52 protein-coding genes and 7 pseudogenes (1 of these 59 cut by a window edge) are annotated in these 46931 nt (G+C 35.7%); 40 read left to right on the plus strand and 19 right to left on the minus strand.

Going from position 1 to position 46931, the window contains the following annotated elements:
- From BWGOE10_RS04355 to BWGOE10_RS04425, 16 genes and pseudogenes are all read left to right on the plus strand, one after another.
- Positions 1–1519, plus strand: partial view of an ABC transporter substrate-binding protein gene (locus BWGOE10_RS04355; protein ID WP_070141071.1) — the 3' portion only. The gene continues 71 nt to the left of window position 1, outside the view; only the last 1519 of its 1590 coding nucleotides appear in the window; its start codon lies off the left edge, out of view; it ends in the stop codon at positions 1517–1519.
- Positions 1520–1818: 299 nt separating this feature from the next.
- On the plus strand, positions 1819–2769 hold the full coding sequence (locus BWGOE10_RS04360) for an ABC transporter permease (RefSeq protein WP_070141072.1): 951 nt from the start codon (positions 1819–1821) through the stop codon (positions 2767–2769).
- Positions 2770–2775: 6 nt separating this feature from the next.
- Entirely contained in the window at positions 2776–3627 is an 852-nt protein-coding gene (locus BWGOE10_RS04365) for an ABC transporter permease (protein ID WP_070141073.1), read from the plus strand.
- 27 nt (positions 3628–3654) lie between these two features.
- Positions 3655–4647 carry an ABC transporter ATP-binding protein gene (locus BWGOE10_RS04370; RefSeq protein WP_070141074.1) on the plus strand — a complete coding sequence of 331 codons (993 nt, stop codon included), beginning with the start codon at positions 3655–3657 and terminating at the stop codon, positions 4645–4647.
- The gene (locus tag BWGOE10_RS04375; protein WP_070141075.1) at positions 4640–5611 is read left to right on the plus strand and encodes an ABC transporter ATP-binding protein; all 972 of its coding nucleotides are present in this window, start codon (positions 4640–4642) and stop codon (positions 5609–5611) included. The genes BWGOE10_RS04370 and BWGOE10_RS04375 overlap by 8 nt, the downstream gene beginning before the upstream one ends.
- A gap of 114 nt (positions 5612–5725) precedes the next feature.
- Positions 5726–5965, plus strand: a pseudogene (locus BWGOE10_RS04380) (nucleotide excision repair endonuclease); the annotation flags it as partial.
- Positions 5966–6134: 169 nt separating this feature from the next.
- A complete protein-coding gene (locus tag BWGOE10_RS04385; protein ID WP_070141076.1) occupies positions 6135–6764 on the plus strand; it encodes a DUF4352 domain-containing protein in 630 nt (209 codons plus the stop codon).
- 115 nt (positions 6765–6879) lie between these two features.
- Positions 6880–6996 (plus strand): annotated as a pseudogene (locus BWGOE10_RS31050) (ornithine cyclodeaminase family protein); the annotation flags it as partial.
- Between the two features lie 201 nt (positions 6997–7197).
- A pseudogene (locus tag BWGOE10_RS04390) lies at positions 7198–7494 on the plus strand (WXG100 family type VII secretion target).
- Between the two features lie 160 nt (positions 7495–7654).
- Positions 7655–7930 (plus strand): TIGR04197 family type VII secretion effector, encoded by a 276-nt coding sequence (locus tag BWGOE10_RS04395; protein ID WP_070141077.1) that lies wholly within the window; start codon positions 7655–7657, stop codon positions 7928–7930.
- A gap of 40 nt (positions 7931–7970) precedes the next feature.
- Complete coding sequence (locus tag BWGOE10_RS04400) at positions 7971–8333, plus strand: DUF3958 family protein (RefSeq protein ID WP_070141078.1); 363 nt, start codon at positions 7971–7973, stop codon at positions 8331–8333.
- Positions 8330–9673: a T7SS effector LXG polymorphic toxin gene (locus BWGOE10_RS04405; RefSeq protein ID WP_070141079.1), complete on the plus strand. Its 1344-nt coding sequence runs from the start codon at positions 8330–8332 to the stop codon at positions 9671–9673. The genes BWGOE10_RS04400 and BWGOE10_RS04405 overlap by 4 nt, the downstream gene beginning before the upstream one ends.
- A gap of 1 nt (position 9674) precedes the next feature.
- The gene (locus BWGOE10_RS04410; protein ID WP_070141080.1) at positions 9675–10343 is read left to right on the plus strand and encodes a hypothetical protein; all 669 of its coding nucleotides are present in this window, start codon (positions 9675–9677) and stop codon (positions 10341–10343) included.
- A 129-nt stretch (positions 10344–10472) separates the two neighbouring features.
- On the plus strand, positions 10473–10736 hold the full coding sequence (locus tag BWGOE10_RS04415; RefSeq protein ID WP_070141081.1) for a DUF4176 domain-containing protein: 264 nt from the start codon (positions 10473–10475) through the stop codon (positions 10734–10736).
- 440 nt (positions 10737–11176) lie between these two features.
- A complete protein-coding gene (locus BWGOE10_RS04420) occupies positions 11177–11368 on the plus strand; it encodes a hypothetical protein (RefSeq protein ID WP_001147553.1) in 192 nt (63 codons plus the stop codon).
- A 30-nt stretch (positions 11369–11398) separates the two neighbouring features.
- Complete coding sequence (locus tag BWGOE10_RS04425) at positions 11399–11587, plus strand: hypothetical protein (RefSeq protein WP_070141082.1); 189 nt, start codon at positions 11399–11401, stop codon at positions 11585–11587.
- 42 nt (positions 11588–11629) lie between these two features.
- Here BWGOE10_RS04425 and BWGOE10_RS33900 read toward each other — a convergent pair.
- Positions 11630–11767, minus strand: a pseudogene (locus BWGOE10_RS33900) (integrase); the annotation flags it as partial.
- Between the two features lie 127 nt (positions 11768–11894).
- On the opposite strand from BWGOE10_RS33900, the gene BWGOE10_RS04435 reads away from it, so the two are divergent.
- On the plus strand, positions 11895–12566 hold the full coding sequence (locus BWGOE10_RS04435; protein WP_070141084.1) for a hypothetical protein: 672 nt from the start codon (positions 11895–11897) through the stop codon (positions 12564–12566).
- Positions 12567–12832: 266 nt separating this feature from the next.
- Positions 12833–13303, plus strand: coding sequence for an SMI1/KNR4 family protein (locus BWGOE10_RS04440; RefSeq protein ID WP_070141085.1), 471 nt, complete (start codon positions 12833–12835; stop codon positions 13301–13303).
- A gap of 91 nt (positions 13304–13394) precedes the next feature.
- On the opposite strand, the pseudogene BWGOE10_RS31065 reads toward BWGOE10_RS04440, so the two are convergent.
- Positions 13395–13963, minus strand: a pseudogene (locus BWGOE10_RS31065) (tyrosine-type recombinase/integrase).
- 360 nt (positions 13964–14323) lie between these two features.
- On the opposite strand from BWGOE10_RS31065, the gene BWGOE10_RS04445 reads away from it, so the two are divergent.
- From BWGOE10_RS04445 to BWGOE10_RS32720, 3 genes are all read left to right on the plus strand, one after another.
- Positions 14324–14728: an alpha-ketoglutarate permease gene (locus BWGOE10_RS04445; RefSeq protein ID WP_070141086.1), complete on the plus strand. Its 405-nt coding sequence runs from the start codon at positions 14324–14326 to the stop codon at positions 14726–14728.
- Positions 14729–15016: 288 nt separating this feature from the next.
- A complete protein-coding gene (locus tag BWGOE10_RS32715) occupies positions 15017–15178 on the plus strand; it encodes a hypothetical protein (protein ID WP_171903091.1) in 162 nt (53 codons plus the stop codon).
- A gap of 151 nt (positions 15179–15329) precedes the next feature.
- Entirely contained in the window at positions 15330–15488 is a 159-nt protein-coding gene (locus BWGOE10_RS32720; protein WP_002087303.1) for a hypothetical protein, read from the plus strand.
- A 217-nt stretch (positions 15489–15705) separates the two neighbouring features.
- Here BWGOE10_RS32720 and blaIII read toward each other — a convergent pair whose 3' ends face one another.
- Together blaIII and BWGOE10_RS04460 are read right to left on the minus strand one after the other, a co-directional pair.
- The gene (gene blaIII / locus BWGOE10_RS04450; RefSeq protein WP_002016516.1) at positions 15706–16653 is read right to left on the minus strand and encodes a class A beta-lactamase BlaIII; all 948 of its coding nucleotides are present in this window, start codon (positions 16651–16653) and stop codon (positions 15706–15708) included.
- A 563-nt stretch (positions 16654–17216) separates the two neighbouring features.
- On the minus strand, positions 17217–18539 hold the full coding sequence (locus BWGOE10_RS04460) for an MFS transporter (protein WP_070141088.1): 1323 nt from the start codon (positions 18537–18539) through the stop codon (positions 17217–17219).
- A 225-nt stretch (positions 18540–18764) separates the two neighbouring features.
- On the opposite strand from BWGOE10_RS04460, the gene BWGOE10_RS04465 reads away from it, so the two are divergent.
- The 5 genes from BWGOE10_RS04465 (at position 18765) to BWGOE10_RS04485 (ending at position 25646) form a co-directional block, all read left to right on the plus strand.
- Positions 18765–20354, plus strand: a complete 1590-nt coding sequence (locus tag BWGOE10_RS04465) for a sensor histidine kinase (protein ID WP_070141089.1) — start codon at positions 18765–18767, stop codon at positions 20352–20354.
- A gap of 19 nt (positions 20355–20373) precedes the next feature.
- Positions 20374–21051 carry a response regulator gene (locus BWGOE10_RS04470; protein ID WP_070141090.1) on the plus strand — a complete coding sequence of 226 codons (678 nt, stop codon included), beginning with the start codon at positions 20374–20376 and terminating at the stop codon, positions 21049–21051.
- On the plus strand, positions 21048–22016 hold the full coding sequence (locus tag BWGOE10_RS04475) for a tripartite tricarboxylate transporter substrate binding protein (protein ID WP_070141091.1): 969 nt from the start codon (positions 21048–21050) through the stop codon (positions 22014–22016). The genes BWGOE10_RS04470 and BWGOE10_RS04475 overlap by 4 nt, the downstream gene beginning before the upstream one ends.
- 225 nt (positions 22017–22241) lie before the next feature.
- Positions 22242–22643: a (deoxy)nucleoside triphosphate pyrophosphohydrolase gene (locus BWGOE10_RS04480; protein WP_070141092.1), complete on the plus strand. Its 402-nt coding sequence runs from the start codon at positions 22242–22244 to the stop codon at positions 22641–22643.
- Between the two features lie 114 nt (positions 22644–22757).
- A complete protein-coding gene (locus BWGOE10_RS04485; protein WP_070141093.1) occupies positions 22758–25646 on the plus strand; it encodes a DUF3427 domain-containing protein in 2889 nt (962 codons plus the stop codon).
- 215 nt (positions 25647–25861) lie between these two features.
- Here BWGOE10_RS04485 and BWGOE10_RS04490 read toward each other — a convergent pair.
- Positions 25862–26233, minus strand: a pseudogene (locus BWGOE10_RS04490) (ParB N-terminal domain-containing protein); the annotation flags it as partial.
- A gap of 380 nt (positions 26234–26613) precedes the next feature.
- Between BWGOE10_RS04490 and BWGOE10_RS04495 the strand changes: the two are divergent.
- Both BWGOE10_RS04495 and dnaB read left to right on the plus strand, forming a co-directional pair.
- On the plus strand, positions 26614–27474 hold the full coding sequence (locus BWGOE10_RS04495; RefSeq protein WP_070141094.1) for a DnaD domain-containing protein: 861 nt from the start codon (positions 26614–26616) through the stop codon (positions 27472–27474).
- Positions 27471–28760, plus strand: coding sequence for a replicative DNA helicase (gene dnaB, locus BWGOE10_RS04500; RefSeq protein ID WP_070141095.1), 1290 nt, complete (start codon positions 27471–27473; stop codon positions 28758–28760). Before BWGOE10_RS04495 ends, dnaB begins: the two co-directional genes overlap by 4 nt.
- Positions 28761–29126: 366 nt before the next feature.
- Here dnaB and BWGOE10_RS04505 read toward each other — a convergent pair whose 3' ends face one another.
- Positions 29127–29909, minus strand: coding sequence for a TrmB family transcriptional regulator (locus BWGOE10_RS04505; protein ID WP_070141096.1), 783 nt, complete (start codon positions 29907–29909; stop codon positions 29127–29129).
- 110 nt (positions 29910–30019) lie between these two features.
- Between BWGOE10_RS04505 and BWGOE10_RS04510 the strand changes: the two genes are divergently transcribed.
- On the plus strand, positions 30020–30787 hold the full coding sequence (locus BWGOE10_RS04510) for a TSUP family transporter (protein WP_070141097.1): 768 nt from the start codon (positions 30020–30022) through the stop codon (positions 30785–30787).
- Between the two features lie 144 nt (positions 30788–30931).
- Here BWGOE10_RS04510 and BWGOE10_RS04515 read toward each other — a convergent pair whose 3' ends face one another.
- From BWGOE10_RS04515 to BWGOE10_RS04525, 3 genes are all read right to left on the minus strand, one after another.
- Complete coding sequence (locus BWGOE10_RS04515) at positions 30932–31819, minus strand: DMT family transporter (protein WP_070141098.1); 888 nt, start codon at positions 31817–31819, stop codon at positions 30932–30934.
- A 438-nt stretch (positions 31820–32257) separates the two neighbouring features.
- On the minus strand, positions 32258–32905 hold the full coding sequence (locus BWGOE10_RS04520) for a class D sortase (protein ID WP_070141099.1): 648 nt from the start codon (positions 32903–32905) through the stop codon (positions 32258–32260).
- Positions 32906–32961: 56 nt separating this feature from the next.
- A complete protein-coding gene (locus BWGOE10_RS04525) occupies positions 32962–33528 on the minus strand; it encodes an excalibur calcium-binding domain-containing protein (RefSeq protein WP_070141100.1) in 567 nt (188 codons plus the stop codon).
- Between the two features lie 159 nt (positions 33529–33687).
- Between BWGOE10_RS04525 and BWGOE10_RS04530 the strand changes: the two are divergent.
- A pseudogene (locus BWGOE10_RS04530) lies at positions 33688–33877 on the plus strand (MFS transporter); the annotation flags it as partial.
- 42 nt (positions 33878–33919) lie between these two features.
- Here BWGOE10_RS04530 and BWGOE10_RS04535 read toward each other — a convergent pair.
- From BWGOE10_RS04535 to BWGOE10_RS04550, 4 genes are all read right to left on the minus strand, one after another.
- Positions 33920–34447, minus strand: a complete 528-nt coding sequence (locus tag BWGOE10_RS04535; RefSeq protein WP_070141102.1) for a permease — start codon at positions 34445–34447, stop codon at positions 33920–33922.
- Positions 34444–34926, minus strand: a complete 483-nt coding sequence (locus BWGOE10_RS04540) for a hypothetical protein (RefSeq protein WP_070141103.1) — start codon at positions 34924–34926, stop codon at positions 34444–34446. Before BWGOE10_RS04540 ends, BWGOE10_RS04535 begins: the two co-directional genes overlap by 4 nt.
- Positions 34919–35260, minus strand: a complete 342-nt coding sequence (locus BWGOE10_RS04545; RefSeq protein ID WP_070141104.1) for a PadR family transcriptional regulator — start codon at positions 35258–35260, stop codon at positions 34919–34921. The genes BWGOE10_RS04540 and BWGOE10_RS04545 overlap by 8 nt, the downstream gene beginning before the upstream one ends.
- A gap of 299 nt (positions 35261–35559) precedes the next feature.
- The gene (locus BWGOE10_RS04550) at positions 35560–35685 is read right to left on the minus strand and encodes a YjcZ family sporulation protein (protein WP_070141105.1); all 126 of its coding nucleotides are present in this window, start codon (positions 35683–35685) and stop codon (positions 35560–35562) included.
- Between the two features lie 200 nt (positions 35686–35885).
- Here BWGOE10_RS04550 and BWGOE10_RS04555 point away from each other — a divergent pair, with 200 nt between their 5' ends.
- A complete protein-coding gene (locus tag BWGOE10_RS04555) occupies positions 35886–36101 on the plus strand; it encodes a preprotein translocase (protein ID WP_070141106.1) in 216 nt (71 codons plus the stop codon).
- A gap of 127 nt (positions 36102–36228) precedes the next feature.
- Here BWGOE10_RS04555 and BWGOE10_RS04560 read toward each other — a convergent pair whose 3' ends face one another.
- Positions 36229–36777 (minus strand): DUF4352 domain-containing protein, encoded by a 549-nt coding sequence (locus tag BWGOE10_RS04560; protein ID WP_070141107.1) that lies wholly within the window; start codon positions 36775–36777, stop codon positions 36229–36231.
- Positions 36778–37296: 519 nt separating this feature from the next.
- On the opposite strand from BWGOE10_RS04560, the gene BWGOE10_RS04565 reads away from it, so the two are divergent.
- Genes BWGOE10_RS04565 through BWGOE10_RS04575 form a run of 3 tightly spaced genes read left to right on the plus strand, consistent with a single transcriptional unit; the run spans position 37297 to position 38744 of the window.
- Positions 37297–37755, plus strand: coding sequence for a MarR family winged helix-turn-helix transcriptional regulator (locus BWGOE10_RS04565; protein WP_070141108.1), 459 nt, complete (start codon positions 37297–37299; stop codon positions 37753–37755).
- A 45-nt stretch (positions 37756–37800) separates the two neighbouring features.
- Entirely contained in the window at positions 37801–38334 is a 534-nt protein-coding gene (gene pssA, locus BWGOE10_RS04570) for a CDP-diacylglycerol--serine O-phosphatidyltransferase (RefSeq protein WP_070141109.1), read from the plus strand.
- A gap of 38 nt (positions 38335–38372) precedes the next feature.
- On the plus strand, positions 38373–38744 hold the full coding sequence (locus BWGOE10_RS04575; RefSeq protein ID WP_070141118.1) for an ATP synthase subunit I: 372 nt from the start codon (positions 38373–38375) through the stop codon (positions 38742–38744).
- Positions 38745–39004: 260 nt separating this feature from the next.
- Here the strand turns inward: BWGOE10_RS04575 and BWGOE10_RS29505 are convergent, their stop codons facing one another.
- On the minus strand, positions 39005–39112 hold the full coding sequence (locus BWGOE10_RS29505; RefSeq protein WP_000505673.1) for a YjcZ family sporulation protein: 108 nt from the start codon (positions 39110–39112) through the stop codon (positions 39005–39007).
- A 378-nt stretch (positions 39113–39490) separates the two neighbouring features.
- On the opposite strand from BWGOE10_RS29505, the gene BWGOE10_RS04580 reads away from it, so the two are divergent.
- Positions 39491–40012 (plus strand): DoxX family membrane protein, encoded by a 522-nt coding sequence (locus BWGOE10_RS04580; protein WP_070141119.1) that lies wholly within the window; start codon positions 39491–39493, stop codon positions 40010–40012.
- A gap of 532 nt (positions 40013–40544) precedes the next feature.
- On the opposite strand, the gene BWGOE10_RS04585 is transcribed toward BWGOE10_RS04580, so the two are convergent.
- The 3 genes from BWGOE10_RS04585 to BWGOE10_RS04595 form a co-directional block, all read right to left on the minus strand.
- Positions 40545–41720 carry an MFS transporter gene (locus BWGOE10_RS04585; RefSeq protein WP_070141110.1) on the minus strand — a complete coding sequence of 392 codons (1176 nt, stop codon included), beginning with the start codon at positions 41718–41720 and terminating at the stop codon, positions 40545–40547.
- Between the two features lie 274 nt (positions 41721–41994).
- Positions 41995–42306 carry an ArsR/SmtB family transcription factor gene (locus BWGOE10_RS04590; RefSeq protein WP_002087249.1) on the minus strand — a complete coding sequence of 104 codons (312 nt, stop codon included), beginning with the start codon at positions 42304–42306 and terminating at the stop codon, positions 41995–41997.
- 701 nt (positions 42307–43007) lie between these two features.
- Complete coding sequence (locus BWGOE10_RS04595; protein WP_070141111.1) at positions 43008–44237, minus strand: serine hydrolase domain-containing protein; 1230 nt, start codon at positions 44235–44237, stop codon at positions 43008–43010.
- A gap of 306 nt (positions 44238–44543) precedes the next feature.
- Between BWGOE10_RS04595 and BWGOE10_RS04600 the strand changes: the two genes are divergently transcribed.
- The 5 genes from BWGOE10_RS04600 to BWGOE10_RS04620 all read left to right on the plus strand — a co-directional run bounded on the left by BWGOE10_RS04600 (position 44544) and on the right by BWGOE10_RS04620 (position 46729).
- The gene (locus BWGOE10_RS04600; RefSeq protein ID WP_070141112.1) at positions 44544–44732 is read left to right on the plus strand and encodes an EndoU domain-containing protein; all 189 of its coding nucleotides are present in this window, start codon (positions 44544–44546) and stop codon (positions 44730–44732) included.
- 33 nt (positions 44733–44765) lie between these two features.
- Positions 44766–45116 carry a hypothetical protein gene (locus BWGOE10_RS04605; protein WP_070141113.1) on the plus strand — a complete coding sequence of 117 codons (351 nt, stop codon included), beginning with the start codon at positions 44766–44768 and terminating at the stop codon, positions 45114–45116.
- A gap of 233 nt (positions 45117–45349) precedes the next feature.
- Entirely contained in the window at positions 45350–45649 is a 300-nt protein-coding gene (locus BWGOE10_RS04610) for a contact-dependent growth inhibition system immunity protein (protein WP_070141114.1), read from the plus strand.
- A 139-nt stretch (positions 45650–45788) separates the two neighbouring features.
- Complete coding sequence (locus tag BWGOE10_RS04615; protein ID WP_070141115.1) at positions 45789–45908, plus strand: YjcZ family sporulation protein; 120 nt, start codon at positions 45789–45791, stop codon at positions 45906–45908.
- Positions 45909–46216: 308 nt separating this feature from the next.
- Complete coding sequence (locus tag BWGOE10_RS04620; protein WP_070141116.1) at positions 46217–46729, plus strand: DinB family protein; 513 nt, start codon at positions 46217–46219, stop codon at positions 46727–46729.
- Positions 46730–46844: 115 nt separating this feature from the next.
- On the opposite strand, the gene BWGOE10_RS33905 is transcribed toward BWGOE10_RS04620, so the two are convergent.
- The gene (locus BWGOE10_RS33905; RefSeq protein ID WP_367890491.1) at positions 46845–46928 is read right to left on the minus strand and encodes a hypothetical protein; all 84 of its coding nucleotides are present in this window, start codon (positions 46926–46928) and stop codon (positions 46845–46847) included.
- Positions 46929–46931: the final 3 nt, after the last annotated feature.

Here is a 46931-nt window from a genome sequence, read left to right on the forward strand (position 1 = left end):
AAAAGATTCTTCGAAGCAAGCGAACACTAGTAAATCAGGGACTCCGAAAGATGGAGGAACGTTAACAATTGGTGTTAGCGACAATCCCGATACGATGAATCCGCTTTACGCGAATGATCGTGTGTCGCTCACGATACAGCAAGCTTTATATGCACCGCTGTATCATATGGAAGACGGTAAGAAAAAGTTTGTTCTTGCTGAGAGCTTTACGCCTTCAGAGGATCAATTAACATGGACTTTAAAACTAAAGGATAATTTGAAATGGCATGATGGTAAGAAAATTACATCAGATGATATTGCATTTACATTCCAATCTATTTTAGATGAGAAGCAAAATAGTTCAAGCCGTGAAAACTTTATTTTTAAAGGAAAGCCGCTTGAAGTGAAAAAAGTGGATGAGCTAACGACTCAATTTGTATTACCACAAGTAAGTGCATCTTTCGAAGGGGTTATGAATGATTTCTTCCCAATTCCGAAACATGTATTTGAAGGTGAAGCAGATTTAGTGAAGAGTAAGAAAAACCTACAACCTGTAGGATCAGGTCCATTTAAATTAAAAGAGTTTAAATCAGATGAATATGTTGCGTTAGAGCGATTCGATGATTATTTTGCTGGTAAAGCGAAATTAGATTCTATCGTGTACCGCGTTGTAAAAGACCGTAATACAGCAAACGTTTCACTTCAAAATGGTCAAATCAATATGAAGATGATTGAGCCGCAAGACTTTAAGAAATTAGATAGCACTGGGAACTTCTCAATGGTGACATTCCCTGAAGGTAGATTATTCTACTTAGCTTATAACTTTAATACAGACCTTATGAAGAAAAAAGAAGTGCGCCAAGCAATTGCGCATGCATTAGATAAGAAAGAAATGATTAACTCAGCGTTCGTTTCTAGTCAATTTGCAGAACCGGCAAATTCAATCTTAACACCAGACGCTATGTATTATGCGAAAGATATTAAAGAGTATAAGTATGATCAAAAAGAAGCGAAAGATTTATTAGCAAAAGCTGGTGTGAAAGATAAAGAAAAAGTACGGGTTATGTATGTAACGAATAATAAAATTATGGAAAGCTTAGCGCTATATACACAACAAAAATTACAAGAAGTAGGCTTGCAAGTTGAACTAAATGCATTAGATGCTAGTGCAGCAAGTGAAAAAGGCTTAGATAAAGAAAATAAAGAGTATGACATTACATTCGGTGGTTACATAATGGGACCAGAGCCAGATTCATATAAGAGTCTGTACTTAAGTAATGCAGAATACAATTATGCACGTTATAAAAATGCTGACTTCGATAAGTTATGGGAAGAAGCTGCGGTTGAAACAGATAAAACGAAACGCGCAGAGCTATACCATAAAATCCAAGATACAGCGAGAGAAGACTTACCTTATCTTCCAATCGCATATCCGAAAGCAGTTATTGCAGTAGATAAAAAGTTTGATGGATTAAAAGAAGCAAAAGCAATTCCTGTCACAATGTTTGAAGATCTATCAAAGATTTATGAAGTGAAATAAGAAACTGTAAAGAAGCTGGTGGAAATCAGCTTCTTTATCCCGCTTTAATGGGCAGTAAGACTCCCACCTCAAAACTTGGCGAATGCGAGGAAGTTAGGTTGGAGTAGGGCTGATTAAAATTTCACTTTATCCCGCATTAACGGGCAGTAAGACTCCCGCCTCGAAATTTGGCTGAAGCAAAGAAGTTAGGTGGGAGATCAACTGCCTGTAAATGCCCGATTGGTTCAACTAATAATCCGCGGGGGATGGACAAAACCCCCACGGATTAAAGTTTCACTTTATCTTGAGGGGGGAAGTTTGTGTATAAAGTAATTGCAAAGAGGCTTTTAAATGCAATTCCGCTTTTATTTGTTATTTCTATTATTTCTTTTCTATTAATAAAACTAGCGCCGGGCGATCCAGTTCGAAACTTTGTAACGCCGAATATGAGTCCGATTGATGTCGAGCGTATTCGCAAAAGTTTAGGACTAGATCAACCAATTTACATACAATATATTTTATGGTTAAAAAATATTTTAACAGGGAATTTTGGATACTCACTTCAAAATCACCGCCCTGTTTTAGAACTTATCACAGAAAGATTACCCGCAACAATCGGGTTAATGGGATCATCTTTACTCGTCTCATTTGTAATCGCAATACCGCTTGGACTATTTACAGGGGTGAAAAAGAACTCGTTCTTTGACCGCATTGTGAACTTCATTTCCTATGTGGGAATCTCAATGCCAGTCTTTTGGTTCGCGTTACTATTAATCTACTTATTCTCTTTAAAGTTGAACCTTCTTCCGAGCATGGGTATGCGCACGGTCGGTCAAGATTCCTTCTGGGATATTGTCCAGCACGGCATTTTACCTTGCATGGTGCTTGCGTTCCAAAACGTCTCTGTTTATATGAGATATATTCGTTCAAGTACCATCCAGCAATTAGAAGAAGATTACGTACAAATTCAATATGCATACGGTGCTTCAAAGAAAACAGTTTTATTTAATCACGTGCTGCGAAATGTATTAATACCGATCATTACAATTTTCGGATTATCTATTCCAAGTTTAGTAGGTGGAGCCTTTATTACGGAAACAGTATTCTCATGGCCGGGACTTGGTTCACTCGGGGTTAATGCTATTTTTAGATTTGATTATCCAATTATTATGGCAATCACATTATTATCATCATTCATGTTGATTCTCGGTAATTTAATTGCTGATATTTTATATGGCGTAGTAGATCCGCGCATTCGAATGAGGGGGTGATTTGGAATGAACAATAGGAGATTTCAAACGATAAAAAATAGTTTTACGAAAAATAAGTTTGTAGTAATGGGAGTTATTATACTTAGTGTTTTAACAATAGCGTCTCTTTTCGCATTTATATCACCGTACGATCCTAGTAAAATGTCGATTCCAGATCGTTTACAAGAACCGAGTTTAAGTCATCCTTTCGGCACTGACGATTACGGACGGGATTATTTAACGAGAGCGTTATATGGCGGAAGGGTTTCTCTTGCTGTCGGTTTTCTAGCGATGGTTGTTTCTATTACAATTGGGACCGCAGTAGGAACAATTAGCGGATATTTTGGCGGAAAGTTAGACAACTTCTTAATGCGAGTTGTTGAAGTTTTAATGTCAATTCCTTCATTCTTTTTAATGCTACTATTAAATGCGTATTTAAAACCAGGAATTACAACGCTTGTTCTTATTATCGGATTATTAACGTGGATGGACACCGCTCGTATAGTAAGGGCAGAAACGTTATCTGTAAAAGAGCGTGAGTACGTTTTATATGCAAAAGTATCCGGACAAAAGTCATTGATGATTATTGTAAGACACATCATTCCAAACATTTTATCGACTATTATTATCGCAGCGACATTAACAATTGCGACATCTATTTTAATGGAATCATCACTTAGCTTCTTAGGATTAGGTATTAGAGAACCAGATTCTTCTTGGGGCAGCATGCTAAATAATGCGCAAGGATACATAGGTGAAGCTTGGTATTTAACAATCTTCCCAGGGTTCCTTATTCTATTAACTGTACTAAGTTTTAACGTAATCGGTGAAGCGTTGAAAAAAGCTTTCGCACCAAAAGGGGCTCATCATGAGAACTAATGCTTTAAGTGAGGGGGAGTGAAAGGCGTGTCTGAAAAACTATTAGAAGTAAAAAATTTAAAGACCTCTTTTTTCATAGAAGACGGCGAAGTAGAAGCGGTTCGCGGCGTTTCATTTCGTTTAAATAAAGGAGAAGTCGTTGGGATTGTTGGCGAATCGGGAAGCGGAAAGAGCGTTATGGCGAAATCCGTTATGGCTCTCGTTACGTCGCCAGGGAAAGTGAAAGAGGGGGAAATTCTATTTCACAATGAAAACATACTTTCAAAATCTGAAAAAGAATTGCGTTCTATTAGAGGAAATCAAATTTCACTTATCTCTCAAGATCCAATGTCGGCATTAAATCCAGTTGTGAAAATTGGGAAGCAAATGACGGAAGTAATTATACGGCATCAAAAAGTAAAAAAGAAAGAAGCAGAGCAGATCGCGGTCAATTTGCTAAAACAAGTCGGTCTTTCTTCACCAGAAGAAAGGGTAAAACAATATCCGCATGAACTAAGCGGCGGTATGAAGCAGCGGGTTATGATCGCAATGGCGATGTCTTGTAACCCAGACCTACTCATTGCGGACGAACCGACGACAGCGCTTGACGTAACGATACAAGCACAAATACTAGATTTAATGAAAAACTTAAAAAACGAAACGAATATGTCGTTGCTTCTCATTACGCATGACTTAGGGATTGTCGCGCAAAACTGTACACGCGTTATCGTTATGTACGGCGGACTTATTATGGAAGAAGGACCTGTACTTAATATTTTCCAATCGCCGAACCATCCATATACGAAAGGGCTATTAAACTCTCTGCCGAAAATATCGAACGGCGTAAAAGAAAGACTAGCGCCAATTCAAGGTGTAACACCAAACTTACTACACCCGCCGAAAGGTTGCCCATTCGCAGAGCGTTGCCCACATAAAATGGACATTTGTGAAAAAGAACGTCCGCCGTACTTTGAAATCGGAAACGGAAGACGCTCTATGTGCTGGTTAAACGATAAGACAGTAGGTGATTCCCATGCATGAAGAAAATTTAATTGAAGTTCGAAACTTAAAAAAGTATTTTCCTATTAAAAAAGGACTATTCGGCAGAAAAACAGAGCAGTTAAAAGCAGTCGATGACCTTAGCTTCACAATTAAAAAGGGTGAAACATTCGGGCTAGTAGGAGAATCTGGTTGCGGAAAATCAACGACAGGAAGAAGCATCATTCGTTTACACGACGTTACTTCAGGGAACGTTTTATTCGACGGAAAAGATATCGCGGATCTAAAAGAAAGTAAACTAAAAGAATATAGAAAACGAATGCAAATCATTTTCCAAGACCCATACGCATCATTAAACCCGACGATGAATGTGTTCCAAATTATTAGCGAACCGATGAACATTCACGGATCTCATACAGCGGAAGAAAGAAAAGAAATCATTCTAGACCTTCTCAAAAAAGTAGGCCTAAAAGAAGAACACCTATATCGCTACCCGCACGAATTTAGCGGAGGCCAAAGACAGCGCATCAGCATCGCGCGCGCACTATCTGTAAAACCAGACTTCATCCTATGTGACGAACCAATCTCAGCACTAGATGTCTCAGTCCAAGCACAGGTCGTAAACATGCTGCAAGACATCCAAGAAGAAACAGGGGTCACATACTTATTCATCGCACATGACCTATCCATGGTAAGACACATATCAGACAGAATCGGAGTCATGTACTTAGGAAACATAGTAGAAATTGCCGACAGCGAAGACCTATACACAAAACCGGCACATCCATACACACAAGCACTACTCTCATCCATGCCAGAACCAGATCCAACAAACACAGGCAAAGAACGGATCATTCTGCAGGGAGAAGTACCAAGCCCACTCAACTCACCATCCGGCTGCAAATTCAGAACGCGCTGCAAATTCGCCACTGAAAAATGTGCACAGGAAGTACCGAAAATGGTGGAGATTGCGAAGGGGCATGAGGTGGCTTGTCATTTGTTTTAGGGGGAAAGCATCGGGGGACCTGATGCTTTTTTCTTTTGTGTGGGGGTGTGGGATGGGTTGTAGACTAATGGTCAGCGACTGTTTATATTTGCATCTCCTATCATATAATTCCCCTTATTTTTCAACTATAATTTGAATGACGAACTTCTTTTTGTTGGGAAAGCACGTAAAGTAAGACAACGTATTAAAAAGCATTTTGAAGATAATGTATCACCAATTAAAAATCATCGTGATGAAGTGTATCGTATTGATGTATGTATTGTAGAAGATCCGATGGAAAGAGAAATTTACGAAACATATATGATTAACGAATTTCAAGCGAAGTATAATGTGGATAAAGTATTTTATAAATAACATCAACGTAAAACATGATCTTGGTACTACATCAAGATCATGTTTTTTATATGCAATAAAAACAATTAATTATTCTTAATTATTCGACAAAATGCAACGATTTAAGATTGTATTTTTTGCTATGATAAGTAGGGAATTTATATATCGTGTTATTGGGGGATAAAAAGAGATGTTGAAAAAATTTACTACATGTATTTTAGGTGGCGCTTTAGTATTCAATTTATCTGGTTGCGGCAATCCATCCGACAAAACTTCTTCAGAATCTAAAGAAACCAATTCTAAACAAGAAGAAAAGAAAGTGCAAACAACTGATGAGGCGAAACCGAAAGAGAATGCAAAGCAGAAAAATACAGAACAAATAAAAGAGAAATCAAAAGTAAAAGAAAAAGAGTATGCTGTAAACAAGGATTTTCATACACCTAAATTTGATGTAACTGTAAAAAGAGTTGTAGAAAGAGATAAGGTTGGTAAAGAAAGTATAGGAATCCAAGAACCTGAAAATGGACATGTCTTTATTGTTTTAGAAGTAGAAGGGAAAAACATCACAAACGAATCGATGAAATTAGCCGTTTTACCATCAGTGGATTTAGTGGATGAAAATGATAATGCTTACCAAAGTGATGTGTGGGCAACTAGTAGTTATGAGGTTGAAAAAGGCGAGACCTCTACTATTACTAAGGAATTAAAACCAGGGGAGGTAAAGAGAGAAAATAAAGTTTACGTGATTAATAAAGAAAAATTTGATACAGGAAAATGGTATGTACTTGTTAACCATGAGTATAAGGAACAAATTAAATAGTGTTTATTTATTAAGAGGAGATGGCTCCTCTTTTTTTTGTTACAAGTTAACACAAAATTTCGTTCTGAGGACACTATTAAATTTTTAAGTTGATGGAGATAGGACGCTACCCCTAGACGAAGAGATTACTATTTTCAAATCAGTTGGTTTGGCAGTAGTCGATATTATCGTTGCGAAGTATTTGTATGAGAGAGCGGTGGAGCGCGGGTTTGGGAATAGGATTGAGTTTTGAGGGACTGCCTTTTGGTGGTCTTTTTTGCATAAAATCTTGTAAAGCAAGAAAAAGTAGAATATTTAATGATTAAAATTGATAATATTCTAATATTCAATAGAAAGATAAAATATTTTAAAGTTCAAAATAATACATTATAATATGTTTAGTAAAATTAACCAAAATATATTTTGCTCATTATGTATTAAAGGGGAAATGAAAATGGCTGGACAAATTCGTATGTCACCAGAGGAGCTTAAATCAAAAGCGACTCGATATGGACAAGGTGCAAATCAAATTGAGGACATTTTAAGTCAACTATAAAACTTACAAAATGAATTAAGAGGAGAATGGGAAGGGCGTGCTTTTGAAGGGTTTGATCAACAGTTCAATCAATTAAAGCCAAAAGTACAAAACTTCGCACAGCTATTACAAGAAATTAATATGCAGCTGAATAAAACTGCAGAGGCTGTTGCTTCTCATGATGAAGAATTATCACGTAATTTCGGTTTGAAATAAAAATTGTTTTACTCTATATAACAAGCATTTCAAATGAGCCATACAGCTTATATTGTATGGCTCATTTGATTGCGTGCCTAGCGAGTGATATTGATAGGGATATATATTTAATGAGATTTCTTTGATGCGTTTGGAAAACTTATAGAAAGGGTTTGAAAGAATGGGACAATTTCAAAGTAATTTACAAACAGCAACGCAAATTGCTACGAAAATGGGATCAGCCTCTGATAGGATTCAAAGTGCAACAACTCGTTCTATAACAAAGGCGACGCGTACAACATTATCTGTTAATTCCCAAGCACAAGAAGCGAATCAGCAAGTTTTAGACTTGACGAAACAATTTTCCACTGCCTTTCAACAAGCGGTTGATAATATTCATTCGGTATCTAATGAATTTGAGAGAATGGATAACGAACTTCACAACACTTTTCGCTAATGTGACAACCTACGTAAAGTAAAATAGTAGGAGGAAAAAGATGGACCGAAATATCGAAAACAAAATTACACAGTTAAATCAAAAGTTACGAAGTGTATTTGAAGAACAGGACCGAAATCAATCTGCGATTCAAAAACAGGAAAAAGTAGAAGAAGATTTTCATGTATGGAAGAATCAAAACCATCGTTTGTTTGATCGTATTTTAGGAACTTGGCATAAAGATAGAGAAATGTCATTGTTTTTTATGGATATGCGTCAAGAAGCACAATACATCGAACGAAAACTTACATTTGAATTGGAAAGCCAAAAAGAAACATTGTTTAAAGAGAAACGAGATCTTAGTGACTTAGAAAATGATCTTTCATATCAGCAACAACAATTAGTAAAGGAGGCTAATTCATGAGTTTAAATATGTATTTGGGAGAAGTACAAAACCAAACTCAAAGTATGAACGCTGTCTGTACGGCCACCATTCAAGGTATGGAACAAGCAATTCAGTCGATTGATGCTTTTGCAACTGATACTGTGTTACAAGGGCAAACATATAGCAGTGCAAAATCATTTTTTGTACAAACTTTTCGTCCTTTAGCGCAAGGAATTATTTACTTATGTGAAGAGCTAATCCGACAAAATAATGCTTTTCCAAGTCAATTTCAATCACAGGTAGCTTCAACAGATGTAATTGAACACGAGATATTAGAACAAATTCGAGAAATTGACCGAATGAAAACAAGTATGGAAGCTGTCAATCAAGCTATGCCAATGCCGGGTATGGATGCCATGGTAAATCTTTTTATTGTTATGAGGCAAAAACTGCAAGAAAAGCTGGATCATTTGTATCAATTCAATCAGACCTCTAGTAATAATTATAGTACAGCACTTCAATTAGCAACTAGTATTGCTGCAGGTCTTGCGGAAGTTCAAAGTGGGAAAGGGTTTAGTGGCGTCAGCGGTACATTTAGTACACAAGGATTGAATATGGATTGGACGGGGTCTATTCAAAAAATTACAGAGGATAAAGCTCGTGAAGTTGAAAGGTTAAATAAGGATTCTGAATCTGGTGAAGTAGACAAAAAAGATTCATTTTTAGGTATGACTGACTTTGATGCGATGGTACCATTAGATGGAATGGGGAATATATCCGGAACACTTTCAGGTGCAGCTGCAGTAGGGAATACAGTTTATAAAGTAAGGAATGGTTATGAGATAAAAAAAGAATTTGATAGAAAAAACAAACGAGTTCTTGTAAGAGAGAGTTATGATTCTGTTAAAGATAATAAAAAAGTTAATGGACGGCATAGAGATCATAAGATTTACTATGTAAATGATATCGAAAAGAAAATCGAAAATGGAACAGCTACTCCTAAGATAAAAGAAATAGAAGCGATGATAAAAAAAGGAAGCGCAGCTAAAATGGCCTTAAAGGATAGGCTTGGGTGGGCTAGTGTAGCTATAGATTCATATACAGATACAAGTGAGAATATTAAAGATAATGCCTGGGGTGATAAAATTGCAGGAGATATTATTGGTAATGTTGTAGTGGGAGGAGCAACAACTGTAGGGGCTGCGGTTCTGACTGTTGCAGCAGCAGGATTCGGTATTTCAGTAGGATTAACATACTTAACAGAAGGTGTAAAATGGGATATTGATTTAGATGGTGATGGTGAAGATGATAGTATTAAGGATATGGTGAAAACGGGTGCGAAAAAAACTTGGTCAACAGTAGCAGGGTGGTTTAATTAACATGAAAAAAAATACAGATTTTAATAAAAAAGCTTTTGAATATTATATGGCTCTTTATGCTGTAAATGATATAAGATCGACTATAATTACTCTTGTGATTGGGATAGCAGATATATTTGTGCTTTTACCTGCTTTTGCGAATCCTGTTCAACCGATATATATGTACATAATAGTTCCACCAGTTGCTTTTTTAAATTTATGGGCAATATGGATTGTTATAAATCCTAGGAAACGGCAATTACAATACACTCTATTTCGTGGGGTATTTGGCATCGTATGTTCAGTAGGATTATTAGTTATAACCCAAAAGTTTGCATATGGAATGTTAGGATTACAAACTCCAATCTATTTTATTTTTTCGGTTGGTTTGTATATTTTTGCTTTGAATTATTATTATAAAAATCATATAAAAAAACTTCAGGAACCAATCAAAAAATCAAAGTCATCGAAAAAAAACTCTGGTTTCGGAGTAGTGGCTTTTATAGGGTTGGGTCAACTCGTTGCTAATATCAGTCTTGGTTTTGCAACACAAAAGATGGTAGCAATTGTATTAATGTGTGTATACTCAATGCTTTCGTTTATTTTGTTTCATTTCATTATGGAACTCCATAGGTATTATTATTTAAGGAAGCATATAGAAGATGGGGGTAGAACACATGAAACCTTTTAAAGAGTCTGTATTGAACTTTAAGTATATAATCGCGGTTCTCCTATATTCAGTAAAGACTATGGAAAAGAAAAGGGAGAAGCAACATCATGAATATAGAATTACATTTAGATAAAGGAAGGATGGGGAATTATGCAATTTTCTAAAGAAAAGTTTTTACCAAATGGTTCTATTGTTCTATTAAAAGGTGGGACGAAGAAAATTGTGATTTATGGAAGAAAACAAAAGCTTATGGTTAAAGAACCTGTGATGTATGACTATATTGGCTGTTTTTATCCAGAAGGATACATTAATCCTGATTATACATTTGTATTTAATCATGAGGATATTGAAGAAATTATATTTGTAGGTTTTATAGATGAGGAAGAAGAGGCATTTGTAGGATTGCTTAATTGAATAGGATCTAGAAACAGGGAAAGTAATCGAAACGATTCATGCCATTTATAAATAAAAACGAAGTTTGCAACCAAACTTCGTTTTTTCAATGTGTAATGAATTAAAAAATTTATTTGAAATTGCATAACATTTATCCCGCATTAACGGGCAGTAAGACCCCCACCTCAAAATTCAGCGAAAGCAAAGAAGTTAGGTGGGGATCAACTGCCCGTAAAAGCCCGATTGGTTCAACTAATAATCAGTGGGGGATGAACAAAACCCCCACTGATTAAAGTTTCACTTTATAGGAAACTGCGATGTAATAGCAAAAGGGGAAGTAGGATTAGGTACATTCGGTTTTAAAGCAAAGCTTGGAGCTGAAAATGGGGGATACTTTGGGGATGAGTTTGGTCTTGGAGGGTTTATTAAATTTGAAAAACCAAAGAAGGAGGAAAGCTGATATGCAAGCATTTAAAGTTGGAAAATTAGTCACATTCGTTGCAATTATAATACTTCTTGTAGTTGCTATTTTATCTCCTTACAACTTATTTAAAAAGATTTATTTTATTATTGGTGTTCTTATTATTGGCGCAATTTCACTTGGCGCAAATAAATTCTTTGAACTGGTGCACAGTAAATTTAATAAGAAATGATATTACCTATGTGATAGGGGAATTCAAAATATGAATAAATCATTAAGGATTATTACCATTGTTGGGGTACTTATTCCCCTTGTAGTAATATGGAATTTGCCTGAAGCTCCTTCAAAAGAAAAAATCCTTTTTACAGTTATTCAATTATCTATTGGATTTGCTTCTATAATCATTTTAGAATTTATATTCAGATACAAAAAGAAAAAGGAGAGCAAATAAATGAAATTATTACCTATTGGATCAGTTGTTAAACTAGAAGGTGTAGAACCAATAGCCGAAGGTTTTGCGCATGGTGTGAGTCCTAATAGATTCGATACCGGCAAAATCTTCGGCTTTTTGAAATTTTTGATAAGCCTAGATCTTATTAATGGGGTGATCTTCTTTTCGAGAAGGGAATAATATTTCACAGAAGGTGTGAAATGGGATGTTGATTTAGATGGTGATGGTGAAGATGACAGTATTAAGGATATGGTGAAAACGGGTTCGAAAAAAGCTTGGTCAACAGTAGCGGGGTGGTTTAATTAACATGAAAAAAAGTATAGATTTTAATAAGAAAGCTTTTGCACATTATATGGCTCTTTATCCTGTAAATGAAATAAGAGTCCACGTAATTGGCCTTGTTCTTATGGGAGCAGACATATTTATTCTGTTGCCCGCTTTTGCGAATCCTTTTCGATTACTCTATGTATATATAGTAACTCCTCCAGTTATTTTTTTAAATTTGTGGGCGATATGGATTGCTATCAATCCTCGGAAACGACAATTACAATACACTCTATTTCGAGGAGTATATGGCACCATATGTTCAGTCGGATTATTGGTTATAACTCAAAAATATGCCTATGAAGTGTTACAATTACAAACTCCCATCTATTTTATTCTTTCATTTGGTTTGTATGGTTTTGCTTTGTATCATTTTTATAAAAATCATATTGAAAAACTTCAGGAACCAAGAAAAAAATCAAAATCATCGAAAGGAACTGGTGGTGTAAAAGTAGCAGCTATTGCAGCGGGATTGGGGCAGTTAATTGCTAATATAATTCTTAGCATTGCAACACAACAGATGGGGGCAATTGTATTTATGTCTGCATGCACAGTGTTTTCGTTTGTTTTGTTTTATATGATTATAGAACTCCATAAGTATTATTATTTACGGAAGCATATAGAAGATGGAGGGAAAATACGTATAGGCTTTTAAAGAGAATTTGTTGAATTTCAAGTATATAATCGCATTCTTCTTATAGTTGGTTAAAGGATAGAAAAAATAGGAGGGAGAGTTAATCTCATGAATGTGGGATTACATTTAGATAGCAGAGAGATCTTTTTTCTATTTCGGATTATAGGGATAGAAGAAGTTAAAGGATTTGAAAATCCATACCAGGCTATACCTTAGAGTAAAAAGATCAAGAGTGGATATAGGGATAAATAATATTTAAAGGTAGGTAAATAATTGGAGGAATTAAAATGAAGATTAAAAATGGTAGTGAACTTCAATCACCAAATGATGAATTAATTGAATCATTTGAGGAATATTGTGAGATAAAATTACCAACTGATTTTATAGATTTTTTGAAAAAATATAATGGTTCTATTCCAATTACTAATGTTTTTTTACATGAAAAAAACGAACTTTTAATTGAACGTTTCTTATGTTTGTTGGAGGACCCAGAAGATGATGATGAAAATGGTTGGTATGATATAGAGGTTGTATTATCTGATATCGATACTCGTTTAACGGATGATGAAGATTTAACAGGAGTAAATGTTATTCCGTTTGCTGTTTTATTCGCAGGTGATTTTCTTTGTTTAGATTTTAGAGAAAAAGAAATACCATCTGTTGTGGTATGGTATCATGAAGAATCAGAAGAGTTGAATCCAGTAACTAGTGAAGTTGCAGATAATTTTAGTGATTTTTTAAGTATGTTAAAAGAATAATGTAAGAAAAGTAATTAAATTTTATTTATGGGTTTGAATTTGTATTAAAGTTTTTTGCTTTTTAATAGGTTGATATATATTTTAAAAGAAATTAAAGGAGAAATGTATCAAGGATATTATCCTTTTCTTCTTTATTGATACCAATGTATTTAAGTGTAATTTGTGGTGTACTGTGATTAAGAATTTCTTGTAACATAGCTACATCTTTTGTTTATAAAACCAATAGCCGAAGGTTTTCCGCATGGTGTGAGTCCCGATGGATTCTATATCGGCAAAATCTCCGACTTTTTGCAATTGTCGATAAGCCTGGATCTTACTAATGGGTTAATCTCCTTTTCGGGATGGGAATAATCAGGTATTTTCTAGGGTTTGGGTATACGAATAGACTTCATCAAAAATAGAAGCAAGATTAATCATACGTTCTTTCTTCGTTTTTCCTTCTTTGATCTTAAATTCTTTTCTTTTTTTTCGTTTTAACTTTACTATGGTTTGGGTTTCAATTTGGAGTAGATCGCTGACACGTAATCCTGTATGGATCCCAATAAGGAAGAGAATATAGTCTCGTTCAGAATAATGACGTTTGAGAGCCTATTTCATATCTTCAATCTGTTCTTTACTTCTGATGGGGTGGACATCAATGAGATGTGGTTTTTTGTTCACGGATTTTTAACATCTTTATTTACAGTGTTTCGAATGTAAACTAATAATAAAAAGTTTGCTTTCAAATTAGAAAAGGTTAGTCCCTCACTTCACTCCAGCTAAAAACCTCACACCCAAAAACAAAGGGGAACTCAATTGTTCAAACTCATATAAAGTTTCAATCTTGTCTAAGCATCCATTAGGATATACAATTGATCCTCTATTTTTCTTTACATAATCTCCAGATACAGTCCATATCAACTATAGATTCTTGTCTTATGCTAAATGTAATCAAAAAGCAAGTAGATAAAGATAATGACTAAAACATTAACTCTAGATACTTTTTTGATGAATATTACAAATAAACAGGAGGTAATGAAAATGATTAAAACATTATTAGCAGGAGCACTTTTAAGTACAGGATTGGTAGCGGGAGGTGCAGTAGGTGCAGATGATGCGAAAATGGACAATTTAAAGTCAAATGAAAATAGTTCAAATCAAGTAATTACACAAAGTGCAGATGGAACAACGTCTTTCTCACAAAACTTTGATTTACCTAAAGATGCAGTGCCAGCAACTCCTAAAGGAGAAGCAAAAACTGTTGAAAGAACAGAAGGTACAGGTTCTCAAGAAGGAAAAATGGTACCAGCAAAAGAAGGTACAGATTCTCAACCTGGATTTGAAATGGGAGCCCCTGAAAAACCAGAACATGCAAAAACTGTTGAAAGAACAGAGGGTACAGACTCTCAAGAAGGAAAAATGGTACCAACAAAAGAAGGAAATTAAATAATATATAGTTATAACGAAGAGCATCCAAAAAGTGGTGCTCTTTTTATATTATAGGGATTAACTGGTTTTACTCAATATAGAACTGTAGCGGGAATTCAAGCTAGAATATGGGTTACTGTCTCTTCAAATCATGGTGTTTGAAGCAATAGTTTTGGTGGTAACGTTACAACATAAACATTTTATTAGAGATTTTTTAAATTTACATACACTCTAGATAAACTACATATCAACTTCAGATACTTGTTTTATGATATAAGTAATCAAACAAAAGGAGGGCAATACAAAATGATTAAAACAGTATTAACAGGGCACTCTTTTAAGTACAGGAGATTATTAACAGGTGGAGAAAATGTTGAAGATGTACAGACAGATAAACATATTCCATATGAACAAAATGAATTGCAGCAAACTCTAGAAAAGTACGATTCGAAGAAATTTGAGTTATAAAAAGAAAATAGATAAATATAGTGAAAATAGATAAATTGACAAGAGAAAAGCACTTTGTGTATATCACAGGTGCTTTTTATTTTCATTTTGATATAGGGCTTGAATTAAATTTTTACACTAAAATATATACGGCAAAAAGGGGGGGAGTTCATTGCACAAAGTTATTTATGGAATATTAATTTTAATTTATACTTTGTATTCATTTTTTGTAAGTGATGGAAGTGAAGTAAGGTTTATTATGGTGTTAACTATAGTACTTATCTTTTCTGTGGTTTTAGAAAAAGGAAATGCAAACAAAACGACTGATTAAAGGTCTTTTTGTTTGCATTTTTTAGTTGGCTATTAAAGTCCAGATGTTTTAGGGATAGCACCAAATCGCCATCAAGCTTAAAGAACGATTTATCCCCAAACAATAAAAATGAGCTTTTTATTACAAGTTAGCACCAAATTTCGTTTTTGGGACACTATTAAATTTTTAGTTGATGAAAACACCCGCCTAAAATAGAAAACTTTTAACCTATTATCATTTATTCCGTAGCTTTTAAGGTATTTAACACGACTTTGGTTGCGTCTGCAATAAGTTTATCATCGTATTTAGCATCTTCTTTATCATGATTAGAAAGTATAGCAAGAACAATCGGCTTTTTATTTGGTGGCCAAATAATTGCGATATCATTTCTTGTTCCGTAAGATCCCGCGCCTGTTTTATCAGCTACTTCCCATCCTTTTGGTACGCCCGCACGAATCAATTTATCTCCAGTTGTATTTCTCTTCATCCAATCTACTAATAGTTCACGTTTTTCTATTGGAAGTGCAGTTCCTAATGTAAATGATTGAAGTGTCTTAGCTATCGCTTCTGGTGTACTGGTATCATGTGTTTCTCCTGGATGCACTTCATTTAATTCAGGTTCAAATCGTTCTGAAGTAGTAACAGTATCTCCCATTTCTCTCAAGATTTTTTCAAATTCAGAGGGACCCCCTAACTGTTTAAGAATCAAATTATGTGCTGTGCTGTCACTATATCGAACAGAAGCATCTGCAAGTTCTTTTAACGTCATTCCTGTATCAACATGCTTTTCAGTAATTGGATTATAATTAGAAAGATCTTCATGAGTATACGTAATCCTTTGATCAAGAGCTTCTAATGAGTTCTTGCGTAAAAGAGCGCCCACAGCTAATGATTTAGATGTAGATGCAAATGCAAAACGATCATCTGAATGATAAGCAACAGTTTGATTCGTACCTGTGTCCAGTGCATAAATACCAAGCTTAGCATCATATTCTTTTTCAAGTTTAGCGAAAGATTGATTACCTGTATTTTCTTGTTTAATTTGATTAGCTTGATTCGTTTGTTTAGGTGGTTCAGATTGAGTGTTACTATTGGAACAGCCTATAAGTGATACACATGAAAGTAATACTACAGGCACAATCTTTTTGTAATGTAAAATGTTAAAGAACTTGTTTAAAACGAACATAAATTTTCAACCTCTTTCAAGAATATATGAATTTTGTCTAGGTATTCTAAATACCAATGCAATTAAAGATGGCATAGGGTAGCAATACTACTGCAGCTAAAATTTCACAGGTTAAAGGACATCCAAAACGTTTATATGATTGATAAGTCACGGTTTGGGTTATTTCTTTTTTGTTTTCACTTGTAATGGTTCACCTGTGAAAGTATTAAACTTGTAATACTTAACCGTAGTATTACAATACATATTTTTTACTTTTGGGAATAATAAGTCCTTTCTTTTTTTTGTAATACATAAAAATAGATGTCAAACGGGATATGTTGTATCCAGTCTGGACAACTAATATTAGAAATACACTTATTAGACACTCTAAGTAATAAATTTGTTCCACTTTAAGATGAGGAAGAATTTTGGGTTTGTAAAATAACAATGGAACTACGTGTTTTTTCGTCATACAAAAACCTCTACATATAAGTAGAGGTTTTTAAATTGTATATTAATGAATTATGATTTTTTAGATAAAGAAAGTCGTGCTCAGGTAAAAGAAGTCCATAGAATACATAATTTTAACTAGATTTATTATTTGCTAGTTTATCTCCACCAACAAGTTCTGCTTCAATCTGCGAATTCTTCGAAGACTCTGCCATACGCCAATACGTAATAAAGCTTATCGCGATACATCCAGCTACGTAGAAGTAGAATAGTGACTCCATTCCGATACTCTTTAGCCATAAAGCGATGAATTCCGCTGTTCCGCCGAATATCGCAACTGTTAGTGCATATGGTAAGCCTACGCCAAGTGCTCGAATTTCAGTTGGGAAGAGTTCTGCTTTTACAATTGCGTTAATGGAAGTGTAACCAGTCACGATAATGAGACCGACCATCATAAGTAAGAATGCTACGATTGGCTCTGTCGTTTTTTCCATAAGGAAGAAGATCGGTGCTGTTAGTAAAGTCCCGAGAATACCGAAAGTCATTAATAGTGGGCGGCGACCAATTCGGTCAGATAACAGTCCGGCGATCGGTTGAAGTACAACGAATATGAGAAGTGCAGCAAAGTTAATCCAACTCACAATTTCTTTCGGAAGACCGACAGTATTTACCATGAATTTTTGTAAATATGTTGTGTACGTATAGAATGCAACAGTGCCTCCAAGTGTTAGGCCGACTACTGTTAACACTGCTTTAGGGTGTTTCATAAGAGCGCGAATTGTTCCTGCGCTTTCACGATTTTTAGATTCCATTTTTGAGAACTGCTCCGATTCATCCATCGTACGGCGAAGCCATAATACAGCTACTGCGCCCATCGCTCCAATAATGAAGGGAATACGCCATCCCCAAGCTTTCATATCTGGTTCGCTTAGTAATTGCTGAAGAACAATTTGAACGCCTAATGCAACCATCTGTCCAGCAACGAGCGTTACATATTGGAAACTTGAATAAAAGCCACGGCGTCCACTACTAGCCATTTCAGATAAATACGTTGCGGAAGTTCCGTACTCTCCGCCAAGTGATAATCCTTGAAGTAAACGGGCAAGAACTAAAATAATTGGCGCCATAATACCGATACTTTCGTAACTCGGTGTACAGGCGATAATTAAAGAACCACCGGCCATAACCGTAATGGAAAGAGTTAATGCTGCCCGGCGTCCGTGCCGATCTGCATAACGTCCCATTAGCAAACTGCCGATAGGGCGCATTAAAAATCCGACTGCGAAAATAGCGGCTGTGTTCAGTAATTGACTCGTTGGATCTCCTTTAGGAAAGAACTCTGCTGAAAAATAAACAGCAAAAGCAGAGTAAACGTACCAGTCGTACCATTCAATTAAATTACCGACTGAACCTTTGAAAATATTGCCGGCGACTCGGTTAGATTTTACTTGAGCCATAATAATTCCTCCTCTTGCTTATAAATAAAATGATAATTATGAAAGCGTGTTCATCGTAATTGAATTGTACTGTCTCTGGATTGAAATCTCAATATTATGACAATTTTATTCTTTTTGTACTTTATGTACATGGGTATTTTTAATAGTTGCTTCATTTTCAGTTTTGTCATAATAATAGAAAAAGGAGATTGATATTTTCGAATATTTTATCAAAGGATATGAAGTATGAAAAAATCACGCAAAGTGTCATTACAAACGAAAATACTAGGCTTAATTATTACATTAATTTTATTTGTCGTTCTCCTATTAGCGGGAATATTTGTTTACATTCAGTCCGTTGATACGAAGCGTCAAGTGGAACAGTTAGCTCTGCAAACTGCTAAATCTCTTTCTTTTATGCCAGCTATAAAAGATGCTTTTCAATATAACGAGCATAAAAGTACCATCCAATCCATTGCGGAACAAGTTCGTGAGCAAGCTGGTGCAGATTATGTAATTGTGGAAGATCGCTATGGGGTTATGTATTCACATTCTAATTCGGAATTGATTGGGACAAAGAGTAATAATCCATATAACTATGAAGCACTTACTTTTGGAGGATATTATACGCTTGAAGGAAAGGGAGTAAGCGGTCCTGCTTTAATGGCGAAGGCACCCATTATTATTCATAACGGAGATTACGATCAAGTAGTAGGCGTTGTTACAGTAGAGTTTTTAATAAAAGGTATTGAATCTAACATATTGAGCAGAACGAAAGAAATTATACTCTTTTCTTTAGCTGTGTTACTAGTTGGAATTGTTGGTGGCATTCTTTTAGCACGTAGTATTAGGAAAGATACACTTGGTTTGGAACCGAATGAAATCGCGGCGTTATACAGGGAACGCAGTGCAATTCTACTATCTATAAAAGAAGGAATCATCGCCATTGATCAAAACGGTTTTATTACGATGATGAACACGTCGGCAGAAGAGATGCTACATGTAAATGGTGATTATATGCAGCAGCACATTTCAAAAGTTTTACCTGATTTTAATATGGAAAGAGTGCTAGAAAACGATCAAGAAATCGCGTTTCAAGATAAAGTGTTTATTTTAAACATGACACCAATACTCGAAAATAATAGTACGGTAGGTGTTGTATGTAGTTTTAGAGATAAAACAGAACTGCAAAACCTTGTTAACACAATATCTGAGGTAAGAAAGTATTCAGAGGATTTACGCGCTCAAACGCATGAATTTACAAATAAGCTTTTCGTTTTATCAGGACTACTTCAGTTAGGACATTACAGAGAAGCGATTGAATTTATCCAGCAAGAATCTAATATTCATCAAAGCCAAAACCATATTTTATTCCATCAAATTCATGATGCAAAAGTACAAGCTATTTTATTAGGAAAACTCGGAACAGCGTCTGAGAAGAAAATCGATTTTCATATTGAAGGAGATAGTGCGCTTCATCCATTACCAGACCATATAAAAGTTTCACACCTCATTACGATTCTTGGAAACATAATCGACAATGCGTTTGATGCGGTGAGTGAACAAGAGGAAAAGAGTGTTTCCTTCTTTGTTACGGATATTGGGCATGATATTGTGTTTGAAGTGATAGATAGTGGAATAGGGATACCGACAGGAAAAATCGCGACCATTTTTCAAAAAGGATTTTCAACGAAAGGAAACAATCGAGGTTACGGGCTAGCGAATGTGAAAGAAATGGTAGATCTACTAGAAGGAACTATTGAAATTCAAAATGAGAAAAATGGGGGGGCTATTTTTACAATTTACCTTCCGAAAGCATTGAGAGACAGTACATGACAAATAGGGGGATGGGCATATGTTGAAGGTTGCAATTGCAGAAGATGATTTCCGCGTAGCGCAAATTCAAGAGGAGTTTTTATCAAAAATAAAGGACGTAAAAGTGATCGGAAAAGCATTGAACGCAAAAGAAACGATGGAACTACTACAAAAGGAAGAAATCGATTTACTTCTATTAGATAATTATTTACCAGATGGAATTGGTACAGACTTATTGCCGAAAATCCATGCTGACTTTCCAAACGTTGACGTCATTATGGTTACAGCGGCGAATGAAAACCATATGCTAGAAAAAGCAATTCGAAACGGCGTAAGCAACTACCTTATAAAACCGGTCACGTTAGATAAATTTGTTCGAACCATTGAAGACTATAAAAGAAAGAAGCAATTATTACATAGTAACAATGAAGTAAATCAAGCACTAATCGATGACTTCTTCGGTATTTCGCAAGTAACAGATATGAAAAACTTACCGACAGGTGTTGATCCGTTAACACTGCAAAAAGTGAAAGGAATTATAAAAGGATTCGAAGAGGGAATTACAATAGAAGAAATGGGAGAACAAATGGGGGCCTCCCGAACAACCGCAAGAAGATATTTAGAATACTTAGTGGCGACAAATGAATGCACAGTAGAATACACATACGGCATTATCGGACGACCAGAACGAAAGTATCGAATAGGACGAGGATTATGAAAAAACGATTATTACTATGTATATGGATCATGACAGGAGTAATAGCTGGTTGTTCCTCGGAAAAACCTCAAACGAATACAGTAAACATAGATAAAGTAGAAATTGTTGCGCCAAACGTTCAAGGAGCGGGATGGGACTTAACGGCACGAGCGATGCAAAAAACGCTGACAGAAGAAAAAATCTTCACAAAACCAATCACTGTCACAAACAAAGTAGGCGGCAGCGGTGACGTCGGATGGAAATACACGAAACAAAAAGGCGGTCACGTACTGGCGATTAACTCAAGCTTACTCATAACGAACAACCTACTAGGCCACAGTAAACTAACATATAAAGACTTCACCCCGCTCGCGCTACTCGCATCGGACTGGGAAGTCGTTGTCGTATCAAAAGACTCAAACATAGAAAACGCAAACCAACTAATAGAACAACTAAAACAAGACAAGAAAAACTTCAAAATCGGCGTTGCCCCAGGCCTAGGAAACGACGATCACCTATCCTTCGTACAAGTAAGCAAAGCATTCGGCATAAACCCTGCCGAACTACAATTCTTCGTCTACGAAAACAAAGAAAAAATCATAAACGCCTTAACGAACAAACAAATCAACGCCGCAACCATGACCCTATCCGAAGCCGAAAAACAATACAAAGCCGGCAAAATAAAAATACTAGCCGTATCCTCCGAAAAACGCTTAGACCGATTACCTGAAATTACGACGTGGAAAGAACAAGGGATTGACGTTGTCTTCCAGCACTGGAAAGGGATTATGGGACCGAAGGGTATGACGGAGGAAGAGGTTGCTTATTGGGATGGTGTTATTAAGAGGATGACCCAGAGTGATACTTGGAAGGGGATTTTGAGGGAGAGGGGTTGGGAGAGTTTTTATAAGGATAGTGGGGAGAGTAGGGTGTTTTTGGAGGAATGTAATTTTAGGTATGAGGAGATGGTGAAAAAAGAGGCTTAAGAGGGAAGTGTTCAATCATGCTTTATTTTTGTAGTTACTTCTATATAATATAAAAGAGATGAGAGTGTTAGGCTAATTACATTAAAGGTGATAGATAGTAATAGATAAAATCTATCTTACTGATTAAAAATATATTAGTCGTTAAAAGATATAAAAGGCATTTTTCAGTCTATAAGGTGTGGAAACGTAAATTATAGAGTTTCTGTGAGATTTAAGGAGGACATAATGAAGAAAAATATTTATGTTGTTGGAGCAGTAATTGTCCAAGATGAGAAAATTTTATGTGCACAAAGAGGGCCATCTAAATCGCTACCTCTTATGTGGGAATTTCCAGGTGGAAAAATAGAAGAGGGAGAAACACCTCAAGAAGCGTTAAAGCGTGAAATTGATGAAGAAATGCATTGTAGCGTGCAGATTGGTGAACAAATTGATTATACAGCCTATGAGTATGATTTTGGCATTGTTCATTTGAAAACTTTTTATTGTAAACTTGTTGAGGGAAGTCCAGTTTTAACTGAGCATGTAGCAATTAAATGGTTATTTCCAAATGAACTAGCTTCTTTAGAGTGGGCACCTGCGGATATCCCAACTATTGAGAAATTATCAAAGACATCGATTGTAAAGTGATTTGATTAAAAACTATTCGTTTTATGCGGATAGTTTTTTATATTGTAATAAATTTGCACTTTAAATCAGTGAGTAATACAATTAGTATAAAAATTTGTCATAAATGGTGATCATATGGAGAATTTCATTCAAAAATTAGAGGGATCTTTATATAAAGGGTTTATTGATCAAAAACATAATCATCCCGGAATATATAAGCCTAAGTTATTAGTAAACAATACGAAAAAAAATGAAAATGTTTTAAGCTCATTGTTGGAGGAGCTTGAAAATAGTACATCCTTTATTTTCTCAGTGGCTTTTATTACGGAAAGTGGGCTGGCGACTTTAAAATCACATTTCCTTGACCTTAAACAAAAAGGGGTTAAAGGACGTATATTAACATCTACATTCTTAAATTTTAATACACCAAAAGTATTTAGAGAGTTAATGAAACTTGAAAATGTAGAAGTAAGATTAACAAACTTATCTGGTTTTCATTCAAAGGGATACATATTTGATAACAAAACACATTGTTCATTAATTGTCGGTAGTTCAAATCTGACTGCACATGCTTTGAAGGTAAACTATGAATGGAACGTTAAGTTAACATCGCATGAAGATGGAGAGATTGTACAGCATTTTAAGAATCAATTTGAAGAAGTTTGGGAGCATTCTCAAGTATTAACTGAAGAATTAATTGGAAATTACGAAACAATATATGAACAAGTTGCAGAAAATAAGTTACTAGATCGAGTTATAGAATTACCTGGTCAATATCATAATTCAATTGAAGAAGCGTTAAAAATTACTCCAAATAAAATGCAACAAGCTGCGTTAAAAGAAATACAAGCTATTCGAGAAGCTGGAAAAGAAAAAGGATTAGTTATTTCCGCAACAGGAACGGGAAAGACATATCTTTCAGCATTTGATGTCAGAAATTTTGCACCTAAACGGATGCTATTTATTGTTCATCGAGAGCAAATATTAAATAAAGCAAAATCAGATTTTCAAAAAGTTCTTGGTGGAGCAGATGAGGATTTTGGAATTTTATCAGGATCAAATAAGCAAATGAGCGCTAAATATTTATTTGCGACGATCCAAACCATTTCAAAAGAGGATACTTTACATCAATTTGATCCTGAGCTATTCGATTATATTTTAATAGATGAAGTTCATAAAGCTGGTGCTAGTTCCTATCATAGGGTTATTGATTATTTTAAACCAAAATTTTTAATGGGAATGACTGCTACACCTGAACGTACAGACAATTTTAATATTTATGAGCTATTTGATTACAATATTGCTTATGAAATTCGATTGCAAGAAGCGCTTGAAGAAGATATGCTTTGTCCTTTTCATTATTTTGGAGTTACTGATTTTGAATATAATGGTGAAAAGATAGATGACACTACTGTTTTGTCTAAACTTGTTACGGAAGAGCGAGTGGATCATATAGTTGAAAAAGTAAAATACTATGGTTTTTCTGGTGAGAAAGTAACAGGATTAATGTTTTGTAGCCGAAAAGATGAGGCTGAACAATTATCACATGCTTTAAATAGCAAAGGTTTTCGCACATTTGCATTAACCGGCGACCATTCTCAACAGGAAAGAGAACTGCGAGTGAATCAATTAGAAAATGGCATACTCGATTATATTTTAACGGTAGATATTTTTAATGAAGGAATTGATATTCCGAGTGTGAACCAAGTTGTTATGTTAAGACAAACTCAATCAAGTATTATCTTTATACAGCAGCTGGGGCGTGGACTTCGAAAACACGATTCGAAAGATTTTGTTACAATTATTGATTTTATTGGAAACTATAAAAACAACTATTTAATTCCGATTGCTCTTTCAGGAGATAGATCGCAAAATAAAGATAATATACGTAGATATACAAATGACACGAGTTATATTAAAGGCATTTCAACAGTTAACTTTGAAGAGATAGCGAAAAAGCAGATCTTTAAAGCGATTAATAATAGTAATTTAACAGCAATGAAAGTATTGAAGGACGCTTTTGCCGAGTTGAAAAATAGAATAGGAAGAATTCCATATCTATATGACTTTATAGTAAACCATTCTATTGATCCAGTTGTACTTGCGGAAGGATATTCGAACTATTATCAGTTTCTATTGAAAATGAAAGAAGATGTCCCTGCATTAACAGAGTACGAAAATAAAGTTTTAACAATGCTCTCATTGGAAGTATTAAATGGAAAACGTAAAAACGAAATCGTCTTGTTAAACTTATTATTAAAGCAAGAAAAAGTTGATAAAGATGAGTATGTAAAACAGCTTGAAAAATCTAATTGCTTAACAGATGATGCTACGATTACTTCTGTGCAACGGATTTTTGAATTAGAGTTTTTCTCACAAAATAACCAAAAAAAATATGGGGAAAAGCCAATTCTCACGTTGCAGGATGAGAAGACATTTATATTTAATGATTCTATTCGAAAAAGTTTAGAACAAAATGAATACTTTAAGTATATGGTTATGGACATCATTAAAAGTGCGAAAGAAAAGAGTAAAAACTATGAGTGTGATAGTAACCTGACTATATGCAAAAAATACTCAAGAAAAGATGTGTGTAAACTTTTAAATTGGCATAATGATGAGAGCTCAACTATGTATGGTTATAAGACAAAATATTATACTTGTCCAATATTTATCACATACCATAAAAATGATGAGGTAGAATCCAGTGTTAACTATGGTGATGAATTCCTCAATCAAGATGTTCTGAAATGGTATACAAGAAGTAATAGAACATTAAAGTCAAAGGAAGTTCAGACAATTATTGATGCTAAAGAAAATAATATTGATGTCCATATTTTTGTAAAAAAAGATGATGACGAGGGAACCGACTTTTACTATTTAGGAAAAGCGAGACCTGATAAAGCAAGTGTAGAACAAACTGAAATGCAAGATAAAAAACCGGTTGTTACGATGAATATGATTATGGAGAAATCGGTGGATAATAAGCTTTATGATTATTTAAAGGATAGTAATGTTTTGTAGGTAGATTAAATTTTTAATGCTTGTCTAGCTTAAAAATGATTAACAGGATAGTAGTATTAGTGGATAGGATAAGGCTGTATCAAAATGGCATTGGAGTATATTTTTGATATGGCCTTATTTATTGGATTGTAGTGTGTTGTTTAAATTGAAGCGTGGCTACAAGAAATTGAAAAGACAGGAATGGAAAAAAGCTATAAAATGCTGTTACTGTCAGCGATGTTACATTGCTTAGCAATATCTTCTTCTGTATAACCATCATCAAGTAAAAAACTAATCATTCGTTCTACCTCATAACCTGTTTTTTTCTTGGATTTTAATTCAACACGGAGACGTTTTAGAATCCTAGAGTTTTTTGAGGTGAGTTTTTCCACTTTGCATGTTATGAATGGAACGTTTAAATGTTTTAAAGCCCAAAAACGACGATAACCTTCGACTAGTATAAAACAATTAGAATCTTTTTCTTCAACAATAAGTGGTTCTATTAATCCATTTTGTTTAATGCTTGTAGCAAGACTAAAATCCTCTAAATTCTTTCGGAATTCATTTTCTAGTTTAATATGTTCTAAAGAGATGTTTTTAAATTTCAAAATAAACCACCTACTTGTTTTAGGGTTTATTAATGAATATTCAATAAGTAATTTGTACGATTACTTAACTTATAAATTTATTGTTACAGATATTGCAAAGAGAGCGAGTGATTTTAAGATACTAAAAAGGAGAAAGAGGAACTTTCCTAATCAAAGTAACCGACAACTAGCCCCTTACATACCCCTTCCAAGCCCCTACCAAGTAATAAATCACTAAGAAAAAACAAAACAAAAACAAAAACAAAAACAACTACAAGAACAAACACCGTAGTAGTAGTCAAAAAAAATTTTGAAATAACACGCCAAAAACCCACCCCTCCTCCCTATATATAGTACAAAGAAGAAATTTTAACTTTTGAATCAGGACGGGAGGAATTGGGATGGCGGTGTATCGTAATGTGCAGGTGAATTTTTGGCAGGATGATTTTGTTTTGGATTTGACGCCGGAGGAGCGGTATTTTTATGTTTACTTATTAACTTGTTCGAAGACGACGCAGTGTGGGGTTTTTCCTTTTCCGAAGCGGTTAGCTGAGATGGAGACGGGTTATAATCGGGAGACTGTTGATAAGCTCTTGCAGCGTTTTATTGATTATGGAAAGATTCTTTATGATGCGGAGACGAGGGAGTTATTTATTTTAAATTGGCTTCGTTATAATCCTGTGACGAATACGAATGTGGAGAAGTGTGTGCTTCGTGAGCTTAAGGGTGTGAAGAATAAGGAGTTTGTACATATGTTTCTTCAGAAGTGTGCGGAGGAGGAGCTGAGTGTTCCGATGCTTTTAGCACATTTCGGTATGCCTAGTGATTTGGCTATGGATGATGTTGAGCCAGTTTGCGAGGAGCCGGCGGAGGAAGAGGCTGTAGAGGAAGAAACGGGGAGTCGCGTGTTTTCTTTTTATGAGCAGCATTTTGGTAGTTTGTCTCCTCATACGGTGGAGGAGCTGAGTGCGTGGATGGTTGATTTGTCAGAGGAGCTTGTGCTGAAGGCTCTTCAAATTGCGCATGAGAATAATAAGCGGACGGTTGCTTATGTGAAGGGGATTTTGAGGGGGTGGAACGGGAAGGGATTCACGAAAGTGTCTGAGGTTGAGGCGGATACGGCTCAGTTTAGAAAGAAAGGGTCGTCTGTTGGTACTGGGGAGACGGAGAGTTTTTTGGCGAAGTGTGAGGAGTGGGAGAAGAATGCACCTTCTGAGGAAGAGCTGCAGCGCTTTTTAGCGGAACGCGGGTGGCGGCCATGAGTATTCAAAATGTGGAGGCGGAGAAGACGGTGTTAGGTTCTCTATTACTTGATGGAGAGCTTATTAAGGAGTGCCGTTTGACGGAACAGTATTTTTCTATGCCGGTGCACAAGTCTATATTTCAATTAATGCGAAAAATGGAAGAGGAAGGGCAACCGATCGATCTTGTGACGTTCATTTCTAGAGTAGATCCAAATTTTTTGAAGGGGATCGGAGGAATGGAGTATTTTATAGGGTTAATGGATGGTGTGCCTGCGACTAGCAACTTTTCTTATTATGAGGGGCTTGTTCGAGGTGCATGGAAAATGTATCAGGCTGGCGTTCTTGGGCACAAGATGGGAGAGCGTCTTATTGCGGAGAAGAATGAGAAAATTATTGGTGAGACGATTACGGCGCTTTGTGAGTTAGAGGAAAAGGACTATGTATGTGAGTTTGATTTGAAGGATGCTTTAGTTGGGTTATATGAGGAGCTTCATCAAGATACGAAAGAGAATACTGGTATTGGGACTGGTTATACATCGTTAAATAAAATGACGTGCGGATTGCAGGAAGGTGATTTTGTCGTTCTTGGTGCGCGTCCTTCTATGGGGAAAACGGCGTTTGCGTTAAATATCGCACTGCATGCGGCGAAGTCTGGAGCGGCAGTTGGGCTGTTTTCGTTAGAGATGAGTAGTAAGCAATTGCTAAAAAGACTGGCGTCTTGCGCGGGCGAAGTGTCAGGAGGTAGGCTGAAAAATCCGAAGCATCGTTTTACGATAGAAGACTGGGAAAAGGTGAGTAAGGCGTTTGCGGAGATTGGGGAGTTACCACTTGAGATTTACGATAATGCAGGTGTTACGGTGCAAGATATTTGGATGCAAACTCGTAAGTTAAAGAGGAAGCATGGGGATAAAAAGCTTTTAGTTATTGTAGATTATTTGCAGCTTATTACAGGCGATCCAAAGCATAAGGGTAATCGATTTCAAGAGATAAGTGAAATTTCACGTAAGCTTAAGTTATTAGCGCGGGATTTAAATGTTTGTGTAGTGGCGTTGTCGCAATTGTCTCGTTCCGTAGAGTCGCGTCAAGATAAGCGTCCCCTTTTATCTGATTTAAGAGAGACGGGACAAATTGAGCAAGATGCGGATGTCATTATGCTTATGTATCGTGAGGATTATTATGATAAGGAAACGATGCAGAAAGAGATGACAGAGATTCATGTGGCGAAGCATCGGAATGGGCCTGTTGGGAGTTTTAAATTGAGGTTTTTGAAGGAGTTTGGGCGGTTTGTGGAGATGGTAAATTAGTGGGAGAGAAAAGGTGCGGTTAAAAGAGATGCTAGAAGACAAGTGAAATACTATAATTTTTTTACAAAGAGTAGTATAAAGAAAGACGTAAATAATGTTGAGAGATAATCAAAAAGTTCTTAAATATATAAATTTGTTAAGGGGGTATCCCTAGCCTTTTGCTTAGCGAAATCATATTCATAAACATAACCATTTTTATCTACGGTATAGTAGCCATTCGTTATCAACACCTAAATTTCAAGAAATCTAAAATATAAGGGTCCTAACATATTATATATGACTAATATGTTAGGATCCTTATGTTGTTAGGAATTGGTTTTGTGTAGTATTTTTCTTTATTTTTCGATTCTTTGAATATGTTTCTTATTATTCCATAAAGAAGGATTTTCGCTCTGTAGTAATCCATTGTTCCAAATTGTCTTGGCTACGTCGGACAAGTCGATTCACTAACACATCATGCCACACATAATCCTCTAATAGGTATATATGAACAGGGTCATCTGTATAAAAAGCAACATTACGCTCCTCAAGTGATGGGCCGTAAATCATTTCTTTAGAATCGATTGATAAAATAAACCAATGTTCTGTAGACCGGGTTTCTGTATAAGGTGTTATACGGTGGGTTTCTAGATTTTTAATAGGATTTTCAACATGTAGGGTAATACCTTGTACCGTGACTTTATCAGCTACCTCAGATAGTTCTTCTTTTAACACTTCGTACATCTCATCCCACATCGAAATGACAATACGTTTTTCTGCTTTTTTTATTAATGCCTGACAATAGCTAACTATTGTTTTATTGTCTTTTAAAGTAATCACTCGATTATCCGTTTTTTCCTCGAAAGTTTCTAGTTTTTTTAATGAATCACTGATTACTTCATAAGTAGACTGCCATTCTGATTGCGCCTTTTGTAAAAAGATTTCAACAGGTAGAGGTGAATAGCGAGTGGTGTCATTTATTTCTTCCTTCATGACAATTCCTTTTTCTACAAGGTTACCCAAAATCTCATAAATTCGCGCTCTTGGGATACCCGAATCCTTACTCACTTGGTAGGCTGTGACAGGCCCCTGTTTAACAAGAGATACATAAGATTTAGCTTCATATTCATTAAAACCAATTTTTTTAAGCTGTTGCACTATGTAGTCCACTTTTTTCGTCCTCCGATGTTTGCTTTTATATTTCAACGTTACAATAACTGTTTACATTTAGCAAATTATTAGTTACTATTCAAATAGTGACTAAAGGGGAGGTTAATAGTATGGATTTTTATTTAGACCCATCAGTATTAATTATTTTGATTGTTTTTGGATTTTTAGCTTCATTTATTGATTCAGTTGTAGGTGGTGGTGGGCTGATTGCTTTACCAGCTTTATTATTTACAGGACTGAATCCAGCAAGTGCAGTAGCTACGAATAAACTAGCGTCGACAATGGGAAGTGCAACTAGTAATATTGTGTTTTATCGTTCTGGTAACCTTGATTTGAAATCAGCGTTTAAATTATTTCCACTCACTTTCATAGGTTCCATAATAGGTGCATGGACCGTTCATTTAATGAACCCAGAAGTATTGAAGCCATTGATGCTAATAATGCTCGGTGTGGTTGCTATTTATACGATTTTCAAAAAGGATTGGGGTAGTGTTTCCACTCATAAGAAATTGTCCGGTCGACACTTCATTATTTTTACTTTTTTTATTTTTATTATTGGTTTTTATGATGGGTTTCTAGGCCCTGGCACAGGTTCATTTTTAATGTTTTCTCTTTTATTTATTGGGTATGATTTTTTAAAAGCAGCAGGTAATGCGAAGTTTCTAAATTTAGGAAGTAATATTGGTGCATTGCTGATGTTTATGTATGTAGGGCAAGTAAACTATGCGTATGGTTTCATAATGGGAATTGCACAAATTGCTGGAGGGATCGTTGGCTCCAAATTTGCTATAAAAAAAGGAAGTGGGTATGTTCGTGCCCTTTTCATTACAGTAACCTGTTTATTGTTAGCGAAAAATCTTTATGATTATATTCATTAAGTAATTTTGAACATTTTTTAGATGCTACCTTATTCGAAGATAGCATCTAAAAAAAGGCTCATTTAAAAGAAAATTTAAGTTAAGAGAATGAAAATAATACAAACGACTATTTTCGGGGTATGTTTATCTATCTTAATAAAATCCTTACTCCACGTTCTTCTTATAATTAACCCGCAGCAAACTCTTAAAATCCACGTCAGCAATCAACACACTCAACAATATAAGTGTCGCCCCTAAGTATCCTTTCCCTGTGAGTGTTTCGCCTGTGAAAAAGAAGGCAAAGCCTGCTGAAAAGACAGGTTCTAATGAAAAGATAAGTCCTGTATGTGTAGGTGTAGTGTATTGCTGGGCGATAACTTGCACAATGAATGCGACTGCGGTGCAAAATATGCTTAAGGCTAAGATGATTAGCCATGAGTCGATAGTACTAGGAAGTTTTGGGGTTTCCATCACTAATGAAAAAATAAGACTAAATAGGCCGACGAAACCGAGTTGTACTACCCCAAGTGCAATTGAATTCACATGTTTTGTTACGCTTCCAGTAATGATGACATGAATGGCATAAAATAAAGCAGATAATATGCAAAATATATCGCCGTTACCGATCTTGAATTCACTAGTTAATGTTAGTAATCCGATTCCTATTATCGTTAACACAATTCCTAATATAACTTTCTTTTCAGGAATGTGTTTTAAAAATATAGCTGATAATATTGGAATAAAAATGACTGTGAGACATAGTAAGAAGCCAGCATTAGAAACGCTTGTATACTTTGTACCAAACGTCGCGAAAATGTAAACGATAAATAAAACAGAGGCCAGTATAAAAGCATATTTTACAGTTTTAAAATCGATTTTGAATAAGTGTTTGTAAAATATTAAACCTGATAAAAGAAAAGCAATAATAAATCGTAATGCGATTAAATTATATTCTTCTATGTCATCGAGTCCAAGCTTTGTAAGTAGGATGGATGCACCCCAAAAAAATGTAACTAGTAGTAGCATTAAATCTGCTTTTAATTGAATTCTCATTTCTATTCCCTCGTTATGTATAATTTATGATTCCATACCCCTATCCCCATTGTTTATTTTAATATTAATTCTGAATATTTGGAACAAAAATTTATCGACGTTTTATTTCATAATAAAGAGGCTATGTTATAATCCGGTTCAATCGGTTTATAACATAGCCTCTTTCCATTTAAAAGTTCCGATCTAGCAACAACCAAGCTGCTTTGCAACAACTTCTGGCGGATCAGGAAGTCCCTTCATGAAATATGTTTCCACGATTCCGACGATAGCGGATCCGAAGAAGGTAAGTAGCATTTCTTCACTAAATCCATTGTTTATTCCTTCTTTAATATCTATGTTATTTTTTCTTCACGAGTGAAAGATGGTTTTTAATTGGTGCTATGTTTAAAAAGGAGCCGTCACCTAGTCAAAAAAATCGACTTAATGGGACAGCTCCTTTTAAGTTTTAGAAACTAAAGACGCTTCAATAATATAGCGATCTGGGGCGTCACCGATGTAGTTGAAAGGGTAACACGTTGTTAATGTTAATGTTGGTTCATCTTTTTCTACAATAACAGTCCGATCTTCTGCATCTGTTATCCAATGTTTGTTAATACTGTATGTGTATGTTTTATTTTCATATTCTACAATCAGTTGGTCATTTTCTTTTAGCTGACCTAGTTCGGTAAATACAGTATCTCGATGTCCACTTAAAACTGTATGACCGTTTCCAGATGGGGTAGTCGTTAATTCGCTCACAAACATGCCTACACCTTTTTTTAGTACTTTATCATCAGCTCCCCAATATATGGAGTATTTCTTTTGTATTTTAGGAATGATTAAATATGCTACTTTTTGCCCTAATTGATGAGTTACTTCTGAAGACGGAATTTGCACAATTTCTTCATGATTTTGAGGAGTTTCTATTTTATCGTTATTGTCTTCAGGAGGTACTGTGATTGGTGTTTGAGTTTCGTATTTCTTTATTTCACTAGATGCTAAAGATTCCGCTGAGCTTCTAGCACTATACCATTCTATAAAACAATAAGAAAAGATTGAAATTCCAACTATAAATAAACATAAGCCTAACCATTGTTTTATTTTCATTTATATCACTCCATTTTAAAACGACAGGAGGAGACCTGTCGTTTTACGGAATTATTTTATGCGTTTGTTTTTTTACGACGGAACATTAATACAGATCCAATTGCAGCTAAACCTAAGCTTGCTAACATCATTGTAACACCATTTGATGCTGTGTTTGGCAATTTTTCGCCTTGCTTTTTGTTTTCTTGTTTCACAGCTGTATTCGTGTCTTTCTTTGTTTCTTTTGCAGTTGTTTGAGTTTTAGTTTGTTCTTGCTTTTTGTTTTCTTGTTTAGCAGGTTCCTGTTTAGTATTCTCTTGTTTAGCAGGTTCTTGCTTAGTATCTTCCTGTTTAGGTTGTTCTTGTGGTTTATTTTCGTCTTTTTTTGTAGCTTGTTTACTAGCTACAAATTGATCGTAATCACCTTTTTTTACTTCACAAGGTAAACCATCGTTGTCACGATCTAAATCATGAGGATCATTTGTTGCGCTATATCCATTGCTATGCCAGAACTCCATAACTTCTTGTTTGTTTTTGAAGTGACCGCAGTTCTTGTCGTTTGGATTTTTTGCTGCAAATGCAGAAGAACTGTACCCCACAGTTAAAAGTGTGAACGCTGTTGCTGAAACTAATAATTTTTTCATAAATTTCTCCCTTTTCCCAATATTATGTAGTACATTGAAATATTTTACATTCTAATATTCAAAAATACAATAGGGAAAATTAAAAAATGTAAGATTTTTAAATAATTATATATTTTTGTAACGTCATAAAGTAACAATTGTCTCTAAACGTAAAATTTTTCGAAAGTGTCTTCAGGAACAACTAAGTATATGGAAAGCTCAGCAAATCCAATGGACCCAGTAGAGAAGTTAAACGGTTTAACATCTGGATTCAAAGGGGCATTTACACTAGGGTTAATCTTTATCGTTGTTCTTAAAAGAAGAGAAAGAGGAAGTAAAGGCAGCAGGGGTTTTACTGAACGAGAATTAAGGTTCATATTAAAAAGACATCTTTAAGAGATAAAGATGTCTTTTACATTTCTTTCGTAATATCATATCGCAGCAACTGCCTCTGATCATAAAATCTCTCAAAAATAAGACCCATTACATAGAAGAATACTAGACCGAAGCAAATGTGAATAAGTGTAAAGGTAGCCCCAAATGAAGAAAATTCATACACCATAATTGGTAATTTTGCAGTTGTCCAAACGCCTAAGAAAAATACGATGTACCTAATACTTGCGCCTTTTTTTAATAGTAGTGCTGCAATCGGAAAGGCGACGTAGAGGGGACCAGCTGCAATTCCGCCTAATAATAGAGAGAATAAGATTCCATATATGCCGGACTTTTCTCCCATGTATTTCATTAGTGTTTCTTTCTTCACCCACTGATCAAGTAACCCTACAAATACAAGGACAGGGGGGAGTAGAAACAACATATCTAAAATACTATTCCCCGTTAATTGTAATGCGCTACACCCTAAAGATTGGTTTATAAAAGTTAATAAGAGGAGCCCAAACAGTAATATGAAAAAGAAGCGATATCTTTTTAGTTCATTCATACCATCACCACCCAAATGATATATGAGAATAGGAGTGACATGAGTAATGCAGATGCATTACGAGCGTAAGCAAAGCTTCGTCCGAATATCTTTTGTTCCATCGGTAAGGTTGTAATTCCTACGGACATTAATGTAGACATGAGCGCTGCAACTTGGGGAAGGCCTGCGCCGTGTTGGACTAACGTATTACCAAGAGGAAACACGACAAAGCTTGGAATGAGTGCAATGGATCCGAGTATTGCTGAATAAATAATACCTAAGAATCCGGACTGTTCTCCAATGATGGAAGAGATGAAGGACGGCGTTAAGATAGAAAGCGATAAGCCAACGAAAAGCATAATGGAGAGCATGGCAGGGAGTAGGTTTCGAAATATTTTCCATGATTTTAATAGGGCAGCTTTCGTTTTATTCCGATCCTTCATAAAAGAAATCCCCGTAAGAATAATGGCCAAAGTGTAAAGGATAGCACCATTAATCATGATTAGATTCCTTTAAGTCTTTATATTTGTCTAAGAAAAATGATAAGTTTTTCATTTTTCCCTCAATATCCATTTGAAAATCTGCTAATTGTTCTTTTCCGGCTGTAGTAATTCTGTACATCTTTCTCGGCTTATCTTGAACTGATGTACTTACATAAGATTCAATAGCACCTTCGTTTTCTAATTTCTTCAGCGTGCGGTAAAGGATGGCACTATCGATTGGATTGACCGGAAGTTCTTCTTCACATTTCTGAAGTAGCTGTCCGCCATAGTTATCACCTTCTGCTAAAAATAACAAAAGAAATGCACCTGTATGTCTTCCTGTATGTTTCATGAATATACCTCCTAGAATGAATTGGAATATATACTGTTAATGACAGTATACTGTTGTTAACAGTATATGGTGCATGAAGTGCTATGTCAATTTAAAAATATTACTGAGGGGAAATGGTAATCCCTGTTCTAATCTTGTTAAATAACAAAATAAAAGCCTACTGTTTTCTTGTGACAGTGGCTTTCATAGTTGGTAAACTACTATATTACGCTTAGGGAATCTCGCACTTTGATAGTAACACATATATGTTAGTTGCATGTTGAGAAATAAAAAAAAGACACTCTCAAGAGTGCCTCTTATTAGCAGCCTAATCCGCCGCCCCAACAGCTAGCGCCAACAATGATTAATAAAATAAAGAGTACAACAAGTAAGGCGAATCCACCGCCGAAACCGCAGCCTCCACCACAACTACCTCCAAAGCCCATATTAACTCCTCCTTCCATAAAGACCATTTATTAATGGATTTAATTCACTTTATGTTTTTACGGATAAACTTGAGCAGGTCCTTTTGAAAAAATAAAAGCACTCGGTATTTTAAGAGAGGTGACGAACTTATTTTTGTCACGAGTATTACGCTTATTACATATGGTATTTTATTCTGTGCATTTGGGGAAAGGAGATCGTTATGGCTAATTCTGAGATGATATTACGTTTACTTACGGATTTAAAGATTGAACAACAGGCATTGAGAGAACAGATTGAGAAAATACAGACAGCTTTGACTACGCTTGAAGAGAAAACAACTACTATTGAAGAAAAACCAGTTGTTACAAAGCAACGTGGACATTCTGGACGCCCAACATCTTTTCGTGATTGGAGAGCATCAACTCAAAGGGATTAAGGAATCCTGTTATAGTGAGTTATACAAAATCACAAATGAAAAAGTACAGTCTACTGTAGTTAAGACAGAGGCTGTACTTTTTGTTATGTTAGTATAAGTTGTGATAGGCGGTTTGTATTTTCTTTGACTATTCCACCTTTAACTCGATCCCTTTATCCAACATATCTCCATTAATTTTCAAAGTTAATCCTTGCGTTTTTTTCGGTACATCGAATACAATGTTCCCTTCCGAATTTTCACTAGGATTAAGAACACCAAATTTAAATGTAGCGGTATTTGCAGCTTTAAGTACTAATTGAGATTCATTAGAAATGTGATATTCTCTTCCGGTACCGTCAATTAATTTAAAGTTATTGCTATTTAGTGTAATGGGTTCTTCTTGACGATTATAAACTGCGACGTCTAATACTTTAAATACACCTTGTGCTTTAACTTCTCCATTACCTATAACATCTAATGAATCGACAGAGCTTATTGATATGTATACATCAGAAAAATCTCCATGGGTGGGAAGTTCTTTTTGAGGATCCTTGTTGCTAAGTTCATCATTCTTTGTTTCTTTAGAAGTCTCCTGTTCGTTTTTCGTGTTACTGCTAGATGTATCATGTGAACTGCAAGCTGATAATCCAAATAAGAATGTGCTACATAATAATGTTGTTAATAACTTTTTGTTCATATTGTGTTCCTCCAAAATAGAAGCACTTTCATGGGTGCCATAATAATTTAATAAATTTATATTTTTCTTTATATGTATTAAATGTTACATTTTATTATATTGGTTTTGGGATAAAAAGGAAACTTAATGTAAATAAAAAAGACACTTTGCAGTGTCTTTTTTATTTGAGTTATGCGCATTGCTTATTAAGACGTTAGTTTCTCAGCCTAAACATGAGTAACTATGTAGGGTGATTTAATTATAACATTTTAACCAATAATGGGTCTATATGGAATTTGTATAATGGGTACGTTTAATTATTCGGAATGATAGCTGTAGTATATTATGTTGGGATTTGATCCATTAAAAGCAGTAGATAAGGTAAAGGAGCATACCCTATTTCATAATTTACACAAATTGTGTAGAAAAGTATGGTGCGATATTTCCCTTTACACGAACATAAAGGTGTAATATAGTTTAGTTAAGTTAACTAAACTATATAACGAAACGAAATAACAGCATGACTGGAGGAAGAAAGCTATGACTAGATCGTATAAAGAAGTAATTAATGAAATGAATCGAGCCTACACTGAATTTTACATTTTACTATTTCAGGATTTAAAGGATGAGTTCGGTCTTACTGGGCAGCAAGAGAGCATGCTATTTCATATCAATTTAAATGAAAACACAACAGCAAATAACATTGCGAGTACTTTTAATATAACGAAAAGTGCTGTCAGCCAAGTTTTATCGAAATTAGAAAAACAGAAGATGATTTCGAAACAAGTAAACCCTAATAATAAACGGGAGTATTTCCTTACACTTGGTCCAAACGGTAGTAAGTATATAGAGCGGTTGTCTGAGTTAGATGATGTACTGATTGAGAAATACTTCTCGAAAATCGATATCGAAGCTTTGCAGCAAATGACTGATACATTAACGAAAATAAATAAAGTTATAGTGGAAGAAAAACAGAAGGCCCTTGATTCTAATGAGTAAGAAAGTCTATATGAAGGGATTAGTTGAAAGGAGGAAAAGCATGTTATGAGTTACATACCAAATATGATTACGATAGCAAATTTTGTATGTGGGCTTTTGGCTATTTATGCTGTTTTCGTTCACGATATGTATTTGGGAGCAGTTTTTATTATTACAGGAATGCTATTTGATTTTTTTGATGGCATGGTCGCTCGGAAACTTGATTCTGTTTCGGAAATAGGTGGAGAATTAGACTCATTTGCGGATTTAGTTACCTTTGGTGTGGCACCGTCTATTCTTGCATATAGTGTCGCTTTAAAAGATTTACAGCTTATCGGGATGATATGTGCGCTTACTTACAGTATTTGCGGAATGCTGCGGCTTGCTAGATTTAACACGAAGCAAAGCAAACTCCCGACATTTATAGGCATGCCCATTCCATTCGCAGCAATGTGTCTCCTTATTTTATGCTTTTTGAATAATCCAGTTTCTGTGGCGTTTGGCACATACATACTCGCTTATTTAATGGTAAGTAAAATCAAATTCCCTCATTTTAAAAAAGACATACCGGAAAGCTTGAAGTCTGAAAGATGGGATTGATGATACGTAAATATAATGGGAAAGATAAGGAGCATAACATGATTCGTATGGCACTAAGATCATTTAACATACAAATATATTGTCTGCTAGGCGTGATGTTATTGGGGTGGTTTATAACACCTTTCTCAGCCCATTTTGTCGGGATAAGCATTGGCCTTCTAGTTAGTATGTACTGCGTATGGATTTTAGGAAGGCGTATTGAAAAGTTCGGAGATAGTATTGTAAAAAAAGAAAAAGCACCGATGCTTGGAATGATGAATCGATTTGCAGGCGCGATACTCGGTGCAATTATTATGTATGAAATTGAACAGCATAAGTTCATGTGGACATTTGCTGCTGGAATTATGGGTGGGTATTTCTTAATTATTATTAATTTAGGATATTACAGCATGAAAGATGCGAAGAAATAAAGTGAAACTTTAATCAACACACACTAATCGGCTTTTTTAACTATATAAGTTTTGAATCTAAGGAATTAAAGTTAGTTGAGCAACTTTGTGTAGCGGAAGGATTATTTGTATGTCACACTAAAGACCGAAAGTGATAAAGTGTTGTGTAAATAACTAATTTGGATGACTTGAATGTATAAACTTAAAAGCTTTCCTTTATGGAGAGCTTTTTATTATAAAGAAAAGACACTCATATAAGAGTGTCTTTTCCGATAGTTTGTTTAGCAGAAGCAAGAAGCTCCAACTATGATTAATAAAATAAACAATACAACTAATAAAGCAAAGCCTCCAGAAAATCCACAGCCGCCACAACTACCACCAAATCCCATAATAGTTCCTCCTTTAATAAGAGGGGAAAACAAGGGGTCACTCATGTATTTTAACGGATTCAAATTACTGTATGTTTTTACGCAATAATTGAGCAGGTCCTTTTGAAAATAAAGAAAAGATACCTTAAGGTGCCTTTCCCCGACTTGTGATAGCAACTCATCGCTATGAAGCTAACAAAACAAAATATCCCCTAGAATGAAAAAAATACGCTATTCTTTCTCGAGATGAGGGGAATGAACTAAAATTTAACATTTTATCTTACATTTTCCGTTGAAAATAATTATCATTATTGTTAAATTTAATTACGATAATGATAATTGTTATCAATATTTAAGGGGGGACTTTTTTCCTTTACAAGATGGGAGATGCTTAATGTTATGAATGTATTATCAAGGGGTCTGGAAAAGCAATTATTTCAATTATTAGTTACTTTAATGCGCGTTCTTTTTGGTATGGGGTGGTTTTGGGCAGGAGTAACAAAGATTACAGAAAAACATTGGTTTAGTGAACCGGGGTTTTTTCTTAAACATTATTTCATAATGGCACTAGCAAAACCAAATGTTCCTGAATTTTATCATGATTTCATTCAATACATAGCACTTAAAAATACTATGTTCTTTAACTATGTGATTCCTATCGTCCAGATTATAGTTGGTATATGTATGATAATAGGATTACTGATTATTCCTTCTGTTTGTATTTGTCTTTTTATGCATATTAATTTTATTCTCTCAGGTAATATGAATTTAATAAGTCTTACATTATATACAAGTGCATTTGGAATATTATTCTTTTTAGAACGTAGTTACGTTTTAAGTTTAGACCGTTATTTTAGAATTGAAAAATACTTTAAATCAAACAAACAAACCATGCATTATTATTCATCAAAGGTTTCTTAAGGGGGATTCCTCCCCATCACTACCAAGCTAACAAAATTCCCTAAAATGAAAAAATACGCTATTCTTTCTGTAGAATTATAGGAAAGGATAGCGTTTTTGAATTATTTCTCTGCTTAAAAGTTGAAATTAAAAAGAACCCCATAAATGATAAACCATTCCACTAACAAAAAACACTAATCCTAAAAACAAAACAATTAAAGCAAGTATTCCATTTTGATTATGTTCCATAAAATTAGCTCCTTTTAGATTTATTTTTATCCCGCTATTTGTGGGCAGTAAAACTCCCACCTCAAAATTCAGGTGGAGCAAAGAAGTTAGGTGGGAGATCAACTGCCCGTAAACGCCCGATTGGTGAAGGCTAATAATCAGTGGGGGATGAACACCCCCCACTGATTAAAGTTTCACTTTATATACAAAAAAGCCTTTAGTCGTAATTATGGCTAAAGGCTTTGAGTGTTATACTTTTTAGTTTGGAAAATCTTATAAGAAGAATTTATAATGTTTTTTTATCAAATTTGGAACTGAAAATGTACTAGCATGATAATGAAGCCTGGCTATTAGAATCGAAAAATTTTAGTTTTATTATAATTAATAGAAATGAAAGTAGTGTGAATATAAATCCGCTCCAAATAAGCTGGTGAATACCTAGGTTGGAAATGAACCAGCCTCCAATAGTTGTTCCTAGAGTAATTCCGAGATTTGAGAATGAAACGAATAGACTATTACCAAATTCAGGTGCTTCTTTTGCTTCACTTATTAACCAAGTTTGACCAACAATTAATCCGCCAGCATGTACGATTCCCCAAATGAATACCATAAAAATCATTGGAACAAGGTAGGAACCTAAATAATAAACTAATATGTAAACAACAGAATATAGAATAGGGAATGATATCACGGTGTTTACTACACTTTTTTGCAGGAGACTACCAAATAAATGATTACCTAAAATCATAACTATACCAAATATGAATAGCATGATACTGATGAGAGATCCATTCATGGAAGTTACTTTTGCAAGGTACTCAGCGAAGTAGCTGTATACGGAAAACATGGCTGCAAAAAGGAATGTGACAGTTAAAATATTTAACCATAATCCTGGTTTGCCGAGTATACGAATTTGTTTGCCGAAGGACATTTTTTCTGTAACAGGCATAGACGGGAGTAAGATTAATATTCCAATGAATGCAAGAGTGTTAACAAGCGCTCCGAATAAGAAAGCAATTTCTAGTGAAAATTGGTCTGCAAGGTAAGAGGTTAATGGTACACCTAAAGCAAAGCCAACGGTAATTCCCATAAAGACTTTTGTAACCGCTTGACCGCTTTTTTCTGGAGGGACAAGTTTAGCAGCAGTTACAAGAGCGATTGAAAAGAAGAGTGGGTGAAGTGCTGCCGGCAAAATACGAAAAATAAGCATGATTTCAAATTGTGTTGTATAAGCGTAGATTATATTTGAAATAACAAAAATAAAAATTGCTGTTAATAAAATTATTTTGCGATTAATACTAGAGACGAGCAGAATTAAAAACGGACCAGAAATAGCAACAACTAGTGCAAATATACTTACTAAAAATCCAGCTTGTGTAGTTGAAATTCCGAATTTTTGAGTGATTTGTGGTAATACGCCGACGATACCCATCTCGGTAGTAATAATTCCGAACACACCTATTGCGAGTGTCAGAATAAGTAAAGGATTTACTTTTTTCATTTATAAAACTCTCCATTCGTATCAGTATTTTGAAAGTAAATTTATTAATAAAGAAGCATTATTATAAGCATGATTGGATGTCAATATTATTAGAATTATGTAATGTTAAATACAATAACAGATATCTGAATAACTAGATATGATGTACTAAAAAAATTTCTCCTTTCTATGTTTCTTGCTTTTATAGGTAGTGCAATCTTATAAAAAGTAATTGGATACCTGTAAAAAGCAGAATGTGTGAAAGCTAATAATCAATTGATTATTAGCTTTCATTTTATAATTCGTTTTGAACGTATTCAGAAAACTCTCGTATTGTTTTTTCATTTCGACGATAGTATGTCCATTTTCCGATTCGGTCAGAGTCTAGTAGTCCTGCTTTTTTCATAGTTAATAAATAACTAGAAATAACCGATTGGGCTAAGCCAGTTTTAAGCTGGATATCTCCTACACACACTCCAACTTGAAAGCTAAGGCCTTGCTCTAGATAAGGTTTTTCATCGAAATGGTTTTCTGGATTTTTTAACCATGATAAAATTTGACATCTTGTTTCGTTTGACAATGCTTTATAAATTAATAAAGGTTCCATAAGGATATTATATCTACTTTTATAGATTTGTAAATAGGTTTTGGTGATTTTAAGGGGAGGAGGTATATGTAGATTCTTTTAAATGTGGATGAGATGCTTTAGTAACGGGCTTATTTTTGCTTCGTTTGCTGTTACATAGTATGTTTGTCAACGGCAAGAAGCAGCAGGACAATAATATTAAATTGGCTGCCATTCGCAGGAATTTAAGCCTTGTACTTATGGCTATTTGGTTTAGCAATCGATATGTTGTGCTGAAACGTCAATATATCTTAAAAAGAAGCTCTCTTTATCAAGAGAGCTTCTTTTCCTATTTCTTCTTCTTTTCTGTCGGTTGGCTTTGTTTAGCGAAATTAGATGAATCATCGAAATTCGGTTGCTTTTTACCAGCATTATTACTTCTACCTTTTCCCATATGTAATGCACCTCCCCTCACCCTTACTATTCCCAATAAAAAAATCCTCTTGCATCCAAGAGAATTTTTTATTTGGCTCTTATTAATAATGCCCAACTGTTCCCGTGCATCATTGTTTATAGGGGTAGCGTCAGGTTTATGCGGATTTACAACGTTTAGGAAGTTTTAACCCATTAAAAAAGTCGATCTTGTTGAAGTGACCCCAATTGTTAGACAGTGTCTAATAATTGGGGTGCATTTCAAATTCACCGGCCTTTTTTTAAACGAACGACGAACCGCAGGATCGGTGTCAGTCTTCGATTGCCTGGTAGACCGTAGTCCAGAAGTCGTGGATAAGCCGTGCCGAATTCGGGACTGACAGCCCGACCTGGGTAAGCAGGATTCCGGTGAGCTGGTTGTGCGGGTCGGCGTAGGTCGTGGTGCCGCTTCCACCGTCCCAGCCGAACTGGCCGATGGGCGCGTAGTCGCCACGGTAGGTGCGCACTGCCATCCCGAAGCCCCATCCGCCGTGCTGCCCTTGGCCGAATGACACATGGACGTTGCCCTTGGCCATGGCGTTTCGAGCTGCTTGCTGCTCGGGCGTGAGGCGGTTGGTGGTCATCAGCTGGACGGCGGGCCGGGACAGGATCCGTTCGCTTTCGTGCATCCCGTGATTCAGCAGCATCTGTAAATAAGCGTTGTAATCGTCGACGGTGGAGACCAGCCCACCGCCGCCGCCCTGGAACGCCGGAGGCTGGCTCCAGCGTCCTCCCTTGGCCTCGTCCCACACGATGAACTCTCCAGTCTGCGGGTCGGGGGCGTAGAGGGTGGGCAACCGGTCGATCTTGTTGGCGGGCACGTGGAAACCGGTGTCCTTCATGCCTAAGGGGGCGAAGATGCGTTCACGCAGGAACGTCTCAAATGACTGACCCGTGACCCTGGCGATGAGCACGCCGAGTAAATCGTTGCTGATATGGTATTGCCAGCGCTCTCCGGGCTGGTACATCAGCGGAAGCTCGCCAAGGCGGCGCATCCACTCATCCGGCTCGGGCATCGGCACCGGTAGATCGGGCGTGAGTCCCTTCTCGAAGATAGCGTTCATGATCGGAGTGCCCAGCGACGTAATATCCATACCGAGCCCGAACGTGGAAGTCAGCAGGTCCCGTACGGTAATCGGCCGATGCGCTGGCACGGTATCGTCCAGCGGGCCGTCGAGCCGCTTCAGCACCCGCCGGTCAGCGAGTTCCGGTAGCCACGTGTCTACCAGGTCATCCAGCCGCAGCTTGCACTCGTCGAGCAGGATCATTGCCGCCGCAATCGCAAGCGGCTTGGACGTCGAGGCCATCCGAAAGATCGTGTCCCGGCGCATCGGCGCACCACCATCATGGCGCATCGTGCCGAGCGCTTCGACGTGCGTCTCACCGTTCCGGCTGACTAAGGCGACGACCCCAGGAATCTTCCCGGAATCGACATGTCGTGCCAGCACGTTGCGCATTTTGTGCAGCCCTGTTTCGGAGAAGCCCTTGTTACTTTGTCCCATCATGAATCTCTCCTTTTTCCCAGCCCTATTGTTTTAAAGCTACAAATCCTTTTTTGTTATTCATGCTTGAAGCCCTTTGTCAAAAAGGTGGATTCGATGCATGAATAACAAAAGAGAATGAATATTGGCAATTAAAATCTGACTCACTTCCTTTTCTAGGTTATCAGAATCGGGATATGTCCTGCGCTTAGCATAGAGCCATGTGTTCATCAGACGTTTATTCTACAACCGTTGTCTTGCCCAACCTATTGGAGCCGAGCAGGGCGAAAATACTGCCCTTTTTGGGGAATAAGTTTAGTTTTCTAGATGCCCTATTTAAATCCCTTCCATAAAGATTGGAGCCCACAAAAAATTGTAGCTAATATAAATGAAGCATATAATAATAGAACTTATGAATTTGGTAACACATACTCAGGAATAGGCTCAGATGGTATAGAGATTAGCGTGTATCTAGATAAAAATGGGGAAATCATCTCTGATTTCCCATCGGAATAAATTTTATTTTTAGTATAAAGGAGTACAATAGTAATGAAATATCCATATAGTTTTGAAGTACTTACCAACGGAAAATTAGTTATGAGACTTCCCAGAGAAATTAAACTTATTGAAACTTGTTTAGGCGTTGAAGTTTCTGCGTTTGGAGATTGGATTTTAGAAGAAATACATAGTGTTTTAAACGGGGAAAAAGATTGCGTGGAAGTAAATGGCAACATTTGCGGTTTAGAAATTCGGAAAGATACAACTATCGTCCTAGACAATTTGGCCGAAGATGGTAAGGGAGAATTTTGCGAGATAGAAACGGTTGAATTAGTAGACTTAATTCATATTTGGCTAGATAAACGAAAAGAATTTAAAAAAGGGAAAAATAAAGAATTGTAATAATTTAAGTGGCTGACTTCTACATGAAGTCGGCTTTATCTATTATTTCACACACCTCCCGTTATCTTACGTTTTAAGATCGTTTTTTCTAGATAATTATTAGCAATAGTCATCGCAAGAGGTTCTGAAGATATTTTAGAGATGACTATTGCTAAAATTGTCTTACAAAAGAAGAGCAAGGACGTTATATTCGAACAGGATATCCCGTAAGATAGAAATTTAGGAGGCTATTTATGAATGATAAAGATTATATTTATGAAGAATTAAGTGACTTTTTAGATGGAACATTCCATCAAGATATGGGAACACCAGAAAAAGCCTTACACGAATTTATAGAAGAAGCCCACAAAGTTTGTATAGAAAATACTATAAAGTACATAACTGCATTTTTAAACAGTGATCCATCCACGGAAAAAAAAGAAGAATTCATTGAATATTATACTGACATTTATTTTCCTGCTTTAAAACTGACTCCTCTAGAATGGCTTGAACAAACAGGTGAAACGTTGAAACAAGCATTAAAAAATACTTAGTAAAAATCGATCGCCCATAGTAGGCGGTCTTTTTTTCTTAAAGGACCTGCTCAATTAATCCCTAAAAACATAAAGTAAAGTGAACCCAGTGGAATGCATGTGTGACCTCGCGTTTTCTCCTAAAAAAGGAGGGATTAATATGGGATATGGCGGTAGTTGCGGTGGAGGCTGTGGCTTTGGTGGCGGATTCGCATTACTTGTTGTGCTCTTTATCTTATTAATAATAGTTGGAGCTAGCTGCAGCGGATTCGGTTGCTAAGGAGAGGCACTCATGAGAGTGTCTTTTCTTTATAGGGTACTGCACCGTAAAATGAAGAAATTCATTGTTCTCCATAACGGAAATTTGATTTTTTTACAGTTATTCAAGATATGTGGTTCGGGTGCAAAAATAGGTCTAATCTTACTTTTATTCTCAAATTCAACTTGTTGAACTGATAAATAGGGGTGGTGACAGGGGAGATGGTACTACCCCTTAACGTAGAGTGGTAAAGGGAAACCTTTTTATCGTAGAGAATATATACGGAATAGGAATTTAAGTATGTACTTTCATGTGGAGGGAGAAATCTCATGAATAAATTTGTAAATGACAAGTTTTATGAAACGAGAAATGACCTATTAAAGGAGATTAATTTATTGAGTGATGCTCAATTCAATAGTAAGCCAGATATGAATAAATGGAGTATAGCACAAGTTTGTCAGCACTTAGTTTTATTAGATGAGGTAGCTATAAAAGTTATTTCATTTGGATTAAAAGAGATTGATAGTACCAAAAAAGAGCGTCAAGAAATTCACTCTATATTGTTAGATAGAACGAAAAAATTTACAGCCCCAGAAATTCTTGAACCAAGCTTGGAACCATTTGAAGTGCAACAAATGATTGATTTGTTAAACGATGCGAGAAAAAAATTGATGACTTTTCTTAGTACAATAGAGGATGAATCTATGTTAGCGAAAAAATCAGTGAAGCATCCTGCTCTGGGAGAATTACTTCTTGATCAATGGATAGAACTGATATACTTGCATGAACAGCGTCACATAGAACAAATAAAAGAGATGAAATTACTTTTGAAAATAGTTTAAAATAAGGAAGTCTTTGCTAAATATATATTTATAAAAATAAGGACAAATCATAGTTACATAAGCAAAAAGACACCATTTGGACTTATCCCCGTCAAGTAGACAACTGTAAAAAAGACTATGCAGCCATCGAAATTCGATATTCGATCGGAGCTCGATGATTGAGTCGTTTTTGGAATCGTTTGTAGTTATAATGATAGATGTA

This window comes from Bacillus mycoides (assembly GCF_001757995.1).
Taxonomy (GTDB): Bacteria; Bacillota; Bacilli; order Bacillales; family Bacillaceae_G; genus Bacillus_A; species Bacillus_A mycoides_B.

Excerpts from the sequence above, each read along its gene's own strand:
- pssA (WP_070141109.1), top strand. The coding sequence starts at position 37,801 with ATGAGTTACATACCAAATATGATTACGATAGCAAATTTTGTATGTGGG.
- BWGOE10_RS04385 (WP_070141076.1), top strand. The coding sequence starts at position 6,135 with ATGTTGAAAAAATTTACTACATGTATTTTAGGTGGCGCTTTAGTATTC.
- BWGOE10_RS04395 (WP_070141077.1), top strand. The coding sequence starts at position 7,655 with ATGGGACAATTTCAAAGTAATTTACAAACAGCAACGCAAATTGCTACG.
- BWGOE10_RS04600 (WP_070141112.1), top strand. The coding sequence starts at position 44,544 with ATGCCCTATTTAAATCCCTTCCATAAAGATTGGAGCCCACAAAAAATT.
- BWGOE10_RS04435 (WP_070141084.1), top strand. The coding sequence starts at position 11,895 with ATGAAAAAAAGTATAGATTTTAATAAGAAAGCTTTTGCACATTATATG.
- BWGOE10_RS32715 (WP_171903091.1), top strand. The coding sequence starts at position 15,017 with ATGATTAAAACAGTATTAACAGGGCACTCTTTTAAGTACAGGAGATTA.
- BWGOE10_RS04580 (WP_070141119.1), top strand. The coding sequence starts at position 39,491 with ATGAATGTATTATCAAGGGGTCTGGAAAAGCAATTATTTCAATTATTA.
- BWGOE10_RS04465 (WP_070141089.1), top strand. The coding sequence starts at position 18,765 with ATGAAAAAATCACGCAAAGTGTCATTACAAACGAAAATACTAGGCTTA.
- BWGOE10_RS04400 (WP_070141078.1), top strand. The coding sequence starts at position 7,971 with ATGGACCGAAATATCGAAAACAAAATTACACAGTTAAATCAAAAGTTA.
- BWGOE10_RS04550 (WP_070141105.1), bottom strand. The coding sequence starts at position 35,685 with ATGGGCTTTGGAGGTAGTTGTGGTGGAGGCTGCGGTTTCGGCGGTGGA.
- BWGOE10_RS04605 (WP_070141113.1), top strand. The coding sequence starts at position 44,766 with ATGAAATATCCATATAGTTTTGAAGTACTTACCAACGGAAAATTAGTT.
- BWGOE10_RS04445 (WP_070141086.1), top strand. The coding sequence starts at position 14,324 with ATGATTAAAACATTATTAGCAGGAGCACTTTTAAGTACAGGATTGGTA.
- BWGOE10_RS04440 (WP_070141085.1), top strand. The coding sequence starts at position 12,833 with ATGAAGATTAAAAATGGTAGTGAACTTCAATCACCAAATGATGAATTA.
- BWGOE10_RS04410 (WP_070141080.1), top strand. The coding sequence starts at position 9,675 with ATGAAAAAAAATACAGATTTTAATAAAAAAGCTTTTGAATATTATATG.
- BWGOE10_RS04565 (WP_070141108.1), top strand. The coding sequence starts at position 37,297 with ATGACTAGATCGTATAAAGAAGTAATTAATGAAATGAATCGAGCCTAC.
- BWGOE10_RS04425 (WP_070141082.1), top strand. The coding sequence starts at position 11,399 with ATGAATAAATCATTAAGGATTATTACCATTGTTGGGGTACTTATTCCC.
- BWGOE10_RS04535 (WP_070141102.1), bottom strand. The coding sequence starts at position 34,447 with ATGAATGAACTAAAAAGATATCGCTTCTTTTTCATATTACTGTTTGGG.
- BWGOE10_RS04595 (WP_070141111.1), bottom strand. The coding sequence starts at position 44,237 with ATGGGACAAAGTAACAAGGGCTTCTCCGAAACAGGGCTGCACAAAATG.
- BWGOE10_RS04540 (WP_070141103.1), bottom strand. The coding sequence starts at position 34,926 with ATGATTAATGGTGCTATCCTTTACACTTTGGCCATTATTCTTACGGGG.
- BWGOE10_RS04590 (WP_002087249.1), bottom strand. The coding sequence starts at position 42,306 with ATGGAACCTTTATTAATTTATAAAGCATTGTCAAACGAAACAAGATGT.
- BWGOE10_RS04520 (WP_070141099.1), bottom strand. The coding sequence starts at position 32,905 with ATGAAAATAAAACAATGGTTAGGCTTATGTTTATTTATAGTTGGAATT.
- BWGOE10_RS04585 (WP_070141110.1), bottom strand. The coding sequence starts at position 41,720 with ATGAAAAAAGTAAATCCTTTACTTATTCTGACACTCGCAATAGGTGTG.
- BWGOE10_RS04420 (WP_001147553.1), top strand. The coding sequence starts at position 11,177 with ATGCAAGCATTTAAAGTTGGAAAATTAGTCACATTCGTTGCAATTATA.
- BWGOE10_RS04610 (WP_070141114.1), top strand. The coding sequence starts at position 45,350 with ATGAATGATAAAGATTATATTTATGAAGAATTAAGTGACTTTTTAGAT.
- BWGOE10_RS04480 (WP_070141092.1), top strand. The coding sequence starts at position 22,242 with ATGAAGAAAAATATTTATGTTGTTGGAGCAGTAATTGTCCAAGATGAG.
- BWGOE10_RS04495 (WP_070141094.1), top strand. The coding sequence starts at position 26,614 with ATGGCGGTGTATCGTAATGTGCAGGTGAATTTTTGGCAGGATGATTTT.
- BWGOE10_RS04545 (WP_070141104.1), bottom strand. The coding sequence starts at position 35,260 with ATGAAACATACAGGAAGACATACAGGTGCATTTCTTTTGTTATTTTTA.
- BWGOE10_RS04560 (WP_070141107.1), bottom strand. The coding sequence starts at position 36,777 with ATGAACAAAAAGTTATTAACAACATTATTATGTAGCACATTCTTATTT.
- dnaB (WP_070141095.1), top strand. The coding sequence starts at position 27,471 with ATGAGTATTCAAAATGTGGAGGCGGAGAAGACGGTGTTAGGTTCTCTA.
- BWGOE10_RS04525 (WP_070141100.1), bottom strand. The coding sequence starts at position 33,528 with ATGAAAAAATTATTAGTTTCAGCAACAGCGTTCACACTTTTAACTGTG.
- BWGOE10_RS04575 (WP_070141118.1), top strand. The coding sequence starts at position 38,373 with ATGATTCGTATGGCACTAAGATCATTTAACATACAAATATATTGTCTG.
- blaIII (WP_002016516.1), bottom strand. The coding sequence starts at position 16,653 with ATGTTCGTTTTAAACAAGTTCTTTAACATTTTACATTACAAAAAGATT.
- BWGOE10_RS04485 (WP_070141093.1), top strand. The coding sequence starts at position 22,758 with ATGGAGAATTTCATTCAAAAATTAGAGGGATCTTTATATAAAGGGTTT.
- BWGOE10_RS04460 (WP_070141088.1), bottom strand. The coding sequence starts at position 18,539 with ATGGCTCAAGTAAAATCTAACCGAGTCGCCGGCAATATTTTCAAAGGT.
- BWGOE10_RS04555 (WP_070141106.1), top strand. The coding sequence starts at position 35,886 with ATGGCTAATTCTGAGATGATATTACGTTTACTTACGGATTTAAAGATT.
- BWGOE10_RS29505 (WP_000505673.1), bottom strand. The coding sequence starts at position 39,112 with ATGGGATTTGGTGGTAGTTGTGGCGGCTGTGGATTTTCTGGAGGCTTT.
- BWGOE10_RS04510 (WP_070141097.1), top strand. The coding sequence starts at position 30,020 with ATGGATTTTTATTTAGACCCATCAGTATTAATTATTTTGATTGTTTTT.
- BWGOE10_RS04415 (WP_070141081.1), top strand. The coding sequence starts at position 10,473 with ATGCAATTTTCTAAAGAAAAGTTTTTACCAAATGGTTCTATTGTTCTA.
- BWGOE10_RS04405 (WP_070141079.1), top strand. The coding sequence starts at position 8,330 with ATGAGTTTAAATATGTATTTGGGAGAAGTACAAAACCAAACTCAAAGT.
- BWGOE10_RS04470 (WP_070141090.1), top strand. The coding sequence starts at position 20,374 with ATGTTGAAGGTTGCAATTGCAGAAGATGATTTCCGCGTAGCGCAAATT.
- BWGOE10_RS04475 (WP_070141091.1), top strand. The coding sequence starts at position 21,048 with ATGAAAAAACGATTATTACTATGTATATGGATCATGACAGGAGTAATA.
- BWGOE10_RS04620 (WP_070141116.1), top strand. The coding sequence starts at position 46,217 with ATGAATAAATTTGTAAATGACAAGTTTTATGAAACGAGAAATGACCTA.
- BWGOE10_RS04365 (WP_070141073.1), top strand. The coding sequence starts at position 2,776 with ATGAACAATAGGAGATTTCAAACGATAAAAAATAGTTTTACGAAAAAT.
- BWGOE10_RS04515 (WP_070141098.1), bottom strand. The coding sequence starts at position 31,819 with ATGAGAATTCAATTAAAAGCAGATTTAATGCTACTACTAGTTACATTT.
- BWGOE10_RS04375 (WP_070141075.1), top strand. The coding sequence starts at position 4,640 with ATGCATGAAGAAAATTTAATTGAAGTTCGAAACTTAAAAAAGTATTTT.
- BWGOE10_RS04615 (WP_070141115.1), top strand. The coding sequence starts at position 45,789 with ATGGGATATGGCGGTAGTTGCGGTGGAGGCTGTGGCTTTGGTGGCGGA.